Consider the following 57,671-nt stretch of genomic DNA (forward strand, 5'->3'; position numbering starts at 1 on the left):
GCTTGCAATCATCATCGTGCCGGGGGAATTAGTTTTGTTACTGCCGCTGCAATCTCGTACTCCATGGGAGCAGGAGTGCGAGAAACTGCGATCGGCGACACAAGAAATGGCGTACGCCGAAGATCCTCGCGAGCGCAATCACGCGACGATCGTTGCACCAGTCATTTCTACCCAAGTTTATCAACATGGATGGCCCCGTCCGTTCCTTGCCCGAGCCTTGGTTTCTCGCGTCGACAAAGGGGGGCAATTGACACGCGTGGCATCCGAACCGCTGATTCGCTTTGAAAGTTCTTTCTCGCATTGGGGCGGGTCGAAGTATCATGACGTTTCTTGGAGCAACTATGACAATTGGCCTCTCGAATTCGACGGCTGGTTGATCCGCCCTTGGTATCTGCTGCTCGACTTGCTAATCGCAGCTGCCATTCTTGGTATCGTTGCTGGGGTTACCCAATGGCGAATGCAATCGAACGGCGGCTTACTCCGTTTCCGGTTGGCCGATCTACTAGGAGGCCTCACGCTAATCGGAATTGGGCTGGGATTTTATGTTTATCACACGAACGTTCAGGAAATTGAGCACTTCGGCGAAGACTATTCGTTCGTTCCTGGCTTCTCCATTCAAGATGGCAACGTGAACCTGTCAACGCACTATGTTGGCCCCCAGTGGATGCGGAAGCTGGCCGGAAACCAGTACTTCCTTCCGCTGCTCAATCACGTCGACTCGGTCTCGATCAGCACCAGCGATAACTGGAAACGTACCTATGGCGAATTGCCAGAGTTTCCGTACCTCACGGACTTGGATGTGCGTAACGAGCTACCCCTCGCTGCTTTCGATTACCTAGAAGCATGTCCTCGCCTGGAACACTTGGCGCTTCCAATCATGAAACGTTACTCGGTTGGTGTCACCTACCGAGGAGATCCGCTCTTTCAGATCGAACACCTATCACGCTTGGAGGATCTTAATCTGAGATCGATCACGCTTCGCGGTGATGCTTACTTTGCCGAGGAGATTGAAGAGGTCGCCTTGCTACCAACCCTCCATCAAATCACCCTAGAAGGAGTCGCCGCTTCACAAGATCAGATCGAAGAGATCAAACGCAAGTATCCTGCAATCGAGTTCTTCGTCCGACCCGATCCGCAGATCTTTCTATATCCCACACCGGCTTCAGCGGTACCGATACGATGACATTTTTGCGTCGATCGATTTCGATCTTCAAAGGCCTGCACGGGGTTACCTGGGTAGTGATAGGCATGTTTGCCTTGGCGTTGATGCTGATCATTGTACCGGGGGATGTGTACTATCGGAGTTCGCTCCACCGTTCCCAGTCGTGGTGGGATGTCTGTCGAGGACTTGAAGAGAACAGGGTTGCCACACCACCTCTGGACATGTCTGCCATCAATCCTCCGTCAACTTACATCGTCGTTTATGATCATGGCTGGCCTTTTCCGTACTTGGCCCGGGCAATCATCGAGCAAGACTCTGGAACTCCGCCGATAGCAACCTGGCACGAAAACATTTCTTGGTGTCATCGCGTCAATTGGCCGTTTGGGGCTGAGGCCTCGGTCTTCCGCTTGTGGGCGTTTCTATTGGATCTATTGCTGGCAACGACAATCGTGGCAATCGCCGGTGGACTGACCGAGTGGCGTATTCGGAGTCGACATGGTTTCTTTCGGTTTGGCCTGCTCGATCTGTTCGTAGGTGTCGCCTTTCTTAGTTTTCCCTTAGGCTACTACGCCTATCACAGTCGACTTCACGAATTTGAAGAACAAGCTCACCAGCCACCAGGAGAAAACAATCTGGCTCCGGCAGGCCTTTATGATTCATCCCGTGATGGCAGCTTTTCGACGCTACCTGCCTACACAGGACCAGCATGGCTGGAGAAGCTTTGTGGCGGCATAGATCACTTGCAGTTCCTGGATCATCGTTATTTCGCCAACATCTGGGCCGACGAGTCGTGGCGACAAACGTTCGATACGCTCGAACAATTTCCCTATCTGAGTACCATCGGATTTCAAGATCCTATGCCATTGGGAGCAGTCGAACGACTCGCTAAATTTCCAAGATTGAAAAGGCTCATTTTGCCCGTGATGGAGCCTGACTCAGCACCAACCATTAAGGGAACCGATGACCCTGTTTTCGGTCGGGAACATCTTTCACAGCTTCGTGATCTTCGTATCAACTGGCTGGTGCTACGTGGTTCGGCAGTCCAAGCGGAACACGTTGCCGCCGTCGCATCGCTGCCTGAAGTTCGGAACGTTCTGTTGCTTCACACTGCTGTGACGAGCGAAGATTTGTCTGCGCTGCAGCAGCGTTTTCCTTACATTAAGATCGAAATCACCGACTACTATTAATAACAACCAACAAAAAAGCGACCCGAGAGAAAACCTCTCGGGTCGCTTCGTTGAATTGGGTTCGCAGGGCGTCGTTGATTAACGACCGCCGCGATATCCACCGCGATCGCCGCCACGGCCGCCACCACGAGGACCGCCACCGCCGCCGCCACCTGGGCGACCTTCACGTTCGCGAGCTTCATTGACGACTAACTTACGGCCGTCGACGTCGAAGCCGTTCAGGGCGTCAATCGCCGCGGTAGCTTCGGTGTCGGAATCCATTTCCACGAAACCGAAACCGCGCGAACGGCCAGTTTCACGGTCAGAGATGACGCTGACGTAAGCGACATTACCGTACTGAGAAAAGAGGTTTTCCAGGTCGGTACCGGTGTAGCTGTAGGGCAGATTGCCTACATACAGTTTCTTCTTCACAGATCGTAAACCTACTAGCAAGAGAGACAGAAAATCGGAAACGATCGATTCGCTCGATCAGGCGTCGCACCCTCACCCCCAGAAAAGGCTCGGTGCGCCTTTCACATCATCTAGCAGTGGCCCCAGGCCCACCGCGTCTTTCCGTTGCCAAAATCGTCAACTAGTAGGTGGCTCGAGCGATGCCATTGGCATCCGAACAAACGGACGAACTCGGGCAAAGAAGGCCCTATCCGCCATTACGTCTCTCAGGAAACACATCTAACAGGTCGAACTTTGCAGGCAGACTGATGGCCATGCGTAGATTCATCATGAATGTATCGACCCCCGAGAAGTGGAGTCAATGGGAAAACGTTCCGATTGACACCGTTTATTCGAAACAGTCAGAAATTCATGTTCAGGCAACCAAAACAGCCTATTTTGACTGACCAGAAGGCTATTTTCTGGACACCGTTACCCTACAAATCATGTCTGTTTGCATCCAGCAGAACGGAAAAATCGTTATCGAGTTTTGACCCGGAAATGGCTGACGTAGATGTCGCTGAGCTTGCCATCGTCGATCAAGCGATTCAGCTCTTTCAAAAGACGTCGGCGGAACATAACCAGGTCGGGGTCTTCCAGCTCTTCGATCGTCGACTCGCGAGAGACAATCATCACCCGGTCGCGGATTCGGATTTTCTTCTTCTCCAGTTCCTCCTCGAGGCCAGCTAGTTCCTTTTCATCTACCAACCCTGCCAACGAAAAATCGAAGCGGGTCTGGGTATTGGAAGCCGGGTCGTAGGCTCGAAATGCGTATTCCCCAATTGCGATTTCGTGCGGGGGAAGTACCTCTTCTTCAGCCGCATCGTCAGTAGCCGCCACCTCTGGCTCACCACCACAACCAACACAGAGAGGGAGCAGCAATACGCCAATCAGGAAACCGATTTGCCGTACGTTTCGCATTAGAACCGCTCCAAAACAACATTCGAAAAGACAAACCGCTTGATAATGCCTGGGCCCATGAATTCTTCGGTGAAGTCTCGGAGTTGCGAGCGAATCAGTTGCAGTTCGGGATCGGCCAGATCGACCAGATTCGCGTGTCGACAGGTCCGGATGATTTCGTCCGAGATCTCTCCTTTACGCTCTTCGAGAAATGCCTGGACCTTCGATTCGTTTTCGCGAGCCACCAAACAGTGCAATTGGTAATGTAGAGCAACGCTTTCCTGGTATTCAGTCAGGTCTGGTTGTCGAGTCGGATCATCAGCTACGAGCACCGAGACATTGAACTCGCCCAGATCAATCTCGACCCAGTCGCGCTTTTCCAGCGAAAGCAGCAGTTCCTCATCAGCGGAGGCCGCTTGTTCGCAGCCACAAATCGCCAACGATCCGATCGCTAAACAAAGCGCGAGAACCTGCTTCGGATCAATTCGGAGGGATAAATTCCAGATGAAATCCATCAATGCGATACCCTTAGGAATTTCAGGTCGAAAAAGCATACTCTGAAAGCTTAGGTCGCCATGTCCCAACGTCGACCGACTTCTGTCGTTTTCGCGCTGGCCCGCACATGCCATGGTTCGGATCTTAAGGAATACAGCCCAAACTGTTTGGCAGAAATGACTTAGAACGCCTTTGCCGAACCCTAACTGCGATGCAATCGCGACCTAGACTTGAACGTTCCATTGGTATCTACACGCGGGGCAAGCGTCGTTCAATGTCGTCTCGAAAATCGCACCACCGAATAACCGTAACTGCTTACACAAAAATATGTTACGCTGTCTTCATGCTTTTGATCGGGGTAACGTCTGGCTGTGGAACGCCCCACGTTCAGGCCGAGAAAGACGCCAAAGACATGCCGGATGCGCTGGTTCCAGTGGAGGTCGATCTGGGAAAGTTTGACTGCACGATCCCGAACCCCAAAACCAACAGCACAATTTTGGTTGACTTCCATGCGTTCATAAAGTTGCCTCGTTACAAGAGTTACGAGCTGGAACCGATTCTCAAGTCTCATGAAAACCGCTTTCGGCACGACATAGTGATGCGGATTCGGAAGTTCAATCGGACTGCTCTGAACGAGCCTGATCTGACCCAGCTACGCGAGGCATTGAAAGCATCGATCGACGAGTTGTTGCCTGAAAACAAGATTGAAATGATCGGGTTCTACAGCTTCCAGTTTGTTGAGGAATAGGCTAGGAATTTGTCCTTAGCGCACGAAAAAGGGCCCTGAAATCCAGAGCCCTTTTCCAAATGTGCTGAGCGATCGGTCGCAGCGAGAATTATTCTTCCTCGTCGTCGCCCCAATCTTCGTCGTCTTCTTCATCATCGTCGTCGAAGTCGTCGTCCTCTTCTTCGTCGTCGTCATCATCCCATTCGTCGTCTTCGACTTCTTCCCATTCGCTATCTTCTTCCTCGTCGAGGTCTTCGTCTTCTTCCTCGTCGTCGTCTTCGAAGTCTTCGTCCCAGTCTTCGTCGTAGTCGTCGTCTTCGTCCTCATCCTCGTCTTCATCGGGGATTTCGTCGTCGTAGCCGTCGTCGTCTTCGTACAGTTCGTCTTCTTCGTCTTCGATGGGTGGGGCTTGGGCCGACGGTTCTTGCGGGTTCCAAATTGCCACAGGCATGATTTCGGATTCGCCGCTAATAGCCGGGGAATTTGGGGCAAGTGTGATTGTCACCGATGTCTCCTTGTGATCGTCAACCTGAGAGGCCGTAGACGCCTCGGTCTCGGCTTCGAATCGTCGAAACTCGTCTTTACGGGGCAAATCGTCCAAGGACCGAAACCCGTACATCCTCAAAAACGCGGGCGTCGTGGCGTAAAGGAACGGTCTGCCCAATTCCTCGCTTCGTCCGCGAATTTGAACTAAGTCTCGATCCATCAATTGGCGAATGATTTCGCCACAATTCACACCGCGAATCGCTTCGACATCTGCCCTCAGGACAGGCTGTCGGTAAGCAATAATCGCCAGTGTTTCCATAGCTGGTGTCGATAACCGTGTCGGGTCGTCTCCACCAACCACTCGCCGAACCCAGTCGGCGAACTTTCCCCGAGTCAAAAGCTGGTATCCGCCGGCCAACTCTTCCACACGAAAAGCACGGTGAGCTGCGTCGTAAAGCCGATTCAGGGAACGCACTAGTGTACGGGCTTCGGTTCCATCCGCCAAGTTGGCAAGCTGGGCCAATTTGCGAGAACTTAGGGGCTGTTTGGCGAGAAATAAAATCGCCTCCAACCGCTGCATTCGACGGTTCCGAACGACCGGACCTTTCGCCTTCATCGGTCGCTTTCGCCGTTTTCTTCGGCAAACTCCGACCAGTTTCTTGCGAGCATTTCCAGAACTGCCTGCGCAGGTGATCAACTGCCCCCAACGACGGGCGGTAAGCCGAAGCCCAAATTGTGATGTAAACCGCCGCAATCAATCAGTCTTTCGTTGTGGACAATCCGCCATGGCCCTTCTTTCTAGCGGAATGAAGACGAAGATCAAATAGGCGTCACCAATTCACGAAGCTAGCTGCCGTTGCAGAAATTGGACAGCCTGATCGGCCGCAGCCTAGGATGCGGATTGTCACCTTGTTGCAACTACGACTCGGATCGTTTTCTCTATCAAAAGGGATGAGCGCCTTGACCATCGAAATCCCCTTGTTGGGACGCATGACGCGCGATCGTCAGTTTTCCAATTGGTTGTGCAGTGAACCGATTGCCGTTCCGTTTTTGAACGATCAAATCGGCGAATTCACGCTCGAAAGTTACGAGCAAGATCGCGCGAAAGAAGACTTTCATGCCACGATTGCTAATCTTTTGGCGGCCCGACCAGAGGTTCTCGAAGAGATTGAACCGTACCTGTTTCAATATTACGAAGACTGTCAGAACTTCGTAGAGGAAGAGGATGAGGTCAGGATCGATACCCCCAAGGACGTCTGGAAGTTCGTGCGTATCGAGCCGTCCTTTATGATCAGCCGGCGAGGATATGGCGATGAGAAGGTTTACGTCTCGTTTGGTGGGGGAGTCGAGTGGGAGGAAGAACATGGACTTCAGATTGTGATGCGTGAAGGCAAAGAAGTGGTGAAGATCGGCCCTTATGATGGGCACTTAACCAACTCCGATGCGTTCGATGACGAGACCCTAGAGAACGTAATCTATGTCCGAGTCGGCCAATAGTTGGTCGCACAACGGGGAAGTACGCACGAATCTGTGAGAAGCCCCTTCGCGCATCGGGCTGACGTCGTCATGCTAAAAGTAGAGCAGCGCCTTACCTGGGGAGGATCGCGCCACTGGTCGTTCGTCGCAACCACGAGATGGGACTTACCATGCACCAGCAGAAGATTCCCCACGCTACCCCGACGCCGGAAACAAAGTCACAGGATAACTGGGACGAACTTTCCCTCTCGCAACTTGAAGAGCGTCTGCACTGTACAATCGATGGTCTGACAACTGCCGATGCTCAGAAACGATTAAGCGACACCGGCTATAACGAATTGACCGAGGTCGAGACCAGCGTCGTACTGAAGTTTCTCTCTTATTTCTGGGGTCCCATTCCCTGGATGATCGAGATCGCAGCCATTCTCTCAGCGGCTGTTCAGCATTGGGCCGACTTCGGAATCATTCTGACTCTGCTGATCGTGAACGCGGTCGTTGGCTTCTGGGAGGAATTCCAAGCAGGCAACGCGATCGCCGCATTAAAATCGAAGCTAGCTCTTGGAGCGCGAGTAAAACGAGATGGTAAATGGCAACCGTTGCCTGCCCGAGAATTGGTTCCCGGCGACCTGATCCGGATTCGTCTCGGTGATATTACACCGGCGGATGCGCGGTTGTTGGAAGGGGACCCAATCGAAGTCGATCAATCCGCTCTTACTGGTGAGTCCCTCCCGGTCACAAAAAAGACGAATGACTCGATCTTCTCTGGTTCGATTATCCGGCAGGGGGAAACGGACGCACTTGTTTATGGAACCGGTGCGAATACGTTCTTCGGACGTACTGCCAATTTGGTTCAGACCAGCCACACGACAAGCCACTTTCAGAAGGCCGTGCTCAAGATCGGCGACTTTTTAATCGTCATCGCGGTGATTCTTGTCGTGATGATCCTCATCGTCGCGCTGTTCCGGGGCGATCCTGTGGCCGAAACACTGCAGTTCGCTTTGGTGCTGACCGTCGCAGCAATCCCAGTCGCGATGCCGACCGTCCTCTCGGTCACCATGGCGGTTGGAGCTCGTCTCCTGGCCAAAGGTGAAACGATCGTTAGCCGTTTGGCTTCCATCGAAGAACTCGCCGGAATGGATGTCCTTTGTTCCGATAAGACGGGCACCCTCACCAAAAACGAACTGACGCTAGGCGAACCGTTCCTATTGGATGGTGTCACCAAGAACCAAATCCTCCGCGCGGCGGCTCTCGCATCGCGCGCGGAAGACCAGGACGCAATCGATCTGGCAATCCTCGACGGAGCGAAGGAAGTGTTTGACGGAAGCTTGCCGAACGTCGAACATTATCGACCGTTCGATCCAGTCAATAAACGGACCGAGGCTCTGTTTAAGGAAGCGGATGGGACATCGCACCGAGCCAGCAAAGGAGCGCCGCAAGTTATTCTGGCCTTAGCCCGGAATGCCGAAAACTTGCAGGCGACGTACGCCGACGCAATCGATCAATTCGCTCAGCGAGGTTTCCGTTCGCTAGGAGTCGCTCAGACCGATGCCAATGGAGACTGGCAAGTACTGGGTGTGTTACCTCTATTCGATCCACCTCGTGACGATTCCGCCGCCATGATTGCGCAAGCCAAAGAGATGGGTTGCGATGTGAAAATGGTAACTGGCGATCAAGTTGCCATTGGGCGTGAGATAGCTGGTCAACTTAACATTGGAACCAATCTGGTCGATGCCGAGATCTTCAAAGCGGTCGATTATCATCACTCAGCGCGAATCGATCAGATGATCGAAGACGCCGATGGTTTTGCTCAGGTCTATCCCGAACACAAGTATCATATTGTCGACGTTCTGCAAGAGCGAGGTCACATCGTCGGCATGACGGGCGACGGTGTGAATGATGCTCCAGCTTTGAAGAAAGCTGATTGCGGCATCGCGGTCTCAGGTGCAACCGACGCAGCCCGCGCGGCCGCGGATATTGTATTGCTCTCGCCAGGTTTGTCGGTGGTCATTGTTGCGATTCGTGAGGCGAGAAAGATCTTCCAACGCATGAACAGCTATGCGATCTATCGTATTGCCGAGACCTTTCGCGTCTTACTGTTCATGACTTTGTCGATCTTGGTATTTAACTTCTACCCGGTCACAGCGGTGATGATCGTGCTGCTTGCGTTGTTAAACGATGGAGCCATCCTCTCGATCGCCTACGATCGGGTCCATTACGCTGACCGGCCCGAGAAGTGGAACATGCCGCTGGTTCTGGGGATCTCATCGGTCCTGGGCCTCGCAGGTGTCGCTGCATCGTTTGGGCTGTTTTACCTGTGCGAGCGAGTTTTCAAGCTTGATCCCGACACGATCCAATCGCTCATTTATCTCAAGCTATCTGTGGCGGGGCATATGACGATCTTCGCCACACGTACTCGCGGTCCATTCTGGTCGATTGCTCCTGCCAAGGCCTTGGTGCTCGCCGTAGTCGGTACCCAGATCGTGGCGACATTGATTGCTGTTTACGGAGTGTTCATGGCCCCGATCGGTTGGGAACGCGCCGGGCTCGTATGGCTGTACGCGTCGGCCTGGTTCCTGGTAAACGATCGACTAAAGCTCGTTGCCTATCGACTATTCGATCCCAGCGAAGATGCCTGGCTGGACAAAGCAGGCACACCGATCCATCGCCTCTTGAGCCGATTTCATCGTTGATCCGGCACGTGACGCTTGCAAAATGTATGACACCGAAAGGAAGCATAGGTACGATAATCGCTGGCGTTGCCCTTCGATTTATCTGGTCCGGAGTCCCCCTTCGTGAATTATCGAAAATCTAAATGGGTGTTCGTTGGGCTTATCTTCATTCTTTCAGTAGCTCTCACTTCTCAAGGTCAAACGGCTGAGCCCATCGATTGGAAGCAAGATATCGCGTCCGCCATAGAGCAGGCGAATGCTTCATCGAAAGATCTTTTGGTCCTCTTTACCGGGCGAGGCTGGTGCGGACCGTGTGATGCTCTTGAAGCGAATGTACTTTCGGAAGATCGCTTTTGTACAGCCGTGTGCGAACATTTCATTATGGTTGAACTAAACTTCCCGGCGGATGAGTCCGAACGCTCGCCTCAAGAAATGGCGGAATTGAAGAAACAGCTTGCTCGCTATGAGGTTTCATTGTTTCCGACGATCATCTTAATGGAAGCAACAGGCCGGCCTTACGCAAGCATTTCCAAGTATGCATCTTCGACAGGCCCAGAACCGCTCGTTGCGTCGATTCAAATCGCTCGAAATGCGAAGCGCATTCGAGACGAACATTTCACCCTCGCAAGCACGTCAAATGGACTCAATCGTGTCATGCAATTGCATCGCGGACTCGAGGCGATCGCTCCGCACTTGAGAAAAGCGGACGAGCACTCTGTCGATCCACTCCTCAAGTGGTATCGCCCGGAGATCGATGAGGTTCTTCCCTTCGACAGTCACCTTTTGAACGATATCAAAGCGATCTACCAGCAACGCATTCAAGCAGAAGTCTCGGCGAAGAAGCGTAGTGAGGTAGAAGCGAAGTTACACGAATTCGAAGCTCACCGGGACTACGGTGGCGCGGTGAGTTTTCTCGATGCCTATTTGACAACAGCTGACGATGATGAACACCGATTCCAGATCGAGTTGTCGCGAATTGCATTTTTGGAACGCGACAAACAGTTTGAACGCGCACTGACGCAGTCACGGGCACTGTTAGAAAGCGGTTCGCTTGATCCTACCTATCAAGAGCGATTGCGAGACCGTGAAGTATATAACTTGTTCTCTCTTGGTCGCATCGATGAAGCCTTGGCGCACTACGACAGCCGAATCGTAGAAGCAGGGGAAGACCTACGAAAGCAGCACCGATTGCTGGGGCAGAAAGCTCAGCATGCGTACTCGCGACTCGAGCCGGAATTGTCAATTCCTATATGGGAAACTTATCGTAACACCATCGGTAGGAAATCAGACGATTGGTTCGATGCGACCGTGCTGCTGGCTCGGCTTTATCAAAAAGATCAACAGCATCGTCAAGCGATCGCATTATTCGAAGAAGTAATCACCGCCCATAACGACGTATGGATTTTGATCGATTTAATTCACAGTCACCAGGCACTTGGTAACAGCGATCAGGCCAAGCAACTGTATGTCCGAATTCAAGCGGAGCAAACCCGACTGGTAGCTTCGTCCCGAGCATCGGATCGGGACGAAGCAAAAGCAATCGAAGTACGTCTTCGAGAGGTTTCCTTTAATAAGGACTAACCTGCTACTCCGTTGTGTCACGATTCACTTGGATACCGAATTCCCATTCAACATGTTGGATCGCGCGTTCCAGAGACTCGTACATCAGATCGTTAAGCTCATTGCCATCTTGGTCGAAATAGAAGATGTACGCCTCGGTGGGACTCCACAACTCGATTCGAATCTTCACGATTTGCGGCGATACAAACTCGCCACCATGATGATGTCGTGTTTTCCCGTGGCCAGCTTTCTCAGGCGGAAGTACTATTTCGATCGGGAGTTGCATTAGGTTTCGCCCCATTCGATATAGACAGTGAGCGTGTCGTCATCGTTGGCAACATAGGCGACGTTCATATGCTTCGCACTTGGCAAATCGTAATTCGCACCAATTAGCCCTGAGGAGGGTGGATCCCACCAGTCTTTACTCATCCCGCCAAGGAAAGAGACCTTCTTCGGATTCATCACCAAGGTATCAACCGGCGGCGATAGAAAGAGTTTGCTAACGTCGTTCGTGTGTGCCACGAACTTGAACAAAACATGCTTATCGATGCCACTGGTCAGCATGAATCCTCGTGGCTCGATGAGGACTTCAGGATTCAAGTACATCTCCGTCTGGCAGAACTTCACGTGTTCCGAAGAAGGAGCCATCGTCGAGATGTTTGGGCCGAAATCGAGGCAGCCACCAAGAAGCAAGGCCCCTGAAATGATCAGGGGCCAAATACGACTTGTCTTCATGTCCTAGGCTTTCGCAGTCAAGCTCATTCGGGACGTTGGAGGATCAACGCACGGACATGCTCCAAGGCTTCGTCACGACGATCGGAATGCATAGTGTATTCAATGAGCTTCATTCGAATCAGTCGCTTGATAGCTGGATTGTCGGAATCATGCATCATGTCGATCATGATCTCGCGACGCTCTTGTGGATTACGAACCAGTTCTGGAAGGTGTTCTAACGCAAACGATGCCGCCAGGACTTCGTCGTTCGCAATCCGAGCCTGTGAAGCAATCCGTTCGACATGTAGGTGATGCATCTCCATCTCGGTTCGATGCATTTGCATTTCTCGTTGGCGACGCTCCCAATCCATCCGCTCGTCCCGAGGGCGATCATCTATCTCACGTCGTTCGGGACGTTCCCTATCCATTTGGCGATCCGATTCGCGATCGCGCGCCTCGCGTTCCTGTCGGACACGGTCGATACGGTCGCTGCGGAAATCGTCGTCCGAGCGGCGATCTTGTCCGAAAGCGGCATCAGCGATAAACCCCGAAACAGCAACTGCCAGCGCCAGCACTGGGAGGGTAGTCCAAGACGTCATTCGGTAAGCATTGAGCATGGCGGGACTCCTGTAAGGAAACGGAAGGGTAGGGCGTAGGTTTGGATGTCTTCTTTTTAGTGGATATACGTTTTAAATCCAACGCGGTTCGTCACGAACAAAAGAACCCCAAGGTAATAGTTCGCGCGGTTAAGCATACTCTGGATGCCCCAGACGCATCATTCGTTGGACGATGTTGTGGCTACTTCCAAAATGGTACAGCGAGTGGTTTCGGTAATCGACGACCAAGATCTGCGAGAGTGGTGGCATCAACTCGCCAAACACCTCCGCCGAAAGATCGGTGCAGTAACTAATGACCCCATCACGCAAGCTCAAATCACGTCGTTTGGCATGCGATTCGATCCAGTTGGTGAGCATGAACTGGAAGTGAACCAGCAAGTCGAGCGCTGGGCTATCAGGGTGCAGCACCATGAAGATTGACTCGGCTTGATCGACGCTTTGGCAGTAGCTCGGTATCGAGTCACAAAGATTCCACCGCGAGTACAACTTGTACTGCAGCGAGGACGTATCATGTTCGTACAACGGCTGCATCCCTTCCGCTTCCATCTTGTCGGCCAGACGAGCGTTGTTCAGATCGATGTTGCTGACCAAGTGAGCCCACGTCAGAAAGCGACCGATCGTGCTCCCTTCGAACGTGAAGCCTTCCCATGTGATGTTTCGCACGCGGGTCAGCGGAATCTTGGATGACGTCCGAATCACGTCGACGATGGGGCGATTGTGCGTCGGAAGTTCTGCCTTTTCGTACATTTCCAAATACCGCTCCACGGCCACGGCGATTGGCAGTGGGAAGGTATCTTTGGGGAGCAAATGCTGCAGGATCAAGGGATCGCGCTGCGAAGGATGGGGCATGATGCCATGCCGCTGGGTTCGATCGCCCAGATCTTTGACCTCTTTAAGACATGCCACGCGGATCGTCTCGTTTAATCCCTCCACCGGCTTCTCGAGAAAACGGAGCAACATCCGGAGTGCATCCAGCATTTGATCTTCGATTTCGAGCATATTCCCCGTTTCTCTCTTGGCGGAACATCGTCTCGTATCGCCGGTGCTGTCCACAAAGTCGATACGACCGTTCCCTGTCTTGCTGACGGCATGTCGCTTTGAAAACGTAGGTCATGACCGCTGGAGGCAGAGGGCGACACGGTCAAAATCTTGGCGATCGATCGAGATATTCGCTACGATCAGACCAGAACCCTGCGAGTTAGCTACTTCCAAGCATCCACCTCCTTAGCCATTTCGAGCCGAAATGTTCGAGTCCGACGAATCTTGTCCTAGACCGCGCGGTCGCTGGCTGAAATACAGCATGCGAACGCTGATGGTCTTGGTTCTATTAATTTCGATTCCGTTGTCCTGGGTCGGTCGAGACGTCGTTCGCTCAATGCGGGAGTCGGCCGTCGAGCGTGCGATTCATGAAGCTGGTGGTGAAGCGATCTACGATTACTGGCAGCCAGACGAGTATGGCATGGTGGGTCAGCGAGTCGAACCAACCGGCGATTGGTGGGTGCGCAAATTGCTGGGAGATAACATCTATTCCTACGTGACGTGTGTCGACCTTCGAGATGTCGAAAACCCAGAAGTCTTGATACCGCGGCTACAGCATTTCACGCGGCTGAAGTATTTGCTTCTGCCCACCACAGTTGCGAGCGAGTCGTTAGTTGAAACGCTTAAGCAGCTCCCCGATCTGCAGCAATGCCGCTTGGACCTCAGCCCTTGCTCGCCAATCATTTTGTGGGAGTTGGCTCAGTGCCAGGGTATCGAGGCACTTCAACTACAAGCGAACGAATTGTCCGACAGCAGCGTCGATGTACTGCTTCAGTTCCCCGGTTTGAAGTCGCTGACGCTGCGGGAGACACCTATGACCGATGCCGCCATGCCGACGATCGCGAAGATAACGACCTTGAACGAGTTGGTTTTGGAAGATGCCCCTGAGATTACTAATGACGGTTTTCAAACACTGGAAAGCCTACCCCATCTCACCCGGTTTTTTGCTTCCGGAACGCAGATCGATGAAGGGTGCGTCGATAGCCTGCGGACTATGACCAACTTAGATAACTTGGAGATCACACCAGGTAAACTAAAGTTGGCGTACTATCCCTGGGGCCTGATTCGTCTCGACACCCGGCAGCAAGTTCGTGGCAAGCTGTTTCCACCTGATGGGCCACGTGAAGACTTGGTCCGCGTCGTCCACATCGAGGAAGATCTCATCAGCTTCGATCCCGACGACCTGATACTCCCCGAACAACCTTCCGAATAGGTCATGAATTCCACCACCAAAAACTAATGCATTCTTTTCGACCAATCCGCTCGAATGGCGTACCATCAACCGAAGTCCGCCCAGCGTTTTCTCCTCCCACGATTCCCAGCGCCATGTCCGATTCGACTTCTTCTACCAAACAACGACCCAAACGCCGCCGCTGGCTGAGCTTCAGCATCCGGGGGCTCATGTTTATGGTCTTACTTTTCGCGGTCTTGCTGGGGTGGCTAGGTCGAGATATCTATCAGCACAGCCGGGAGAAATCGATTTCCAAACAGATTGAGGCAACAGGAGGGAATGTATATTGGAACGGGCGTATTTGGTCTGATGATCCATTCGTTTCACAGTTCAGCGATCCTTTTGGCTCATCCTTGACTCGCTATCAGCAATGGATGGTCTGGGCGTATGGCGAGAATCTTTATGATCATATTCATTCGGTCGAGTTTTTCAGCTCGGAAAAAGAAAGTCTCCTTACTCAGTTTGTTGGCCTTCCGGAATTGAATAGCTTAACTATCGGACGTGGGAAGATCAGCGATGTTTCGGTCGATGCGATCGCTCAATTGAGGTCGTTGGAGCGATTGTCGTTCTACCATACCGAGATCACTCCTTCGCAGTTGAAGCGGTTGAGTAAATTGCCGAGTCTTACAACGATAAATTTTCAGGGAACGCCAGACTACCTCGCAGCTCTGGCTCACTTTCCAAGACTTGAATCCATCACGATTCGATGCGACCACCTAACCAAAGAGTGTATCGCCTCGTTAGGTAACGTTCGAGGACTTATTGAATTTGACGTGGGTTCAGAATCGTTACAACCTATTGGAAAAGCCGAACTAGTTGCTCTGGCAAGTCTCAACCAATGTCAAACGTTGCGCATTCACGACTTCTCCGTCGACGATCAAGCCTTGGAGGCGATCAGCGAGATGACCTCCCTATCCGATCTGAAGATTGATACCAATGCCGTGAATCTTTCCATCTCAAATGAAGGATTGAATTATCTTTGCAAGTTGACATCTCTTACTAGGTTGTCGATACCAAGTGCGAAGTTTGATGACAATTCGCTTGAAATTCTCAGTAAGCTCCCTTCAATTGAAGTTATTTCGTGTGAAGGAAGTAAAGTCACCGACGCTGGGCTGAAGCATCTCGAATCACTTCCAAACTTAAACGACCTATCAATTCCAGGCTGCCAGGTTTCTGCGAATGCAATTCGGTCTCTGACGACATCCACTTTTCTAGAACATCTGGATATCGGAGGACGTTCGAAGTGGCAATTAGATCACGTGTTAACTTTCATACCGGCGAGAAGAAGAATGCAGAGCGTCGAACTGCTCGATGACGAGACCGATGAATCGCCAGAAGTAAACCCAACTGGTGAAGGGGGCATTTTCTAAGTGACCCAGACTCAAGATGCACAGCCCGTCCGACAACCAAAGCCTGCTCGTCGCCGCTGGCTGAGCTTCAGCATCCGGGGTCTGATGTTGTTCACGCTGCTGGTCAGTTGTCTACTTGGGTGGATCGGTCGCGATCTCTATCGCGCTCGTGCGGAAGAATCTTTAGTTTACGATATTCAACTGAACGGGGGACGAACGCGCTATGACTATGTGTACGAAGTTCCACCACCCGCTCATCTCTGCTTGGTTCGAATCGAACTCAAACAACGCGAACCTAACGGGCATTGGTTGGCTCGCAAGATCTTAGGAAAGAACATCTATTCCTACATCACGATTGCCGACTTGCGTTGGGCCGATGATGCGAACCTGGTCTTGCCAAGAATCGCTACCTTCTCACGGCTAGAAGAACTGTCGATCGCAAACATTGCGTTAACCGACGCCTCGATCGAAGCGATTTCGCGTCTTCGTAAACTAAAAAGTATCACACTGGACGATGTCCAAATCACTCCGGATCAAATGCAAAGAATCGCCGCAATTGATTCTTTGGATACCTTGTATCTAACCGGCAACAGTGCCACCGACGCGGTAATAGAACAAGTCGCGAGATTCAAGAACCTGAGAGATTTGACTCTCCGTAGCACGACACTTTCCGATCATGCCCTGGTGTCGCTGGCTCGTGCTCAGAGCTTGGAACAAATTCGAATCGACGATTCCAAGCAGATTACCAACGACGGACTGGTAGCACTGCTCGATTTACCCAAACTGGAGTCCTTTAGCGCAAATGGGACTTCTATTACGAACTTCTGTGCCAGCACACTGGCCAAAATGCCAGTCCTTCGGGATGCAAGAATTTCAGCGGATGACCCCGACGTTGATTTTGGTGACTGGCGAAGTTACGAACTTTCGCCACTGGATGGATGCGACCGTTCTATTTCCATCATGAAAGACACCATTTGGTTGAACACGAAACAACCAATTGACGATACGTTCGTCAATAACTATCAACCACCACCGAGTCGCCCCTTACCGCCCCTCAAGGAACCACTTCCTCCAGCATTCGCCGACGTTTACAACGATCCGTTTGTTCCCTTCGATGCCGAGGCCAAAACAACCAAGTCTCTTGAAATGAAAGATCCCTTTCAATAACCCGCTACTTCGCCCCTTCGTTCAAAAACAGGAAACTACCCAGCTTCGAGGCGGTTAGCACATCCGTTCGTCCATCTCCATTGACATCGGTGGCTTGAATCTGCGTGCCGACGCCGGAGTTGTCGTCGATCAGGTGTGGGACGAATTTCACTTCGTCATCTTTCGTTAACGTGCGCTCGAACCAATAGACCACCGGTGGGGCGCTCGGTTCGACGTCTCCTTCTGGTCCATGGGCCCAGCGGCGTTTACCGATGACGATATCCTTTTTGCCATCCCCGTTGATGTCGGCCAAGTCCAACGCGTGGGGCTGACTGAAGGCGACTCCGTATTGGGCTTCTTCGCTGCGGTTACCCATGATCGTGTGCTGCCGGAACGTTCGCTTTCCTTCCACGTTGATCTGCTCGAACCAGGCCAGGCCCCACTCGTGCCCGTTCAGCGCGGTGATCACATCGGTGTCTCCATCTTCGTCGACGTCGTCACAAAAAATCTGCGCGCCGCCGCGGTCGGTCGAAAACTTCTGCGCGTGGAACTTCCACAATGTGTTTCGCTCGGAAGGCTGCTCGTACCATCCATCGTTGATCACCAGGTCAGTGCGGCCATCGCCGTTGATGTCGCCGACGCCTTCCCCGTGGTAGAACTGCGGCCAGTCTCCTTTTTCGCCCATCGGCTGAAACCGCCAAGGCCGGCGAGGCTCGGTCTCGTTCGCTTCGATCCAGCCCCATTGGCCCTCCCAATGACAGATCACTTGCACGTGACCATCGCCATGCAAATCGACCAGGGTAGGGGACTCGCCGCGGACACGCTCGAAGGCGAAATGCTTCTTCCAAGCGGCCTCGTGCTGGCCAGGATTTTCGTACCAATAGGCGGCATGCTTGTGAACTCGCCCCAAGACTAAGATGTCAAGCCAGCCGTCGCCAGAGAAGTCGTGCACAAAGCTGAACATGCTGTTCGACGGGCTCACTTCCGGGGGTAGCTTCGCAGCCGGATAGAACTCGTGGGCCTTCTTAAACGTCGGCCCGGCATACCAGAATGGCCCCGCCACAATGTCGGTGTGGCCATCCCGGTTGATGTCGCCGGCTTGGATACCATCGCAGTAGTAAGCATCGGTCAGCACGATCTTTTGAAACTTCACCGAGTCAGGCTCTTCCGCCGAAAGAATCGTCGTGCTAATGGCAGCAAGAACGATCGACATGAAACGCAACATGGCTGGGGCTCGCGAGAAGGAAATGGTTTTGGCAGGAATCGAAGTCCAACAATTTGTGGCATCGACGGAAAGACTTCGCTACGATCGATGAGGAGCCCTTCAATGTACTCTGATCCAACACAATCATGAACGAAGTTCCCACTAAAAATCCCCGAAGAAAACGCCGCTGGATCAGCTTTAGCCTGCGGGCGATGCTGGTCCTGATTACGCTTGTTTGTGTGCTACTGGGTTGGTTAGGACGCGACGTCTATCAATATCGACAACGAAAAGCACTGATCGAACGAATCGTAAGCGCCGGTGGCCATTACTCAATTTCCGGATTTGAATACGACGTAGCGAATACTAACGCAGACCCGCGCGGATTCAAAGAAAGGCTGCTCGCCTGGTGGTTTGGTCCCGAGTTTCACCTGCGTGACATCGACGCCGTCAGCCTGCAAGAAGGCGATCATAGCGTACTCCTCGAAGATCTTGCCGAATTACATACGATCCAAAGTCTAGTGCTATCCGGAGCAGAAATCACAAAAGAAACGGCTCAGACCCTGTTGGCGATGCAGTCGCTCAGCGAAGTCCGAATCTATTCGACGAACATCACGCCGAAGGAGCTGACTAGAATCAAATCGCTGAGTGCGCTGCAAGGGTTACAACTCTATTCCGAAGCCGCAAACGACAAGAACATTGCCCTACTAAAACATTTTCCTGGCCTAACCTGGTTGAAAATGGGCAATGGTTCGTTGACGGACGAAGGATTGCGTTCTCTGAAGGATTGCCCTCGTTTGCGCTACTTGCATCTGGGAGGTTTTGCGAATGTGACCGACGAAGGTCTGAAAGAGCTCGGCGGTGTGGTGCTGCTGGAATCACTCACACTTGTGCAGTTACCTTTGACCGACACGACATGGGAAGGCATCGGACAATTGACGGCCCTGCAAGAATTACGATTCGTCGGCTCGCGTGATATGATTCAGAATACTTCCGAAGGGCTCGAACAACTACGCAAATTGCGACAACTACGAAATCTGCATCTCCCGTTTGTTTCCTTCGACGACCACTCCTGCGAGATCCTGGGCGGACTTACCAACCTGCAACAGATCACGTGTGATGGCACAGCGATCACCGATGTCGGCATCGATCAGCTCGATGCGCTTTCGGGCCTCGAAAGTTTGAATATTCCCGGGGCAACAATCACCATGGACGGCCTCAACCGACTCTCCAAGATGCCCTCACTGTCGCATCTTCAATTAGGTGGTACGCTCGATATGCAGTTCAGTAAGAGCGGTCGTTGGAGGCCTTTTGGCATTGACAATTTTGGTACAGGCAACGCTGGTTATGGTGACGCTGATTCCTTGGTGGCACCTCAGGTTGATTTCGATTCGTTTGTACCGGAGGTGAGAATCGATTAGCGGATGACCGAAGTGATCTCCCAACCCCGCCGCCGCTGGCTTAGCTTCAGCCTGCGGGCCTTGCTGGTGCTGATGACAATCCTGTGCGTGCTTCTCGGGTGGATCGGGCCGAAGTGGCTGGAGATGAAGCGGGAAGAGGCGGCCGTCAAGAAAATATTAGAGCAGCATGGCTGGGCCCATTACGACTACCAAGAAGAGGCGATTCTCAGCCCGACGCCTCCAACGCCGAATGGACCTTACCTGTTTCGTTATCTGTTTGGCGATCATATTTTCTCGCACGTTGTCTCGGTCGGGCTAAGGCACCAGGATGAACGGGACGAGAGTACTCGGCCTGATCCGAACCAGTTGGTATCGGTGCTGCCTAATCTCAAGCATGTTCGCTGGATGTGGTTTGAACATAGTTATCCTCTGCAAGAGGAAACGCTGAAGTGCTTGCTGAACTACGACACGCTGGAAACGTTGACCCTGGACAATTCTGGCATCTCAGCCGATCAGCTTGCCAGGTTTGCGGTTATCGATTCAATCACTCACATCGACTTAACTGGAGAGGATGCGTCCGATGCCCACTTGGCGAAGCTATCGCAGTTTCCTAACCTCACATCGCTGTCGATTGATGTCGATGTCATGTTCAATCCCAACAGTGCGCAGCATACCCCAGCCGGCGTTCGCCGTTTGGGTAAGATCGCCACGCTCGAATCGTTGACCTTGCGATCACTCCCACGCAACTCGGATGAAGCGATGGCGGCACTGGTTCAGCTGAAGCACTTGAAGAAGCTCGACACGGACGAGATGTGCGGATTCGATAGCAGCTTGACCGAACAGTGTCTGCTGTCTGTGCTTCAAATCGAATCGCTAGAAGAACTCCATATGCGTTTTAAAAACACCAAGGTTCGTTTTCACCCTGAACAATACAAGGGGCTGGAGCGTTTGACGAAACTCAAGGTCTTGTGCCTGGAAGGGGCTAATGTTCATGACGAGATCATGCCTGTTGTTGGCAAACTGAGTAGCCTGGAAACGCTGAATCTCAATCGAAGTTGGATCACCGGCGAAGGGGTCAAATTCTTGACACGTCTGAAGAACTTGAAGCGTTTAGCACTAACCAACACCGGATTTGAGATCGATGATCTCTCGCTACTTGAGCAACTTGATTCGTTAGAAATTCTGGCAATCGGTCTCAACCATGGTTTTACTGACAAACGATTGCAAGAAGCTGGTTATGTCGCTTCCAGTTACTCGTTTGGCGGTTGGGTTTCGCTCGATCTAGCAAGCGAAAAATACGAACGAGTCACCAATAAGTAGGTAGTGCGTCGGAATACTACTGACGCCTGCGCCGCCTATCCAACAGGGGCGACCAACGGAAGCCCACGATTCGTGGCAAGTCGGTCCCTAGCAAAGTTGAGTTACTTGCGCAGACAACGATAGGAGTAGATCGATCCGTTTTTCTTTTCACGTTATGACACTCACTGCAACATAAGAAATGGCTCATCTTGGTACCTTATCCCCAGGCTATGGGTTGAGAGGTGTGCTAGGTCGGAATAGCATGCCTTCACCTTCCCTTCCTACCGGTATTTAAGAGGCCGTGATTCGTGACTTTGGACCGACGCTTATTTCTGCAGTCTTCTTCCTTGATTCTCGCCGGTGGTATCACGCAATTGATTGGGCCGGATGGTTATGCCCTGGGTGCCCCAAAGTTTGCTGAGAATCCGATATTTCATCCTCGGGCATTGATGGCGACTTGGTCGCAAGATCCAACGACCACCATGACCTTGCAGTGGCTTGGTGAAAACGAACAAGACGGACTCATGCGCAATCTGTGGTACCGGCAAAGCGGACACAAAACTTGGCGCGAAGTCCCGCATAAGGCACGTCGCTTTCCTCACACGGACCTGTGGCAGTTTCGGGCCGAGCTTACCGGTCTGGCCTCCGACGCGACCTATCGGATTCGTGTCGGCCTCGACTCAAAGCAGGAGAGCATTCGAACGATGCCTGCCGAAGCAACCGATGAAATCACGTTCGTCTCTGGCGGCGACAGCGGTTCAGGAAGTGCTGCACGCCGTACGAATAAACTGGCCGCCATTCAATCGCCTCGGTTCGTGATTTTGGGAGGTGACTTGGCATATGAGAACGGTGCTTCCGCTAAGGTCTTCCTGAAGTTCATCGACAACTATTCGGCCGACCTGCGTGATGAACGCGGCCACCTAATTCCTTTAGTTGCATGCATTGGCAATCACGAGACCGTCGGCTTTTACTACAAAACTCGCAACGAAGCCCCGTTCTTCTATGCCATGTTCGATGGGTTGTATTCCGATACCGGTTATGCCACGCTCGATTTTGGTGACTATCTCTCGCTCGTGTTGATGGACACCGGTCACACCTCGCAGATCTCAGGCGATCAAACCGATTGGCTCGAGCGTCAATTGAAGCAGCGAGAAGATCATCCAAACGTTTTCTTGGTGAATCACGTACCGATGTACCCATGTGTAAGAAGCGCTGACGACAAGCTTCACGCGTCGATGCGAAAGCACTGGAGTCCGCTGCTGGAGCGCTACAACGTCGATGCTGCGTTGGAGCATCACGATCATGCTTTCAAACGAACGCATCGTATGCTCGATGGTTTGGTAAATGACCGTGGCGTGTTGTATCTTGGGGATGGTTCGTGGGGTAAAATCCGTAGTCCAGAAGGACCTGAGAAGAGGCCATTCCTCGCCAAGTCGACTGAGTCATACCATATGTCGCTCCACCGTCTGGCAGGTAAAGACCGTTTTCATTTGGCCTTATCAGATCGAGGCAAAGTGGTCGATGTGGTTCATACCCAGAAGCTGGCTCGGACGTAGTCGATATCGCCCCTCAAACTTCATGCGTGCCTCTTTATGTTCGATTTTCTGTTTCGCCGCGGTAATCCTACCAACGATTGGCAGCGTTCCGCGCACTTGAGCCTGTCGGCGTCCCTCGATGTTCCGGAATTTAAGGGACTTCCGCTAGGAGCAAGTTTCGATCGCGTCTCGGAGTTAGGCCGAGACGATGCCGTCGAGTTTGGCTCGCATTGCTACTACGATTTGGGAGTTGCCATTGAGCGATCGAATGAGAATTCCATCAGCGGATTCACAATCGTGTTGCTGGATGAAGAAGGGGACAAATTCCAACCGTATCGTGGTGAACTCCTCTGGCAGGGAGAACCGCTCGACTACCTACAATTGACGCAAGAGAACTTGGCGGAGACCCTAGGCGAGTGGTACTGGATCGATACAGACGAAGACGAGTCGATTATCTTCTATGAATTTCCCTCGCACGAAATTCAGATCGAGCTCACGCTCTCTGGTCACATCAAACGGTTTCTCGTTTATCAGGAAGCAATGTTGGCCGATCCGCAACAGTGGGATTCGTATGGAATTACGAAGCCTTGGATCAATGATTAGTAAAGAACACGTTCGTTACCAGTGAGTACATTGGCGCCAATACTCACCCTGCATTGCCAATCACGGCCACGGCTTTCTCGAAATCCGCATTTGCTAAATCCTCACGCCGAATCCAATAACATAGCGATCCAGCATCACCCCATAGCCAGCCGGCATCGGATGCCTGGCGATGGATCGAATCGTCGCTGTCGAATTTGGCCAGCATGATCCATGATTTGAGGTCGTCACTGGGCGTTTCGCCAAAGCGCTGCGCATAGAAGCGCTGAGCGTGGACTCGCATGTCTGCTCCCATCGGCTCATAGACCGATCCCAGCAAACGATGATCACTGGCAGGTTTACCGGCGGTAACGCCATGCATTTCCTCGACCATTTCCAAAGCTCGGTCCCATTCGTCGGAGTCCGCATGGGCATCGACCAGTTCGTCGGCCCGCTTAAACAACAAATTCAACGAGTCCTTTTTCATCGACATCGCTCGACGGAATGTAACGCGATGTTCGGTGTAGGGACAAAAACGCGGGGACTCGTAATGCGGCACTTTCTTATTAGCGGCTATTGAAGGTTCGACCAGTTCTGGGAAATCTGACCTGATCAGGGGAGCTTCTTCCGGCGCGTAAGTAACCACACCATATGGGTACTCGAGCGGTTTGGGCGGCGGCAAACGTGTATTGGCGGACTGCCAATGGGCCATGATATCGAACCAAAAATAAAGCCAGCCATCGTTAGGTAGCAAAGCAGTTTCAGGTAGATCAGCAAGATGGATTTGGGCCAGAAACTGGAGGGGATGATCGATGTCATGTCGGACCGGCCAAAAGGTTCCCTCCGCCAAATGTGGCAGACCACCAAATTTTGATGTCCCAATCCGTAGCGACCTTCCTGCCTTGCTGCCGACATTCATCCGGACCGCAGGTTCCAATCCTTCGTGAATCAAATTGGCGTGACGCTGTAGACCATACTTACTTAGCAAACGATCGATTGGAAAGTCAGTTCTCGTCATCGGTTTCGTAGTACTGTGAAATGAATACTTCTCCTCCGGTTCCTCCCCAAAAACCGCACGCATAACCGATTCTAACTCAGAGGATCGCTGATCTCATCCGCAGATTGGATTTCTCGAAGATACAGGCCGAAATGTTGCTACGAATGTTCCTCGCGTCGTGTACTTGGGCAATTGAGTTTCGTCAGTTCCGCGCTGAGATCTATCTTGGAGGCAACTCATAAGCACTATGTTTTGGCGGATCTTTTTTTGTGACTCTAAACTGTTTCGTTCGCCGCTCAGCTCACCAACTTAAAAACAAGATTATCTGCTCGAGTGCGAATAGATGAGCAGTCCGTTTGGTTACGTCAGTTTGGGGATCCCTAAACTCGACGGCAGCACAAGCCCTACAGAGGGGCAAATCATTGCAACCCTACCCTCGTTCGATAACATCGTAGCGAGGCACTGAGGCGGTGCTACATTTTCACAGGTCTTGTCTCGACCGTCGTTTGATATTTGGGGATTCACCATGATCGAGTTTGTAGTGGGGCTGACTTTAGGCTTCATGATGTACGTCTTTTTCCGCGTGGTTTTGACGGGGTTTTACGTGATCCCACCAGACCAACGGGCCGTGATTACGACGTTTGGCAGAGCCGATCGATTGTCTAACGATTTCAGTGAACCACTGGACGATCCGAATCTTACCGACGAAGAAAAGAAGCGCTATACCTATCCCAAGGTGCGCGTAGTTGGCCCCGGCGGTCCCTACTTCAAAATGCCGTGGCAGCAGGTTCATAAGGTGAGCGTGGCCACACGCAGCGTTGACTTGGTATGGGACCCCACTAAAAAGCAAGAAACCATCGAGGCCGTCACGAAGGACAATCTCACCACCGGCGTTAACGGTCAGATCCGTTACCGAGTGAGCGAGAACAACATGTACGCGTTCCTGTTCGGCGTCGAAAGCCCGCTGGAGCACATCATGGGATACTTCGTGAGTGTCCTTCGAGAACGCATCGCGACATTCAGCGATCCAAAAGGAGCCAGCTTGCTCGCCAAACCAGGCGATGAGGATGACGACGCACGAACGTCAGTGGATCTATCGGAAGGTGTTTCCATCAACGACCTACGCAAGAACCTTCCACTTCTTAATTCCTACATGGAGGAGCAGTGCCGCTGCACACCAGGTCGCTATGGTGTGGAGTTGGATGCCGCACTGATTACCAGTATCGATCCTCCACCGGAAGTCGACCGAGCACTGTCGGCAATCAATAGCACGCGCAACCAGGTGGCAGCCGATATCAGCACTGCCCAAGCCGACGCGGAACAACAAATCACGATGAGCAAGCGAGCCGTCGACATCGCCTCGAACAACGCCCAGGCTGAAGTCGCACCGCTTCGCGAATTAGCTCGCACGCTCACGCAAATCAAATCGGAAGGGGGCTCGACGGCATTGCATGCGTACATTCGCGACATGCGTGTGCCTCTTCTCGCTCGTGCGACAAGTGTCGTCCAGACGCACGAAGCGAAGTAACGTCGACGCCAGATTGATCTTGCTAATCAACACACCTTTCTCTAGAGCTTTTTGCAATGTTCCCCACACTAGTTGCTATTGGATTCTTCGTTGGTTTGTCGTTTATTCCGATCTTGTTACGACTGGCCACTGGGTTTGGTTTATACGTCGTTGTCAAAGAATGTGAGTCCCACGTTTACACCTTGTTCGGAAAGGTGATGGGCACGATTGACGAGCCAGGTCTTCACTTTCCGATTTCTATTTTTGGGACTGGTGCCCTCCTGGTACCGTTCTTTGGCAAACGACACGTCGTCAGCACCGCTTTACGGCAACACTATCTTCGCGGCCAGATGGTCAACTCAGAGGAAGGAACGCCCATGGGTGTTGGCCTTTGGTACGAAATGGAAGTGAACGATCCCGTTGCTTATCTATTCATCAACACGAACCCAGAGGGTTCGCTACAAGCCAACGTCGCTTCGAGTGCGATCAGTACGCTCTCGAACCTCGAAATGGACAAGATGCTGGAAGACCGGCACAGTCTAAGCCGTACCGTTCGTGCGACCGTTTCTCCTTTAAGCGAGAAGTGGGGTTATCGACTCGGCTCGGTCTATATCCGCAAAGTCTTCTTCACCGATGTGCAAATGGTCCACAACATCACTGACAAGGTCGTCAAACGATTGATTCAGGTGACCAGCGCCATGAAGCAAGATGGTGAAAATCGTGTCGGTTTGATTAAGAGTGAAACTGCCAAGGAAGTCTCGCAAAAAATGGCAGAAGCGGGTGCTATGCGACCTGATATTGTTGGCAAGATGCTGAACGAGATTAGCAAGGCAGATCCCGAGATCATGGATGCAACGCTGGAAGTGATGGAAGTCGAGAAACTCCTCTCCTCGAATGCAGCCATCAACATTATTCCTCGCGGAGGAAACGTTTTGTTTAACTTGAACTCCGGCAATGGCAAAACAAACTCTAATCGACAACAATACGTCGAAGCGGAAGGCTCAAACCGTTAATGGAATTTAAGAATGCCCCAAGACTACAACGATCATTTGCGGCATGAAGCAGTCCGTGGTTCGGATGGAGCCAATCTACTCGACATCTTTAAGCTAATGGTCGGTACGCTGTTAGTTGTCGTCGGGGCAGGACTGGGAATTTATCTCGCGGAGAGCGTGTTTCAAGTTGTCTTTGGGGACGAGCCACCTGCGATGATTGAGCGGGTGGCTGAGCTGGCAGTTGAAAAGGTAAAGGCGGAAGCACCCAATGCAAACGCACAACAAATCGAGCTCGCCCCTGATCTCATGCAGACCATCCTCTACGGTCTGACGTTCTTTCTCTTGCTGTTACCGATGATCGTCGCCACTACGCTGATTTCTTCCGGCGTCAAATTGATGCGCGGGCAAGCGAACGAAGTCATCGCCATGTTGGCCGAGAAGCTGACCAAGTCTGATCGCTGAAAATCTCGCGAACCTAGAATGGTGTCCGACGGACACGGAAATTCAACCGATCCGTGAATCCACTTACTTCAGATTTGAAATACTCTTCGCTTCGAATTGAGTTTTAGCTCGATCAGAAATCACCCCCGATCTGGAAATTGGTATTCCCTCGAAAGTTCTAACGAACTGACGATAAAACAAATTGCAATTTGGGTAGCGCCCATTTTGCACTAAGCGATACGACAATCGAGATCTATACAAAATGCCAATAATTAGCGCTTTTCACAATGAATGCACTATTATTCGTTTTTTTAAGAATTAAGTTGACCCGATTCGCCATTTCGGAGAAACTTGGCAATCTCTCCTCACCCAGTCAATCTGATCCCCACTTCAAACCCCCTTTCGGGGTTATTCCTCCAATCACGTTTTAAGCCATTTGGCTGCTATTCATTTTTCTGTTCTTGGAGTAATGCGATGCCCCTTTGCCCTCCTGCCTCATCCCGTTCGCGAACAGGATTCACGCTTGTGGAACTGTTGGTTGTGATCGCCATCATTGGCGTACTCATCGCCCTCTTGCTGCCTGCCGTTCAGCAAGCCAGAGAGGCCGCGCGACGAATGACTTGCTCAAACCATCTGAAGCAACTCGCGCTGGCTTGCCACAACTATCACGACACATACAGCCAATTCCCTTTGAGCTATCGACAGGGTGGATACGACGTTAACGGAAACGGTACTAGTTGGATGCGTGAGGTCTTGCCATTCATCGAACAGGCTAACTTGTACGATCAAATCGACCCTCGCTGGGGCGTTGGCAATGACCCGAGAAACTCGGCTAGTCCTTGGCATTCCAATCCAACTCAGGGTTCCAACGCTTGGGTTGCTCAGCAAGTGATTGATTCGTTTCTGTGCCCAAGCGATGGTCTTAATGACGAAGGTCGCCGTACGGGACGTGCCAACATCGATGGTGGAGCGAACATCGCGATCAACAATTACAAGGGCGTATGCGGAGCGAACTGGGCCTGGGGCACCTGGCAAGTGAGCACCGGTCCGCACGCCGTTACACCGTTCGGACCAACGAACAACGGCCTGGACGCTGGAAATGGCGTTTTCTTTCGCGGTGGAGACACCGGAAATCAGCGTTGGAGTAAGACCAAGATGGCATCGATTCTCGATGGTACATCCAACACGTACATGATTGGCGAAGCGATTCCTGCCTATTGCACGCATTCGTGGTGGTGGTGGTTCAACGGCACCACGGCGACTTGTGCCGTTCCGCCGAATGCTCCAGCCCAGCATTCCAGCTGTCAGACCGGCAATCGTATCGCCGATCTCATCTGTGCAGCCGGTGACTGGCCGAATAACTACTCGTTCATGAGCCAACACCCAGGTGGTCTGCAATTCGCTTACGCCGATGGCAGCGTTAGTTTCGTCTCCGAAACGATCGACATCACCGTCTATCGCAACAACGCCACGATCGCCAGCGGCGAGGTAAGCCAACGTTAGTCGTTTGCTTGTTCTTTTCCTTCCACGTTGTCACCAGGCAATTGATCATAGGGAATCAATTGCCTGGTTCAGCCGAATGAGTGATCCATCATGACAAGATTCCAACTCAGCATGTGTATGATGCTGACCCTTTTCGCACTCTGCGTTGGGTGCAATAGCAAGCCAGAACCGGTACCAGTTACCATGACCGTTCAACACAAGGGGAAGCCCGTTTCCGACGTGAGAATCAACTTGATCGGAAGTACTGGATCATCGTCCTTTGCATTCACCGATTCCTCCGGCAAAAGCGAAGGTTTCAAATCCGCTGGAGTCGATGGAGTTGTTCCTGGCGAGTACACCGTTACCCTGGCCTCGAAAGAGGAAACTGCCCTTGATTCAGGCGATGCCGACTATTCGGCAAAGCCAGCGAAAGTCAGCTTTCCAGCCAAGTACAAGTCTTCTGTCAGCTCAGATCAAAAGATCACGGTCGACTCAAGCGGAGAAAACAACTTTACAGTTGAACTGACGGACTAGACCGATCCATCCGAGTGACTCATCCCAACATGCGAAAGCCGGACGCCGAAACGATTGGCGTCTGGCAGGTGACAAGTGGAAGCAGATTCCCAAGATACTCTATCAATCACCTAAGCTGTTCCTGCCACATGCTTATCCAGATCTTATCGTGGCTCAGAGTAGCACCGAACCAGACTTCTTGTGGCGAACGATCTGAACAAACCTAAGCAGAAAGTTTCGGGTATATTGTCTTTTTAATAAGTCACGATTTATCGATGACAGGCAGGAAGAAGTCTGACTAAACTAGGAATCGCTAGTTTGAGACTTCACTACCTAAACTTCTCTGGATAGGTTTTCCCATGGATCCGTACGCTTCACCCGCTCTTGAAACCACGAATGAAGAAAACCGGAATTCGCCCGAAGAGAACGAGAAGTTAAAAGGTCTTCAGGGCTGGTTGATTCTAGTCGGGATCGGAATTGTCCTCTCACCGATTCGCATTGCAATACTCATGCTGACGACTTATCCGCCGATTTTCGCAAACGGAAGTTGGGCGGTACTCACCACACCAGGAAACGAGTATTACAATCCCCTTTGGGCGCCAATTATCATCGGTGAAATTGCTATTAACTGCCTGCAATTGCTGGTGAGCCTCTATCTGGCTTATCTCTTCTTTGCCAAGAAGGCGGCATTTCCTTATTGGTACATCGGATTTTCACTATTCGTCACCGCGTTTATCGTGATCGATGCCTTTGTCGTGAAGTTGGTTCTGCCAAATGAACCAGTTTTCGATCCCGACACGATAAGAGAACTTGTGCGCAGTTTGATTTCGTGTGCCATTTGGATTCCATACATGCTGGTTTCCAAACGTGTGAAAGTCACCTTCACGAACTAAAGCGGTGTGGCAGCGTTACCGTCCAATTCAAACGATTGGTTCGAGTTCGAGAATCGATCGTGCCAGGATTGGACTTCGTTGCGAACTTGTTGCATGGCCGACTCAGGCGACTCGGCCGTGGCCTCGAAACGACGGGAGTATTCGGCCAGACCAATTTTGATAGTCACTGTGCAGTGAAATCGATACACGCGCTGGGCGTTGCCCCAAGATTCCAACCGATAGTAGGTCGCTCCAAGTCGATCCAGTTCTGCCTGCAGATCGGTGGTGTTCTCGTTGATCATGCCGGTCGAAGGAATCTGTGGTGCGGTCAGACGGTCGCTCGGTAGCGGCAAATCGTCGATGGGGTCGGTATCAGGTCGCGAGAAGGTCGGCATCCTACCTGAATGGGAAGCAACCTCTGCAGGAATCTCCCATTTAGTCGGTTGAATTGGGTTGTTTCGCCCATCCGCTGCTTGAGAAAGTGGAGCCTCATAGTCGGTTACACGACTGACGGGCGTCAATGGTTCGTTTTGTTGCGATGTGGGAGATGTCGCCGAAAGAACCGGAAATGATGCTAGCTCATCCGCAGGACGAACTGGTGGAATCGATGCGGCAGGCGAATCGGATTCACTTTCCGGAAGAAAGCTATTCAGGGCCCCCTGAACACCTTCGGGCATGATTGCGATTAAGGGCAATCCAATTAAGAACAGTAATACGATCAATGATCGGATCGTTGTTAGTTCCGAGTTCACTTGCACGTCTTTCACGTAGGTCCATCTACAGAAGACAGCTATCGTAGATCACCCAGGCAAGACAGCAAATAGCGATTTGCCTCGGAATCGCCGGCGGAGTTGGCAAATCTACCAAGAAAAAGAACCGACCGCCTGAAAAACAGACGGTCGGTTTCCGGAATAGTTGCTGTATGGACCACTACTATTCTTGAGGCACAGTGGTCGACAGCGGGATGAAACTAGTTGTTGTCGCCATCGCGAGGTCCGCGGCGAGGGCCACCTTCCCCATCACGAGGTCCGCGACGTGGACCGCCTTCGCCGTCGCGAGGACCACGGGCACCTTCAGGACGATCACCTCGATCGCCACCACGAGCCCCGAAGCCTGGACGCTGTTGGCCGAATTCCTTCAGCTTTTCCTTCTGCTCTTCGGTCAGGATCGAAGCGAGCTTCTTCTCGACTTCTTCCTGCAGAGCACGAACGTCACGACGTTGTTCTTCACTCAGGCCGAGACGTTCCATTACAAAGGCAGGCATGATGGTTCCAGGTTGGAAGCCCATGCCAGCCCCTGGACCCATGCCCATTCCACGACCACCAGGACCTTGGCCTTCTGGGCGACCTTCACCACGGCCAGGGCCACCCTGACCACGTCCACGGCTAAACGCAGCGGTCAGCTCTTCTTTGGTCAGGTAACCGTCTTTGTCCGTATCGGCCCGCTCGAAGATAGCAGCAATGCGGCTTTCGCCCAGCTCTTCCTTCGACAGCTTACCGTCGCTGTCTTTGTCCATCTGCATGACGCGTTGGATCATTTGTTCCGGGTCGAACTGACTACCACCACGTGGGCCACCTTCGCGTGGACCGCCTTCACGAGGTCCACGAGGACCGCGTTCGCCGTCTTGGGCATTGACCGATGCAACGGCCACGCCAACGAACAACAGCGAGAAAATGGCCAACGATTGTTTCCAAGAATTCTTCATGACTTGTTCACTCTCAAGTTGTTTAAAAGGGGAAACCTGGAAGCAGTTACCACCCGGTAACCTGCCTCCAAGATTTATGTTGCTAACTAACCGTTCCGATTATCCATGGTATACGAAACGAATTGACCGGCTTGATTTAAGAAGGAAACTAAGTCCGCATCTCAAAGTGATAAACCAACCAAGACAAAGAAAGTTGCGATCGATTCTCGTTTTTTTGCTCTTGGCGACCTGGATTTGAAAGTCCCAGAAAATAGGATCTCCGCTCGGTTGCCAGTCGCTTTCGATCAGAGGGACGACCCGACTCTCAAAAACGTTTGCCCCCTCACTCTGAGGAGTGATGTGTTAAACGTCTCTAAGAATCTAACCACTTCCCCAGCCAAGAGTTTCGAAAGACTTTTCAGCTCTTTTTGCGTTCGAGCTTCGTTCCCCAAACGGAAACGGCAGATGGCAACGGATACGGCATCAAGATATCGGAGTGAGACAATCCTCTTCGTGTCGCTTAGGGACGGCAATCAGGGGATTGCTGAATGGAAGAGTTCACGCCTTACGGCGGTCAATTTAGGCCCAGAAGGAAAAAGGACGCTCGTAGATGCGAACGTCCTTTTTCCTTGGAATTGGTAAGGGAAACTACGAGAAATGACTACTGTTGGCTAAACGTCTGACCACGAAGGGCGTCGCCATCTTGGAAATCACTTGGTTCGTCCAAACCACCGGTTAGAAGCAGCCCATCGATTTGGGCATAGGCTTTGGCGAGTTCGCCTAACGAATCGATGTACTGCAGATTCGTATCGAAATAAGTCCGCCGTACGATCAGAACCTGGATAAACGAGAACTCACCTGCCGAGTAGGCCTGTTCTGCAAGATCGAGCGTCTTTTTCGCTTTTGGAAGAATCTGATCTTCATATCGCTTCACGGCGACCATGGCAGAATCGTATTGCCGCGAGACTTCCGCCAAGCGAGCCTTTAGTGACATCTCGACACGCTTCACCGAGTGCGTTGCTCGTGCATATTCTCGATAAGCGGCCGACACATTCCCGCGATTGTTGTTGAAGACTGGAATAGGGGCACCGACCTGAACATTGATCATTCCGCTACCGGTTCCATTGTCGTGACCTGCTTGAATTTGGGCGGTCAGGTTCGGGATGGCCTGAACTTCCTGTCGCGAAAGATTGGCTCGGGTTTTTGCTACCCGGCTGCACGCCGCGCGTAATTCGGGACTGCTGGCCAACAAGTTGTTGTAGACGTCTTCCCAATCCATTTCCGCACTGGCCGCTTTCAAATCACCAACAAGTTGTGATTTCGCCATGTTGGGTACGCCGGCGGTGGCGGCCATCGCTTGCCAAGCAGCATCCCATTTGTACTGCGCCTGTTGTCGCATGACTTCGACTTCATTCAGCTGGATCTCTGCTTGAAGTTGATCCGACTGAGCCGTCTCCATCGCCTTGAAACGCTTCTCAGCAAGTTCAGCACCTTTGGCGACGACCTCATGGAAGTTGTCGATCACTTCGATTCGCCTCTGAGCGACCAAGGCATCCAAGAACGCTAAGCGAACATCGGTTAGAACTCGGAAGCGTTGTGACTCGACATCCCAGCGTTGGGCTTGGACGGCATGTCCCAGTACGTTCTCGTTGAGCCGCAGTTTGTGCGCGGTCACGAATTCCTGTTCGACGAACACCAAGTGTTGATCGGTGTTTTGATCCGCTAACTGACTGCCGGTGTAACCAACATTGGGATTAGCGTAGCGTCCGACTTGGTACTGATAGTCTTGAGCAGCAAACGCTGAGGCAGAACTCTGTCGGATCGTTGGATTGTTCGCCAGAGCCAAGTCTTGGATTTCCTGAAGTGAAATCCCACCGCTTACGTTGTCTGTGACTGACAAGGGCGCCGGAGCCTGCGCGACGGTAAAACTGGGTTGCTCGAACGCGTGAACCGCTGGCGGTAAAAGGAAGGTCGGCTCCAACACCGACGGCTGCTGCTCGGGCACTTGTTGGTGCGAAGCCAGCTGTACCTCTGGCTGACTTTTCGGGACAGGCGCCGGTGAAGGATCCAAAGCTGCGGTCTGGGAGATGTCGGCCGGAAGCGTCGACTCTTGGTAGGGCTGATCCCACATGGTGGACGAAGTCGCACAACCGACCACGCTCGATAATCCGAGCACGAACCACCAACTACCGCGACCAGAAGTCGTTACCGCCATTTTCTTCCTCGCTATCGCCAGTATCAATACTGACCTGGCTACCCCGAAAATCACTACAACACTCGTTATAGTTCTCGACGGAATATCCCGAGCGAAATAACGGAAAAACGGGGTGATAGCAGGCTACTTAGTCACTTCGAAGTCAATCTGTACTAGCCCCTGGCGAAATGCGTGAGAATGTTTAACGGTTAATCGGGTATCGCGGCCAATATGCGTGGCAAGCGGGATTCCTTCACCCAGCAAGATTGGTTGAATGAAGACCTTCAACTCGTCGATTGCACCTGCTTCAAGAAACGCTGCCGCAAGCTGGCCACCACCTACGAGCCAGATATCCTTGCCTGGCTGATTTCGCAGACTTCGGACAAACTGGGCAACTGGGTGCCGCACGATTTCGGCGTGCTGACATTGCATCAACGTTCGCGAGAAGACAAAGTTCTTCTGATTGGCGTACGGATAGGGGCCAAAGCTCAGCACATGCTCGTAGGTACGACGGCCTTGGATGACCGTATCGATCGAGCCTAAGAACTGCGAAAATCCGAAGTCCTCACTCCCTTCCGCTTGAATGAGCCAATCAATACTCCCATTGGGGCGAGCAATAAATCCATCCAGACTGGACGTAACGAAATATACGATCTTCCTCACGGAATCTTCTCCGACGACGCTGTTTCCTACAGACGTTGGTGAAACCAAAGCTGGCCAAAGCAGGTTTCCAGGATCGCCGTGCAGCAAATCCTTGAGCGTTGGTTACGCAGACTCTCGCAAACAGTTCAGCGTAAGTTAATCAATCGGTTTGTCTCGATCGATCAAAGTGCTATCACTGTCTGCAGGTAAAGTCGGATGAAGCGGATCTTTGGCCAGAGGATCAAACGTCCAGACGGCGACACCATTTCCAATCGATTCGATCAGTTGAAGATCGTCAAGGATTTGGACAAGACGAAAAAACGATTTACCCATGTGCAAACCGAGTTGGTCATCCAAGTTTTCATGTGACCAGCGGAATAAAATCACACCAACAATCCCATCCGCATCTGGGTCTGCTAGAGCCACGTAAGTGGTCGCTGCAAGATCACGATCTTCATCCATCGGTACCAACGCGATGAATTCGTCCTGGGTTGGATATCTTCCTCGATCTTGTTTAAAGCCTTGCACACGTCGAGCCACGCGGATTAAGTCGTATCGCATGAAGTGGATGGCGGAAAAATCTACGAGGTGCTGCGCAGGCAGATCAAATTCATAGAATGTACCGCGATCAAATTTGTACCAAGGCCGAGAAAACCAAACCGGACTATATGGCTCGGTGTAGGAATCCTCACTACGGAAATATCTATCCAATTGCTGCTTCACACGATTGACCATAGTAGGCAACTTCACGGAATATGTGATCCGGACTACCATCGCCATGCTCATTTCATCGAGCGTCCAACGATCGTCTTCCGGCGCCTGCAGGATGCTATCGATCGACTCGATTGCTAACTCGTTAAACCGTCTTGTCAGTTGACGATGGATGCTCGCTCGAAGCCCTGGAATTGGCTGCAGCATTTCGTCATAGATGGCGTCTGCGATAGGGAACTCTTTTCCTAGCACAGCTTGAAAAACAAGATAGCGGTAATACTCAAACCACTGGTACGACGGACAATCGTCGAGTCGTGGATCAACAAGTTGACTTCCTAAGATTCGTAACAATTGAAGATCGCTCAGTACCGTTTCCAGGTCACCTTCATGTAAGCAAACCAATGCCTCGAACGCCGTCAGTCGTGCGATCAATGGATGCCACGAATGAATCTCGTCGGCATTCGCGTTTACCTCGGAGCGCAATTGATTAAACGCCTTTTGATGCCGGCTAACGAATGCTTTGACGGCCTCAAACTTTGTCGAACCCGGTGTAAACGCCCGTAACAAGGTTGTGTCTTGCGTGGGAAACTTCTGCGGTCGAGTTTGCCTCATTGCATGGAAGCCCGAGGTGTTACCAAGCCAGATCGGACTGGTATCTTGCATCAAGTCAAGCAGCAACTGATCGTGCATCGCGGCAGCATCACTTGCTTCCGCAGAAATCATTTCGGTGGAATCTTTCAATTCGCTGGTAATGTCAGCATGCCATTGCTTTAGTTTCGATCTGGCACGCCAATCGGCGAGAAAGAAAATCGTCCATGCCATCACCATCGCGAGACCGGCAACACCGAACGTTCGTATCAACGGCCACGAGCGGGCCTTTCGATCGCGCGGCCTCTCTTCGCTTTTTTGAGGCATCATACCGACGAAGGTACCTGCCATGATTCCCAGCAGGTACCCGAAAGCAGAAACAAGATTCAGTCCTTCGGGACCGACCTCATAAATCCCTTCAAGGGTGTACCAACGCGTCCAGTGTTGACCAGACCACTGCAGATAGATCAAGAGACCGATCCACGTCACGATTGGTAACCAGCCGAAGGTTAGCAGGAAGAACCCGCCAACCAGATTCCAGCGAAGCCGCAGAAAGAGCATCGCAAAGGCAAAGCCAACAATGCTCCATGCCAAGACGAAACCAATCAGCACGATCAAGAAAGCAGTCATGGTCGAGGCAGGGAAGGGGAGCGATTGTTCAGTTCGATGGAAAGCGGTAATGCATTAATGAAAATCGCGTTCGTAACGACGCTTCAGTGCAGCAAGATCGTTGGGAAGAAAATAAATCTTACCTCGAATCGTTTTCGTTTCTCCTGGGTCTAATCCACCGATGCGAAAGTCACTGTGAATGCAAGTAATGACGCCCTGAAACAGTTCCTGGCAGGGCTCGAATGCGACCCCAATGACTTGTTTCTCATCGCCACTCAAACAAGCCATTAGCTGATTGGAGGGAACAATCGCGCTGAGTGGTCGAGGATTCACATCATCACGAGAGACGCCGTTCACGGCATAAACCTGGCCGGGCGTATAGATTGCTTCTGTCGCCCAAGGTTTCGTCGGTAAGCGTGTTGGTTTTCCGTCGATGAAGATAAAGCACTTCTTGGCGTAAGGAGGAACCAAGTCAAGACGCTTTTCAGTAGGTGTGGCCGTAAATCGTTCCACGCGAACACAAGGTTGCCCCCAATCTACCTCGGAGCGAATCCTGGTTGGATTGTTGGCCGTGATCAGAAAGGAAACGCAATCCTTTTCGGCAGTAATTTGATGTTCGATAACGACGCCGTCCTCGAGGTTGTCTTGCAGCACGATCTTCGTTCCATCTTCCGAACTGCTTTTCAGGATCGATGTGTGCGGAATCACGGTCTTATTCCAATCCCGCTTCGTCGATCCCGCTCGACAGTAGGCTTCGATGTACCAGACATCGAGTACTTTTCCAGGGAGATCTTTGCCCGCAATCTGAAGCATTTTGTTTTGCCACGTGATGGTCAGTGGCGCGGTTGTATCCTGACCTCTGGCAGGCGTGATGCCGGCCAAGAACAAAACGGCACTCGCTACGAAAAGCAGGCCAATTCGAGATCCGGGCATGGGGCTGTCCTCGGAGTCAAAAAGAAAGCTAGGGAGGAAACGTGAGGGGAGAACATTAAATGTAGAGAATTAGTGCACATTGAGCGAGCAATTTTTTTCACCGACTTGCCCACTATTCATCGCGATATCAAGTCAGGACATCGATAGGGGCTTTGCCAGAATCAAGCTCATGGATTACGAAGGAGTATTGAGGCAATGACATCGCATCTTTTTGGGCAGGAGAGAGACACGATGAGCGGATTTCACGTCGACGGCTACCGATGTGCCTTATCAGCCGCCAAGAAGGAGTTTCAGGTCGACATGCTACGGCTTAAAGAATGCTTGGCTGACGCGACTTGCTTTGAAGAAGAAGAGGCGATCGATCTTCAGATGCGTGAGCGGGAAGCCAAACATCGCGATCTGATCGCCTCGTTGCAGCGATCGATCTACTGATCCTATCTGAGCCAAACACGCCACGCCCAGTAGCTCGTCATCACGAGTGACACGCACAAATAGGTTAGACAAACTCCGCCAGAAAGCACCGTCAATAACATAGAAACACCTTGTTGCATGTTGGGGAAATGGTCAGCGATCAAACGCATCGCTTCCCTGTCGAGACAGGCTGACCTGCGATAGGTGATTTGAATTCGGTGCGAAGTTGGTCTGTATCCGTCATTTCTTGACGAACTGAGTCCACGGCCCCGCTCTTCGAGGGGAAGTGCTTGCACGGGATGGTGAAAACGGCATGACCCCTCCAAACGGACTGGCTAATCGAGGGGAATTCCTAGAGATCAAGGATTTATCGCCACGATCGCGGCTTCAGATCGAAGTTTTAAGTGAGTGCTGATCAGGTATGTTCTGATCGCTCGTTGTGACTTCGCATATCTTGAGCTGAGTGATGTCCCAAGTATTTGGCTACTTGTTTGTATTCATCTTTGTGGGCTTCGGTGCCTGTTTCTTTGGATATGGCGTCTACCAAGTCGTTCAAGCAGAAGGGACAGCAGACTGGCCATCGGTGCGTGGCGAAGTGAAGACATGTAAGCTTCGCTCCCATCGCGGAGACGATTCCACCACATATGCTTGCCACGTCGAGTACGGCTATGAAGTCAATGGTTCGGCGTATCACGGCGATCGAATTGCATATGGCTACAACGGCACCAATAACGAAAGCTTTCATAAGCGCGTGAAGCAACGAATCGAGAAGTCGCGTTACGTCCAGGTTCATTACAACCCGCTTGATCCAAGTGATAGTGTGCTGGCCGCAGGCATGTTTCGCAGTACATTTCTGCCCATGGTCTTCGGTGCTGCCTGGCTGGTGTTTTGTGGCGGCATTGCTTCGTTGACACTCTTCGATGGTTCCATCAAACGAATGCCACAACGACTTGCCCAGTTAAACCACTATTCGCCTAAGGCCTTTTACTAACGAAAGGAAGGATCCATGTCGGACCAAGCTATCGCCGCACTGGTGCTTGGCGTATTGAACTTGATTGGTGCATTGATTGTGCTTCGCGGTTTATGGGAAGTCTATTGTGGTTGGAGGACTTCCCACTGGGAGAAGGTTCCCGGCCAGATAACTAGCGCCGTCCTTGAAGAAACTGTGCGAAAGAGCAACAAGAACAGTCGCAAGCTTTACGAAGTGAAAGCGAATTACCATTACGATGTTTGTGGTCGTCCCTACCAAGGGGAAACGATCGCGCCGAGCTACGTGGCGACCTCGAATCAACAGGAACACCGAGACCTTCTCGACTGGTTGAACTCGGCCAATTCACTGCAGGTTTTCTACAATTCGCAGAATCCTGAGCAAAGTGTCTTATTGCCTGGTATCGATCGAGGCATGTTCGCCACGGCGATGGTAGGAATCATTTGGCTATCCGTAACCGGCGGGATAACCGGAATGTTCTACTTAATCCATGGTGGCGATCCCGCACTCATTCAAAGTATTGCCAGCGGATAGCGATTCGTCGGGCAGCAACTGACCAAAAACCAACAGCCAACCATCAACGGGGCAGCCAGCCGATGTTACAATTGAAATATGGGCAGGACGAAGCGATTCCATGGGAGGTGGTATTTCGCTTCGCCCGCTAGGTCTAGGCTGCTTTCAGACACCCCCTAGGAAGGAAACAGACTCATGATTCGCAGCGCACTGCTGGCTCTCGACAATTCCCCATCCAGCAAAATTGCATTGGACATGGCGATTGCGTTGTGTCAACGATATGCAGAAAAGCATGATGGCCGAACGGACACCATTCACCTTTCTGGTGTTGCCGTTGTCGACCTCCCCGGTATTAAAGCCCCAACGAGCGTCCCGATCGGCGCTGGTGCTTACAAAAAACAGCGTGACGAGACGTTGGTTAAGGAATCGCAAGAGCGAATGGAGCAAATTCTCCAAGAGTTCGACGAGCGATGCAAGGCAGACAACATCCCGCATACCTGCATTCCCAGCGAGGGTTTACCGTATGAACAGATTGAACGTCACGCCCTAAGTCATGACGTAATCCTGATCGGAAAAGAGACCAACTTTCATTACGAGACCAGCGAAAACATCGGCGCTACAATGCGGAAGCTGTTAGTCGACAACGCCCGTCCCGTGATCGTTTATCCTGATCAGATGCCAGACAACCATCGTGTTGTGATTGCGTACGATGGGAGCAACCCCGCGGCACACGCCCTACAACTCTGGACTTTGCTGGAAATCTACGGCCCACAAACCGAAATCCACTTGGTGAGCATCAGTGGAGAAGAGGAAAAGGCACACGCACGTCTTGACGAAGCAGCCCAATTCCTCAGTTTCCATGGTCTAACCGCCACGAAGCATGCCATTCTCAAAACCAAGTATGTGGTTGAACTGCTTGCTGAGAAGGTTGCTGAGCTCAGCCCGCGAATGGTGATTCTCGGAGCCTACGGCCGAGGTGGCTTCAAAGAGACGTTATTTGGATCTTCGACCAACAAAATGCTGGAATCAGCGAATTGCCCGTTGTTCTTGTATAAGTAGTGGCTGAGAATCCTTTGCTTCTTTAGAACAATTATCAAGCACCGTGTCGCCCGACACGGTGTTTTTTTGAACAAGACAACGCCGGATTCGGTCGTAACAGTCGCAATAGACGGCGGTTATAAGCGAATAAGGACCGTCAGAACCAAACCATCTAAGGAGAATTCACCATGCACCGAAATCTGGATCATCGCGTTCGTCGCGGAAGCGCCCTCAAAGGTCCGATTCTCATGTTCGGCGGTGTCACCGATCTCGCCCTTGCTGCGGGACTTTGGTTCATGATGGGACAAGGAGACATGGTCATTTCCCTGGTATGCGTATTCTTGGCCTTAACTGGCTTGGGAGTCATTGGATTCGGTTTAATTACTACCCTACGCAATACCTGAGATAATCATATTCTTCACGCATGACGTGACCGGCGTAATTCGGGGCGATCGGTTCCCTGCTAGCAGCTCTACTGTTACATGAAATCTTCTACTACCGTTCATCGATTGTTCGGCCCTCGCTAAGCAGAACAGTTTTTCTATTTTTTCTATCCTCAACCTCTTCACTTCACCTGAAGAGGGGTTTAATATAGCCACACTGGGGAAACACAACCGCGATATTCCGGGCAAGGTCCCCAGGCTTTTGCATGTAGATTCTGGAAATCACGATAAAAATCAGTTGACTCGCCACATTTTTGGTGGCGAACTGACAAAAACCAGAGAAATTATGCCAGTTAAAACGCATAAACCGCTTCTAATACATGCAACAGTAGCTATGGTAATAAAGTAAGTAGGTCGGACGAGAACACCGGAAACAGAGGCAAATCCAATGAGATCGTTACGAATGGCCGTTCTAGGTCTGTTCATACTGGGTTCAATGGCGAACATCAGTCAGGCAGATATCATCGCCAGCGATCAACTCACATCGAATGTCTTTTTCGGCTCAGGCAATTCGAATGCGAACTTCACCGTATCGCAAGATAATGGAGTGGAAATCGGAATGCGGGCCAAGGTTCGCTACCCCGTTCCATCAAACGATGATCAAAGTGCCATGCTTGGCTACGATGTCGACAAGGGCGTCTATTACTTCGCGAATACCGATAACGGTTCTGGTCGAGCAAGTTGGAATCTCGATTGGTCGGTCAATAGCGACTTCGCGGGAACGACTGGCAACGTGCTTTCCGACTTCGCTTACAATCTGACCTTCCTGTTCGATCCGCAAACAGGCTCAACGCCTTCACCGAGCAACATCAATCCAGTTTCCAATTACTACAACGACAACTCGTACGGTAACAACACGACAACTTCGGCCAACGACGTCCAACCTGGACCGCTTTTCATGGGATTCATACCCACGCCTGAGTATGCCGTAGTTCTCAACAACACCTACAATGTGACCCAAAATTCTACCAACGTTGGTTTCAGTGGTGTTTTTCCAGGTCTGGATGTTACTGCAGCTGGTGTTTACACCATCATCTTCTCTGTAACCGATTGCAGCGGTTTGGTTGCCTCGAATCAAATTCAGGTCTACTCCGGTGTAGAGCCACCAGCAGCTGCGCCAGAACCAACCTCGATCGCGATCCTTGGCATGGGTGCCCTCGGCTTGGCAGGGGGCGGACTTGCTCGTCGTCGCCTGAAGAAGAACCGAGAATCTGCAAACAGCTAAGCGATACTTGCCACGAGAATCGTACAAAACGGTCTGCTACTCAAATCAAGGTATCAGGCCGTTTTTCGTGCGCGAAAAGATCCTCGCCAGCGGAACTTCAAATGACTAAACTGGATCAGTAGAAACGGTTTGAATTCCACTGCCATTTTGTCCTTTTCTGAAACCATCTGTGAGCTCTGTTAAATCAAAGACGAACAACCTTGATCGCCGTAAACGCAAGACATCGTGGCTACTTGGAGCTGCGTTGATTAGCTTGGTTGTTTTGGTGATCGGGGCTGGCATCGTGATGAGCACTTCCGCCCACTCTGGCGAGCAGTTCGCAGTAGATGGGTTTCAGCGGCGGACTTTCAATTACTACGAAGTCATGGGAATTCGACTCTCAGCAACTGACTACTTCAATAACACAGGCAATCTCGAGCAAACCCTAGCCAAAAAGAAATGGATTACTGCCACCGGTAAGAAGCCAACCGATGACCAGTGGATAACCTACCGGCACATCACCGGTAGCCGGATATACACCAACGATACCCTTATCCTGATCGACTATTTGTCTATGGCGAACGCTCAAGGAGCGATCGATCTCTCGTCATGGAGCACAAATAACCCTGGCTACGCGGCCATCATGTGGCCTGAGATTCAAACTGCGGCTCAGGGCAACATGTACATTTTGGTCCCTGATATCATTCATCACATGCTCGATCTTAGCGAAACATCTGGCAACGCCACCAATCGAGACAAAATGGCTCCTAAGATCGAGGATCTGTCGAAGGAGCAGCTAAGCTCGCTGGTCGCCCAGCAAACCAAATCAGGTACCGAAAGCCTCTACCCGTTCCTTAATGATCTCTACCTCAAGACTGCCAAAGCAGCTCAAGATGCTGACGATAAAGATCGAGCCAAATTCTGTTACGAGCAGGTATTACGGTTCTCACCTAATTCCGATGAAATTCAAGCCGAACTCGACAAGTTCCCGGTCGAGTTAGCGGAAGAACCTGCGAAGGAAAAAGCTTCTGGCGAAAACGAATCATCAGAAGATGAATCTGAAAAGTGATTTACGTCGACAACAATTCGACCACACGGCTCGCTGACGAGGTCGCCCAGGCTATGTCTGAAGCTTACGCGGCTGGCTATTTGAACCCGTCGAGTCAGCATCAACTGGGTCAGAAGGCGAGACGACGGCTGGATGACGCCCGCGAAAATATTCTCAATTTCCTCGGAGGCGAGACCACGCGATTTCAAGGGGATCGGCTAGTTTTCACCAGCGGGGGAACAGAGGCGAACAATTTGGCATTGTTTGGCCTAGGAAAGATAACAGGCGGTCAAGTCATCATTTCAGCGATCGAGCATCCCTCAATCAGCGAAGCTGCGGACCAACTTCGCGCTCGTGGAACGATCGTTCGTGTTTTGCCCGTCAATACAGATGGAGTGGCGCAGTTGGACCAGCTAAGCGATTGGCTGGCCGAACCGACGCGGTTAGTAAGTGTGATGTTGGCCAATAATGAGACCGGCGTTCTCCAGCCTGTTACTGAAATCTCCCATATTTGTCGCCAGCACGGAGTCCCCCTTCACGTCGATGCCGTTCAGGGAATTGGCAAAATCCCTGTCAATTTCCGCTCGCTTCAAGCTTCGGCGATGACGATTTCGCCTCATAAATTCCATGGTCCACGTGGGATTGGCGCGCTCGTGTTGGACGACCATGTGAAGCTGAATCCTGCGATGTTCGGCGGATCTCAGCAGTTGGCTATGCGACCGGGAACCGAGAGCGTTGAACTTACGATTGGGTTTGAAACGGCGCTTAAACTGGCAATTGGCGCCATTTCCGAAGCTGGGATTCGGATGCAATTCCTCAGAGATCGCCTGGAAGATACTCTTTTGAAGGATCTAGGCTCGGATGTTATGGCAATCAATGGACGTAACGCGCTCCGTTTGCCTCACACCTCCAACATCGCCTTTCCTGGGATCGATCGTCAAGCTTTGGTCATGGCTTTGGACATGGCAGGCGTCGCATGTAGCACCGGTTCCGCATGTGCGAGCGGGTCCTCGGAACCGTCCCCCACGTTGATCGCGATGGGCCTGAGTGAAGAGGTAATTTCTGGCTCGATTCGCTTAAGTTTGAGCCGAGACACCACGGAAGAAGAAATCGACGAAGTCGCGAAACGTATCTCTAATTGCATCAAGCATTTACGTCGATCATAAAACCGTTCAAAAACCGCTTCCCTGGCTAGTTTTCCCCATACAAAAACCCTATAATCGGGGCTTCGTTAACTAGTTGTCTGATAGGCACTTCGGCAAACGAGCGACGGAGTTTGGGTGGTTACGGAGATCATCACCATAGCTTTGCCCTGGGTCCGGCAAGAGGATCCCGCCCTTAATGGGTCCGCCAAGCGGTCCATCGAGGGTCTGCGCCCCTTTGTGGCAGGGCCAGAGAACCGCATGATTCAATCGGCGGTCGAAGCGTTGAAGCAGGATGCCGCTCAGTTTTCGCCTTTGGTGCTTTATGGTCCCAGCGGTTCTGGCAAATCGCATCTGCTGCAAGGCTTAATGGGCGTTCTGATTGAGAGAGATCCTAATCTTAACGTTCTGGCAATTACCGGTAGCGATTTTGCTCGCGAATACGGTAATGCCTTACGGCAAGAGTCGGTCAACGAAACACGTACACAGTTTTTTGGGGCCGACGTGTTGGTACTGGAAGACCTGCACGAAATGTTGCACTTTCCGTCGATGCAACAAACGCTGCTGCACCTGATTGATGAACTGGATCGCCGTGGGGCTACGGTTCTCGTATCGTGTCGAGAAAATCCCATCGCGATGGATGGCTTTTCGGCCGAACTTCGCAGCCGCTTGTCGGCTGGATTGTTGGTACCGGTGGTCTTGCCAGAACAGGGGACGCGCGAAGTTCTGATTCAAGGCATCGCCACGCGGCATAATCGACAGATCACTCAGATGGCCGCCCAAAAACTGGCCGTCGCGTTCCCACATGGACTGCTGCAACTCAGCGGGATCGTCAATCGCTTGATCGCACAAACTCCGCCCGATCGTTGTATCGATACGGCGCTGGTTGATTCACTGCTGAAGAGTGACAAAAACACCGCCAAGATCAGTCTGCGAAACATTGCCAATCTGACGGCCAAGTATTTCCGCGTGAAAGTGGCCGACATGAAGGGAAGCTCGCGGCGGCAAAGTATCGTCCAAGCACGAAGTGTGGCAATGCTGTTGGCCAGGCAACTCACCGAGGAAAGCCTCAAGGCAGTCGGTAAGCATTTCGGAGGTCGAGATCACACAACCGTGATGCACGCCGTCGGCAGTATGGAATCAAAGCTAAAAAAGGACTTGGCTCTGCGCGAAGCAGTCGCTGAATTACGCGAAGCCATTTTGCAGCAAAGTGCGAATTGAGTCAGATGAATTTCGAAGCGGGAGAGCCTTCTCGCCATCTGTGATCCGCCTGCACAAGGTGCATGCGAGTCGCGGGAAGACAGAAGATAAACGCATTACAAAAGATGAAACACCGGTTCGCTCGGCGAACCCAACGGAGACAAAGAGTGGAAAAGATGTCGTATTCGTGTGGGTAAATGTTCGTGATGGTTCGTTACTTGGATCGCGGAAAGACAACCAACACCGCTAGCGAACTTGTCGACTTAGAAACAACAGGAAACCGACGGCTTAGCGCCAGGTTTTTCACACCCACGAAACGAGCTCGCGATTCGCAAACGACCGAGTCAAACGCACTTGAAACTGTACTTATCGACAGCTCACAGCGGCGCCTTACTACTACTACTCTTTCGAAATACTAAAAGAAGACATTTGTTGGATTCACTTGCTCCATGAAAATCACGTTCGATCGCGAGAAGTTTCAACAGGCATTCCAGACCGCGGCGATGGTAGCCCCCAGCCGTAGTCCTAAGCCGATCCTACAGAACGTCAAACTTGACGCGACCGAGAAGTCCGCCATCCTGATGGCCACCGACATGGAAATCGGTGTGCGGATCGAGGTCGAAGGCATCGAAGTCGAACAGCCAGGCAGTATCGTTCTGCCGGTGGCACGGTTCGGATCTATCTTGAAGGAGGTTCGCGATGAAAAGCTCAGCGTGCAACGCGAAGAATCACGCACCGTCGTGCAAGCCCAACACAGTAAGTTCACCTTGTCGAGCGAAGACCCCGACGAGTTTCCCACCGTGCAAGGATTCTCCGAGACGAAGTACCATGAAGTATCGGCTCGGGTTTTCAAAGAACTGATCCGCCGCACACTATTCGCGACCGATACTGAAAGTGGCCGATACGCCTTAGGCGGTGTGCTATTGGAATTAGGTGAGAACAGCATTACGGCCGTTGCCACCGATGGACGACGTTTGGCCAAGATGGAAGGCCCTGCCACGCAAGTTGACGGGCATGGCCAAACCGATGCGATGACGATTGTGCCATCTCGCGCGATGCAATTGATCGAGCGAAGTTTGACCGATCTGGAAGCGACCGTGCAGATCTCTTCCCGCACCAATGACGTGTTGGTGAAAGTCGGTCCGGCGACCATCTACGCTCGCTTGGTAGAAGGACGTTTTCCCAAGTGGCGTGACGTCTTGCCTGAGAAGCGAGATGCGGCCCATATCGAAATGTCGGTAGGCCCTGCATTCGCCGCGTTACGTCAGGCTGCCATTGTGACGTCCGACGAGAGCCGTGGAATCGACTTCACGTTCGGCAACGGCTCGATGATCCTTTCCAGCAACACGGCCGAGGTGGGCGATTCTCGCGTCGAGATTCCGATCCCTTTCGATGGCGATCCGGTCGAGATCACGATGGACCACCGCTTTGTCGCCGACTTTTACAAGGTGCTGGGGAGTGAAAGCAACTTCATCCTCAATATCCAAAATGCCGAAAGCGCTGCTCTGTTTAGCACAGACGACAATTACGATTACGTCGTCATGCCTTTGGCGCGCGATCGCTAGTCCGCGAATCTTGCGAGTTTGAACCTTTTGAAACGGATTTCCCAGCGATGAGCGAACGCCAGCCAGGCAGAATGCAATCGATCAAAGGAACCTTGGCCCAGTTGATGGTCCAGAAGGGCTATGCCCAAGTTCAAACGGCCGATGCATGCCAAAAGGCTTGGGACGTCGCCGCCGGCGAACGCTTGGCCCAGCACAGCATCGCTGGCAACGTCACTCGCGGAACGCTGCTAGTCATGGTTGCTAACTCCACGATCAGCCAGATGATTAGTTTCCAGAAGCCGCAAATCCTCAAGTCACTTCAGCAGCAACTGCCAGATCACAACATCACAGATTTGAAAATCAAAGTTGGAAGAATCGACTAACGTGACGTCCGGACTCTGCGGACGGCTCACTGGTTTCGTTTCTTCCCCTTTATTCACTCGACAATTCGATACTTTCATTTCATGCCGTAGCAAGAAGAGAAATCTCTTTCACGTTACGGCTGGGATTCTGGTCCGCCGAGCGGACCCTACAACGAAAAGTAAATATGACTGAACCGAACGAATCGAACCCGCCAGAAGATCAACCAACTGGGGATGTCGAAAACAAGGAAGCCGCCAAGCAGGCAGAACAGGCCAAGGCAAATTCGGAATATGGTGCGACCGACCTTGAGCATCTCTCCGACCTGGAGCACGTTCGCGAACGACCGAGTATGTACATCGGTGACCGGTCGACACGCGGTTTTCACCACTTAGTTTACGAAGTGGTCGACAACTCGATCGACGAAGCGATGGCCGAGTTTGCGTCCAGCGTCATTGTGACGGTGCATAACGATAATTCGGTGACCGTAGAGGATGACGGCCGTGGCATTCCGGTCGATCGTCACCCCCAGCTTTCCGAACAAGTCGGTCGAGACGTCTCGACCCTGGAAGGGGTGATGACGGTACTGAAGTTCGGCGGCAAGTTCAGCAAGGGTGCTTATCAGACATCAGGCGGTCTGCACGGTGTGGGTGTGACCGTGGTGAATTTCCTTTCCGAATGGTGTGAAGTCGAAGTTTACCGCGACGGGTTTGTCTGGCAGCAAGAATACGAACGGGGCGTTCCTCAAGGTCCCGTCCAAAAAGGCCAGCCAACCAAGAAGCGTGGTACCAAAACCACCTTCAAGCCCGATGGTCAGATCTTCAACGTCAGCAAGTTCAATCACGACACGCTGGCCAAACGCCTGCAGGAACTCGCTTTCTTGAATCGTGGCGTAATGATCATCTTCGTCGATGAACGAACGGGCGATCGAGACGAATTTAAGTACGAAAAGGGGATCATCGAGTACGTCGAACATCTCAACCGAGCGACGAACGCCCTGCATCCCGACGTAATCTATTTAAACGGTATCACGGAAGGCGTCGGGTACGAGATTGCCCTGCAGTACAGCGAGGAGTACACGGAGAATCTTCATTCGTATGTGAATAACATCAATACGCATGAAGGAGGAACGCACGTCTCTGGTTTCAAGACGGCGCTTACTCGGACGTTGAATAACTACGCTAAGAAGGAAAACATGGTGAAGGACATGGCCCTTTCGGGCGATGACTTCCGAGAAGGTCTGACGGTAATCATCAACACCCGGATTCCTGAACCGCAGTTTGAAGGTCAAACCAAGACCAAACTGGGCAATAGTGAAGTCGAAGGCTTTGTCAATTCAGCATTCGGTGAGTTCTTCAATAAGTACTTAGAAGAGAATCCCAAGGTCGCCAAGATCATCGTTCGGAAAGCCATGTTGGCTGGGCAAGCGCGCGAAGCAGCTCGTAAGGCTCGTGATCTGCTGCGTAATCGTAAGGACGCACTCGGTGGCGGTGGCATGCCGGGCAAGCTGCGAGATTGCATCAGCAAAGAGATGGAACGCTGCGAACTGTTCCTGGTGGAAGGTGACTCGGCCGGTGGTTCGGCCGAAGGGGGGCGTCTGCGAGACTTCCAGGCCATCTTGCCACTGCGAGGTAAGATCCTCAACGCCTATAAGGCTCGCGAAGACAAGGTGTTGGCGAACGAGGAAGTTCGCAGCATGTTCCAAGCAATCGGCATTGGAATTGGTGCTGAGCAGGACATTAACAAGCGACGATACAACAAAGTGGTAATCATGACCGACGCCGACGTCGACGGTTCCCACATTCGTACGCTATTGTTGTCGTTCTTCTACCGTCAGATGAACGAACTAGTCGCTGGCGGGCACGTTTACGTCGCCCAACCACCACTGTTCCGTGTTCTGCATAAGAAGCAAACTCGGTACGTGCAGACCGAAGAAGAGATGAAGACTCAACTTCTCGAAAACGGTTTGGCGGATTGTGCCTTCGTCGATGAAAACGACGAAATGATTGAAGGCGAGAAGATGGAAAAGCTGTGTCGCACTTTGGCACCGCTGGAAGAAGCCATTGTCGCCTTGGAACGCCGCGGAATTGGTTTGAAAATTCACGCAGTTCGCATGGATCCAACCACGAATAAACTGCCGGTCTTCCGCCTGGTGATTGGTCGTGAAGATCACTGGTTTGTCAGTAAGAAAGAGGTCGACGCATTCCTGGAAGAACGTGGACTTCTTGCGGAACCAGAAAGCAATCTGCCGGAAGCAGGTCCGATCGTCGATGGAGAAGTCGTTGATAGCGATGCGCCGGCCAGCGAAGGTCAGCCGGAAGCGGAACAAGATCCGAGCGAAGTTCCGCACGTCACCGAACTTCACGAAGTGCGAACGATTAACATCAAGCTCAGCGAGCTGGCAGAGTTGGGCTTCGATATTCAGGCATTGATTCCTCAAGAGCGAACAGGCAGTACCGAATCGCGTTACACGCTGCGTCGTGGCGAAACGGAAACTGGCCTGGAAGATCTTCGCGGTCTGCTGGCCGCCGTTCGAAGTGCCGGTGAACGTGGCCTGCAAGTGACTCGCTTTAAAGGTTTGGGTGAAATGAACCCAGAAGAGCTTCGCGAAACGACGCTCGATCCACAGAACCGCACCTTGATGCAAGTCACCATGAGCGATGCGTCAGCCGCTGACGATATGTTCCGCATTTTAATGGGGGACAAAGTGGAGCCACGCCGCGAGTTCATCGAGAAGCACGCTTTGGACGTCCGTAACTTGGACGTGTAAGTCAGGCATGTTTTCATATGTCCATAAAAAAAGGCCCATCATCGATGGGCCTTTTTCATTTTGATTTTGGCTAACAATTAGGTGCCGTCAGCGTCATTCAGTGATGGCTTACCGGTCTCGTCGCTATCACTCGGCGATTCTTCTTTGTTGGCCATCGGGCTTTTATCAACCGATTCTTCTTTCGGCTCGACCTTACGATCGATTACCCCACCTTGTCGAACGGCTGGCGTTGGCTCACTAGGTGTGACCACCGAACGACGTGTCGTCGTTGCCGGGGGTGCCGTGTAAACTGGGTTACCATAAGCATCCAGCGGGATACGCATGGTCACGGTTCGGGGTGTCCGCTTCGTGTAAGTGTACTGAACCCATTTCGGGTTAAGCTTTGTTTCCGTAACCGTGCTGGTTTCGGCGACCCACTTCTGGACCTTCACTTCGTAAGGCTCGACTTTTTCTTCGTACACCATTCGAGTCGTGGTGATCGGAACTTTTCGGACCACTTCTTCCGGAACCCATTTGCAGACCTTCACGGGAACGATGTTTTCAACGCGCTCCACAACTTGCTTCTGCACAGTCACGGGGATTTGGTTGACCTGCTGCACTTGTTCGTAGCGGGTCACATTGAAAGGAATGCGGCGAACCTGAACTTCATCTTCGTAACGAACACGCTGCACAGGGACTTGCTGTGTGACTTGTGTCGGAACGTACTGGGTAGTCGGCACCTGCTGAGCGACCACATTAGGCACGTACTGAGTGACGTTCGACACGGTTCCCGGACGCTGTTCTGGAATCCAATGCAGGCCACCACGATCGTACATGTATTGACCAGTGGTCGGATCTAAATAGGTCTGACCTGTCGTCCAACGCAATCGGTTACGAACCGGACCTGGCGTGTAAACCTGAGTGGTTTGGTAACCGCCCTGATCGACATACTGGGTACGGCAAACCGTTTGCGGTTGGTACATCGTCACGGTTTGGTTTTGGATAACCGTTTCCGTAACCGGACGACGAACGACCCGTTGTTCTTCACGGAACTGAGTTTCGGTGACGGGGCGAAGAACGGTTTGGACCTGTTCACGCATTTCTGTTTCGTTCACGTAACGAACACGATCGTAGCTGCGATCTTCGGTGCGTTCTTCCCAAACCGGCTTCATCACGGTGTAACGTTCTTCTCGTTCGGAAGTTTCCGTGATGGGCTTAGCGACGGTGTAGACACGTTCGCGCTGTTCGGTTTCCCAAACAGGTCGATAGGTGGTGACCTCTTTCGGGACTTCCACACGTTCGTATTCCAACCGATATGCTGTAACCGGTTGCTCGTCGTAGATCGTTTGAGTAACGACCTTATAACTTGGACCGCAACCGCCACAACTTTGCGCCAGAGCAACGTTCGGCATAACGCTTGAACCAACCATACCCAACAGGGCAGGGGCTACAAGCACGAATTTAAGATGAGCGAGTTTCATGATTCTAGTGTCCTAACCAAGTTGGCTGTTCGAATACGACCTGTGGAGGCCTATCCGCCGACGAAATCCTTCTCGCTCCTGCTCGGTTCTAATCCCTTAAACGGGGCGCCTCTTCCACATGGATGAGTCTTGTTTAGCCTCGCAAAAATCATGCGGACTGGCAAACAGAAAAGTTTACCAGCCGAATCGATTTCAACTGGAAAAGCATACCTCATATAGTCTTACAGCAAACCAAATTGTTTCAAGATTTCGTATCGAATTGCCGACGAACTATTCCGCTTTACTGACAAACTATGACTACTTTGCAAGGTCGCTACGGGCTAGCTTAACCAGTCGGAAAAGTTTACCGAACGCCTCGTTTAACGTGGTTGAACGATGACCAATCGCAACGGACGTTGCGAAATCGCATCATCCACGAACGCTGGACGCGATTCTGTCAGCTGGCAGGGGGAATGCTATCAATCCTGGCTTGCCAGACAATTGTCGCCACCACGAAAGAAAGACCAACGTTGCTATCACATGGACTGTCTGCTGATAGCAGGTAGGTCACTGTGAGAGTCGCGACTAAGAAGATTCCAATTCGACAGCCTGATGAATGGCTTCGGCCGTCGACATAGGGCGATGCACGAAACGCCGGGCGGCCCGATCGTCGCGGACGGTGGTCGGGTTCCGCAATCCTTCAATCAAATGCCGGCCAACCTCGGCACTTGTCGGAGTGACCAATCCCAGCCAAAGACTGGACAAATAGGGAGTGAGCAGTGGGACACTGATCAGATATCGCTTCAGGTTTTTCTCCGCCGCGTACATCTTAATTAGTTGCCCATACGTGACCACATCGTGACTGCCAACTTCAAAGGTTTCGCATTCGGCAAGCGGCAGATCGATCGATTCGACCAGGTACTGCAAGATATCCTCGGTGGCGATAGGTTGTGTAGGTGTTGCCAACCATCGCGGGCATATCATTACCGGCAGTTTCTGCGTGAGTGAACGAATTAGCTCGTACGAAAGGCTGCCCGGGCCTAGGACGACTGAGGCACGAAGTTCGATCGTTGGCACGCCGGAATCGTGAAAGATGGTTCCGACTTCATGCCGGCTCCTCAAATGAGGCGAAAGATCCGGATCGTTGTCATCTCCTAGACCTCCCAGGTAGATGATTCTCGACACATTAGCTCGCTTGGCGGCCTCAGCAAATCCTCTCGCTGCTCGCCGGTCGTTTTCCTGGAAGTCTTTCGCGTTACCCATGCCGTGAATGAGATAGTAGGCAACGTCGACTCCGGCTAACGCATCTTCCACTGATTTCGAGTCGAGGATATCTCCCGTGCATATTTCGATCTGCTCGCGATAGTCCGAATTAATTCGGTTCGCATTTCTTGCAAAGCAACGTACGTTGTGAAAAGGCAACAATTTGGGGACCAGCCGACTTCCGACGTAGCCGGTTGCCCCCGTCACCAAGACCGTTTTACGGGGTGGCGGATTGTCTTGCTGGTCACTCGTCATTTCGCAAACTTCAGGAAGTGTCTCGTCGTTGTTGTCGATTCATCGAATTTACGGTTCTCTGCCCTGGGAGCCGAAATCTTCAGATGCTGTGCAGCAGGAACCGTAATGTTTCACTTTTCATCACCCAATTCCGATACCGTCGAACGATTCCTGGCACGGCAGAGAGATCGATCTTTCTCATATTGTCACCAGGGAAAAACGGCTAGTAAACCGCCAGAGGGATTTAAGGTTGATCATACACGGATTCGCCTCGGTCAGGGTATCGAGACCTTCCACGCAGCGAAAGAAGCCCTGGGAAGATGGCAGCAATTCGATCTCGGGTGGGTGGCGGCCAAACCGACCTCGACAAAGATCAACGAAGGGGAAACGATCTGCGTTATCGGTCGTGCAGCAGGCATGTATTGGTTGAACGCTTGCCGAATTGTCTACGTTGTCGATGATGCAATGAATACCCCAAAGTTCGGATTCGCCTATGGTACATTGCCGGGGCACATGGAGATGGGGGAAGAGCGTTTTCTTGTCGAAATGGACCAGGCTGGCGACGTTTGGTACGACATTCTGGCATTCTCCAGGCCCAAACGATGGATTGCCTGGGTGGTCTATTACTACATGAGAAGGCTGCAAAAGCGCTTCGCCCGTGAATCTGCGGCCCGTATGAAATCTCTCGTGCAGCAGCGTATTCCCCAGGCTGCTTAGTCGGAAACCACCCAAGTGTCGTGTCCGCATAAAAACTCTGCCCGTTGTGAGGTGGGTTAAAGTTTTCTGCCTTGGTGGAATAGGGGCCCGCGATACGTAACAATGGGCGCAAGCTCGCGCGGTGAGCACACAAGGTCGGCGAAGTGGTTTCGTCGAACCGAAAAGCGCAAAGAACTCCCGTAGGAGAAGAAAGCATCATGAAATTAGGCATCCTGACCCTCTCGGCTCTACTGTTGGCAATTCCTGGATTGGCAATCGCCCAAGATGCCGAACATGCTCACGACGAAGCAGCGCACGCTGACCTCCCGACCGAAGCGGTTGCTGTTCTGGCTTCGACCAGTGATAGCGACGTGAAAGGTGTGATCATGCTGAAGCAGGAAGATGGATATGTTCATTTGACCGGTAAGGTGATCAACCTCGAGCCAGGCGAACATGGCTTTCACATCCATCAATACGGCGACCTGACCAAGTCAGATGGAACCGCCGCTGGTGGTCACTACAATCCAGCCGGCCACGAACATGGTGCCCCAGGGACACATAGCCATGCTGGCGACCTGGGTAACATCACGGCCGATGCCAGTGGCGTTGCTAAGATCGACACCAAAGCCGAAGGTTTGAAGCTGCACATGGTTCTCGGTCGATCGATCGTCGTTCATGCCAAAGCGGACGATCTCAAGAGCCAACCTTCTGGTGCTGCTGGTCCACGCGTCGGTGTCGGCGTGATCGGTATTGCTCAGCCGAAAGAATAGCGAATAGTTCGGACGTGATTTCACGTTTGAGAAAAGTAAAAGCGAGGCCTCTGATTTCAGTGACCTCGCTTTTTTTATGCGCCGGAGTAACGGATCGATCGGTCGATTAGATTCCCAAGTATTCTTCCAAGGCTTCGCGCATGACGGAAGGATCGGGATCGACTCCGGTCCAGATCTTGAAGCCGATCACGCCTTGGTTGACTAACATGCCGAGGCCATCGATCGTTCGACAGCCGGCATCTTTCGCGGCTTGCAGAAATCGCGTCTCTGGCGGGTTAAAGATCACATCCGCCACAATCATCGATTCTCGGAACGTCGATGGATCGACCGGAACCATGGCACTGCCGTCGCACAAACCGATGCTCGTTCCATTGATGACGATGTCGGCTTCTTCGGGCAACTCGTGTGTCCCGTTCCAGGGAATCCACTTCGAGTCGATTCCAACACGCTCCGACAGAAGTTTGGAAAGATCACGACCGCGGCCTGCGTCACGATTGACGATGTCGATGCTGGCCGCTTTGTTTAGTCCTAACTCCACGGCAATTGCCCGGGCAGCACCCCCAGCACCAAATAGGACAATCTTCTTTCCCTCCGGATCGATGACTTCCTTCAAGGCCGAGACGAATCCTTTCCCGTCAGTATTCTCACCGACAAAGCCATCTCCTTCGGCGAAGATACAGTTGACGGCGCCCATCAATTCGGCAGCTTCGGTCAATCGCTTCAGATGGGGAATTACAGCCACCTTGTGTGGTATGGTGAAGTTACCACCTCGAAACCCCATCGCCTTCATCCCAGCGACGGCGGCGGGGAGATCTTCCGGTGAGACTTCCAAGGTTAGGTAACGCCAATCGAGCCCAGCCGCGGCGAACGAACGTTCCATCATGAACTGCGATGGGTTGCCTGCCACCGGTTTGCCCATGCAACATACGATTTCCTGAAGTGATTCGTCCGCCATGGTCTCACGCAATCCTTTTTTCGTCGATTAATGCCTACAAGCGTTACATTGTGAATTTTGAGCCGACGTTTTGCAACTTCCTAGCCGGGAGGAATGCGTGCAATTGCTGAGCGTACGAATCACTATGGAGGAATGATCACCCCCGGTAAATTTCTGCTCCTCTTATTGGTTGCCGCCAGTCTTTGCGTCGACGTCGCCTTGGCCGCGAATATCTACGCGCCTGATCCTTCTCAGGCCATGTTTGGTTGCCTGTTGGGAATCATCCTCGGACAGATTGGGCTTCTCGCTTCTGGATGGGTGAAGCGTCCCGATTCCTGGGCATCGTGGTCGATGCTGCTCCTAGCGGCGGTCGGAGTGGGAAGTGTGTTGCTGGGATCGATTGGAAAGGTACCACTTCTACACTGGACGATCATCCTGGCGGTTTTCGCCATCCTCTGTGTGGCGCTTCCCATGTTTTATCGAATTGGACATGGCTTGGCATCGTCGCAGTTTTCTCTATCCGCGATCTTTGGTCTGATGACCGCTTCGACCTTGGTTTGTTTCGCCGTGGTGAACATCGACTTTCCTTGGGAAGAACTCCCTGTTGCGCTACCTGGGCTAATGGTGTGGAGTTGCCCAGCCATGGTCATCGGTCTGACGATGGTCGAGCAAAAGGAAGATCCTCGGCGACAACTAGCGATCGGCCTCGGCGCGATCTTGGCTATGTCGCTCACGGCAGCGTGGCTTCTACCGGCGATGTGGAATCGCCTGCCGGTTGTGATTGCTTGGGAAAGTATCTATTTGATTGTGGCCGGGATGGTAGTACTCCAGGGCCGTGCAAACGATACTGTCCGTATCCCGACGAAAACTTCGCTGTCGGAAAGTTAAAGCTTTCCCTGCACGCTGCGCCTGCTACGCTGGGGCGTATGAAAAACGACTTCGCCAGCTCGGCGATCCTACTTCTGATTCTCAATTGTCTGTGCATCGATGTCTGGTTGATCGTCTTGGCGCACCGAGAACGGATCGATCATGAAGAGTTCTATTTGAATGCCTTGATGGGCGCTGTGTGGGGACAGTATGCCCTATGTTGTGCAGCTCGTTTGCGCTTCGTTGAAAGTCCGGGGCGAACAAAAGTTGGTTTGGTCGCGATACCGATCCTGGGTCTGCTTGTCTATTCCGTAGTCGATCCGACAGAGCAGCTTACCCTAATGCTTACGTTGCTGTTAATGTGCTTCGCGCTGACGGCACTAATTTGCTTGGCTCCTGCGACCATCCTGCGTTGGCTAGTTCAAAAGCAAGGTCGTCAGCTCGGAATGAAGCACCTTTTCGTATTGACCATTGTTTTTGCCGTGGCATCGTTTGGATGTTCGCAGCTCGACTTTGCCGGCATGTTGCTCCTGGTGTTCTTTTTAGCAGCACTTCCATCGATGGTAGCCTGCCTCATGTTGTCGCTCCCCGATCAGCCGATTATCTATAGCGTGACCATGGTCATCTTTCTACTGACCGTTTTGATAGCCGATCAATTTGATCTGTATCACCGTTTTATCGGAAATGCCCAGGAGATCTTTGTATCGCAGATGTTATGCCTGTGGCTGGGCGGACAGTTCATGATCGCCGCCGGACGAACGACTCCAAATGAACGGAAGCATGTGACGTAGCAAGCGTCAGTCCCGCTCGCAACAAATCACGTGTTGTCCATTGCGGAACTCGCTACGATAAAGTCATGAATTATGACCAAGAGCGAAAACACGTTAAGTCAATATTCTTAGGTGGAGTGATACTCGACCTGGCGTTGGCGATTTTGGCTTATACCGAGCGGGAAGAAAGTACTCCCTGGTTTCTGATCGTTCTGATCGGAGTAATTGTTTCTCAGGTAGGCATCTGCTGCGCCCTCTTTCTGCGGAATGAGAACCTACGAGAGAACGCGATCGTCTGGCTTGTTATCCTGTTGTTTCTCATGGCTGTTGGGATTTTGGTCGCAACGCAAGGAGACGAAACGGGCTACCTGATGCTATTCAACTTCGGGATCTGTCTGGCTGTAAATACGATTCCAACGCTCGTAGTACGTTGGTTTTTCCCTGCCTATCGTCTTCAATTTTCAATTGTGCAAATCATGTGGCTGACGGCCGCGATCGGCATTTTGGCCATGTTGCTGCGATCGGCTGGCATGATAATGGTTTGGATTGTGGGCATTCTTGCTGTCGTCACGGGACCGGCGGCATTGGCAAGTTTTGTACTGAATCATACCCATAGCAGTTCGGTGTACTACTTGGTGATGTCCATCGCAACCGGAATCATCGGACTGTGCT

At 52.0% G+C, this 57,671-nt stretch carries 55 protein-coding genes (2 of these 55 cut by a window edge); 36 read left to right on the forward strand and 19 right to left on the reverse strand.

Going from position 1 to position 57,671, the window contains the following annotated elements; all coding sequences use genetic code 11:
- Positions 1–1,183 carry the 3' portion of a hypothetical protein gene (locus C5Y83_RS19025; RefSeq protein ID WP_105331335.1) on the forward strand. Its footprint begins 83 nt before the window's first position, so 1,183 of the gene's 1,266 nt are visible here — the last part of the coding sequence; its start codon lies off the left edge, out of view; its stop codon occupies positions 1,181–1,183.
- Positions 1,180–2,349: a hypothetical protein gene (locus C5Y83_RS19030; protein ID WP_105331336.1), complete on the forward strand. Its 1,170-nt coding sequence runs from the start codon at positions 1,180–1,182 to the stop codon at positions 2,347–2,349. Before C5Y83_RS19025 ends, C5Y83_RS19030 begins: the two co-directional genes overlap by 4 nt.
- 78 nt (positions 2,350–2,427) lie before the next feature.
- Here the strand turns inward: C5Y83_RS19030 and C5Y83_RS19035 are convergent, their stop codons facing one another.
- From C5Y83_RS19035 to C5Y83_RS19045, 3 genes are all read right to left on the reverse strand, one after another.
- Positions 2,428–2,760, reverse strand: coding sequence for an RNA recognition motif domain-containing protein (locus tag C5Y83_RS19035; RefSeq protein ID WP_105331337.1), 333 nt, complete (start codon positions 2,758–2,760; stop codon positions 2,428–2,430).
- 498 nt (positions 2,761–3,258) lie between these two features.
- Positions 3,259–3,699, reverse strand: coding sequence for a hypothetical protein (locus tag C5Y83_RS19040; protein WP_105331338.1), 441 nt, complete (start codon positions 3,697–3,699; stop codon positions 3,259–3,261).
- Complete coding sequence (locus tag C5Y83_RS19045; protein ID WP_146117833.1) at positions 3,699–4,193, reverse strand: hypothetical protein; 495 nt, start codon at positions 4,191–4,193, stop codon at positions 3,699–3,701. Before C5Y83_RS19045 ends, C5Y83_RS19040 begins: the two co-directional genes overlap by 1 nt.
- Positions 4,194–4,516: 323 nt before the next feature.
- On the opposite strand from C5Y83_RS19045, the gene C5Y83_RS19050 reads away from it, so the two are divergent.
- The gene (locus tag C5Y83_RS19050; RefSeq protein WP_105331340.1) at positions 4,517–4,921 is read left to right on the forward strand and encodes a hypothetical protein; all 405 of its coding nucleotides are present in this window, start codon (positions 4,517–4,519) and stop codon (positions 4,919–4,921) included.
- Positions 4,922–5,009: 88 nt separating this feature from the next.
- Here the strand turns inward: C5Y83_RS19050 and scpB are convergent, their stop codons facing one another.
- Positions 5,010–6,002 carry an SMC-Scp complex subunit ScpB gene (gene scpB / locus C5Y83_RS29620; protein ID WP_233207281.1) on the reverse strand — a complete coding sequence of 331 codons (993 nt, stop codon included), beginning with the start codon at positions 6,000–6,002 and terminating at the stop codon, positions 5,010–5,012.
- Between the two features lie 344 nt (positions 6,003–6,346).
- Between scpB and C5Y83_RS19065 the strand changes: the two genes are divergently transcribed.
- The 3 genes from C5Y83_RS19065 (at position 6,347) to C5Y83_RS19075 (ending at position 11,112) form a co-directional block, all read left to right on the forward strand.
- Positions 6,347–6,883: a DUF6985 domain-containing protein gene (locus C5Y83_RS19065; protein WP_146117834.1), complete on the forward strand. Its 537-nt coding sequence runs from the start codon at positions 6,347–6,349 to the stop codon at positions 6,881–6,883.
- 149 nt (positions 6,884–7,032) lie between these two features.
- Complete coding sequence (locus C5Y83_RS19070) at positions 7,033–9,552, forward strand: plasma-membrane proton-efflux P-type ATPase (protein ID WP_105331342.1); 2,520 nt, start codon at positions 7,033–7,035, stop codon at positions 9,550–9,552.
- Positions 9,553–9,654: 102 nt separating this feature from the next.
- Complete coding sequence (locus C5Y83_RS19075; protein ID WP_158262412.1) at positions 9,655–11,112, forward strand: thioredoxin family protein; 1,458 nt, start codon at positions 9,655–9,657, stop codon at positions 11,110–11,112.
- 4 nt (positions 11,113–11,116) lie between these two features.
- On the opposite strand, the gene C5Y83_RS19080 is transcribed toward C5Y83_RS19075, so the two are convergent.
- From C5Y83_RS19080 to C5Y83_RS19095, 4 genes are all read right to left on the reverse strand, one after another.
- Positions 11,117–11,377: a hypothetical protein gene (locus tag C5Y83_RS19080; RefSeq protein WP_105331344.1), complete on the reverse strand. Its 261-nt coding sequence runs from the start codon at positions 11,375–11,377 to the stop codon at positions 11,117–11,119.
- Positions 11,377–11,826 (reverse strand): hypothetical protein, encoded by a 450-nt coding sequence (locus C5Y83_RS19085; protein WP_105331345.1) that lies wholly within the window; start codon positions 11,824–11,826, stop codon positions 11,377–11,379. The genes C5Y83_RS19080 and C5Y83_RS19085 overlap by 1 nt, the downstream gene beginning before the upstream one ends.
- 23 nt (positions 11,827–11,849) lie before the next feature.
- Positions 11,850–12,422 (reverse strand): hypothetical protein, encoded by a 573-nt coding sequence (locus C5Y83_RS19090; protein WP_105331346.1) that lies wholly within the window; start codon positions 12,420–12,422, stop codon positions 11,850–11,852.
- A 129-nt stretch (positions 12,423–12,551) separates the two neighbouring features.
- Positions 12,552–13,421 (reverse strand): hypothetical protein, encoded by an 870-nt coding sequence (locus C5Y83_RS19095; RefSeq protein WP_105331347.1) that lies wholly within the window; start codon positions 13,419–13,421, stop codon positions 12,552–12,554.
- Positions 13,422–13,722: 301 nt separating this feature from the next.
- On the opposite strand from C5Y83_RS19095, the gene C5Y83_RS19100 reads away from it, so the two are divergent.
- From C5Y83_RS19100 to C5Y83_RS19110, 3 genes are all read left to right on the forward strand, one after another.
- Entirely contained in the window at positions 13,723–14,673 is a 951-nt protein-coding gene (locus C5Y83_RS19100) for a hypothetical protein (RefSeq protein WP_105331348.1), read from the forward strand.
- Positions 14,674–14,786: 113 nt separating this feature from the next.
- Positions 14,787–16,061 (forward strand): hypothetical protein, encoded by a 1,275-nt coding sequence (locus C5Y83_RS19105; RefSeq protein ID WP_146117835.1) that lies wholly within the window; start codon positions 14,787–14,789, stop codon positions 16,059–16,061.
- The gene (locus tag C5Y83_RS19110; protein WP_105331350.1) at positions 16,062–17,207 is read left to right on the forward strand and encodes a leucine-rich repeat domain-containing protein; all 1,146 of its coding nucleotides are present in this window, start codon (positions 16,062–16,064) and stop codon (positions 17,205–17,207) included.
- A 4-nt stretch (positions 17,208–17,211) separates the two neighbouring features.
- On the opposite strand, the gene C5Y83_RS19115 is transcribed toward C5Y83_RS19110, so the two are convergent.
- Entirely contained in the window at positions 17,212–18,399 is a 1,188-nt protein-coding gene (locus C5Y83_RS19115) for an FG-GAP repeat domain-containing protein (protein ID WP_158262413.1), read from the reverse strand.
- A 137-nt stretch (positions 18,400–18,536) separates the two neighbouring features.
- Here C5Y83_RS19115 and C5Y83_RS19120 point away from each other — a divergent pair, with 137 nt between their 5' ends.
- The 4 genes from C5Y83_RS19120 (at position 18,537) to C5Y83_RS19135 (ending at position 23,224) form a co-directional block, all read left to right on the forward strand.
- Positions 18,537–19,808, forward strand: a complete 1,272-nt coding sequence (locus C5Y83_RS19120; RefSeq protein WP_146117836.1) for a hypothetical protein — start codon at positions 18,537–18,539, stop codon at positions 19,806–19,808.
- A gap of 3 nt (positions 19,809–19,811) precedes the next feature.
- Positions 19,812–21,107, forward strand: coding sequence for a hypothetical protein (locus tag C5Y83_RS19125; protein ID WP_105331353.1), 1,296 nt, complete (start codon positions 19,812–19,814; stop codon positions 21,105–21,107).
- Positions 21,108–21,394: 287 nt separating this feature from the next.
- Positions 21,395–22,642 carry a purple acid phosphatase family protein gene (locus C5Y83_RS19130; RefSeq protein ID WP_105331354.1) on the forward strand — a complete coding sequence of 416 codons (1,248 nt, stop codon included), beginning with the start codon at positions 21,395–21,397 and terminating at the stop codon, positions 22,640–22,642.
- 36 nt (positions 22,643–22,678) lie between these two features.
- Positions 22,679–23,224 (forward strand): hypothetical protein, encoded by a 546-nt coding sequence (locus C5Y83_RS19135; RefSeq protein WP_105331355.1) that lies wholly within the window; start codon positions 22,679–22,681, stop codon positions 23,222–23,224.
- A gap of 43 nt (positions 23,225–23,267) precedes the next feature.
- Here C5Y83_RS19135 and C5Y83_RS19140 read toward each other — a convergent pair whose 3' ends face one another.
- Entirely contained in the window at positions 23,268–24,218 is a 951-nt protein-coding gene (locus C5Y83_RS19140) for a DUF1963 domain-containing protein (protein WP_158262414.1), read from the reverse strand.
- Positions 24,219–24,723: 505 nt separating this feature from the next.
- On the opposite strand from C5Y83_RS19140, the gene C5Y83_RS19145 reads away from it, so the two are divergent.
- The 6 genes from C5Y83_RS19145 (at position 24,724) to C5Y83_RS19170 (ending at position 30,025) form a co-directional block, all read left to right on the forward strand.
- Positions 24,724–25,725 (forward strand): SPFH domain-containing protein, encoded by a 1,002-nt coding sequence (locus C5Y83_RS19145; protein ID WP_233207282.1) that lies wholly within the window; start codon positions 24,724–24,726, stop codon positions 25,723–25,725.
- 56 nt (positions 25,726–25,781) lie between these two features.
- Positions 25,782–26,717 (forward strand): SPFH domain-containing protein, encoded by a 936-nt coding sequence (locus C5Y83_RS19150; protein WP_105331357.1) that lies wholly within the window; start codon positions 25,782–25,784, stop codon positions 26,715–26,717.
- Between the two features lie 12 nt (positions 26,718–26,729).
- A complete protein-coding gene (locus tag C5Y83_RS19155; protein WP_105331358.1) occupies positions 26,730–27,158 on the forward strand; it encodes a hypothetical protein in 429 nt (142 codons plus the stop codon).
- Positions 27,159–27,662: 504 nt separating this feature from the next.
- Positions 27,663–28,640 (forward strand): DUF1559 domain-containing protein, encoded by a 978-nt coding sequence (locus tag C5Y83_RS19160; protein ID WP_233207283.1) that lies wholly within the window; start codon positions 27,663–27,665, stop codon positions 28,638–28,640.
- 90 nt (positions 28,641–28,730) lie between these two features.
- A complete protein-coding gene (locus C5Y83_RS19165) occupies positions 28,731–29,153 on the forward strand; it encodes a hypothetical protein (protein ID WP_146117837.1) in 423 nt (140 codons plus the stop codon).
- Between the two features lie 338 nt (positions 29,154–29,491).
- Positions 29,492–30,025, forward strand: a complete 534-nt coding sequence (locus C5Y83_RS19170; protein WP_105331361.1) for a DUF2569 domain-containing protein — start codon at positions 29,492–29,494, stop codon at positions 30,023–30,025.
- Here C5Y83_RS19170 and C5Y83_RS19175 read toward each other — a convergent pair.
- The 6 genes from C5Y83_RS19175 to C5Y83_RS19200 form a co-directional block, all read right to left on the reverse strand.
- Positions 30,022–30,771, reverse strand: coding sequence for a hypothetical protein (locus tag C5Y83_RS19175; RefSeq protein ID WP_105331362.1), 750 nt, complete (start codon positions 30,769–30,771; stop codon positions 30,022–30,024). The two genes, C5Y83_RS19170 and C5Y83_RS19175, sit on opposite strands and share 4 nt — an antisense overlap.
- A 203-nt stretch (positions 30,772–30,974) precedes the next feature.
- Positions 30,975–31,709, reverse strand: a complete 735-nt coding sequence (locus C5Y83_RS19180; protein WP_105331363.1) for an EF-hand domain-containing protein — start codon at positions 31,707–31,709, stop codon at positions 30,975–30,977.
- Between the two features lie 640 nt (positions 31,710–32,349).
- The gene (locus C5Y83_RS19185; RefSeq protein WP_105331364.1) at positions 32,350–33,903 is read right to left on the reverse strand and encodes a TolC family protein; all 1,554 of its coding nucleotides are present in this window, start codon (positions 33,901–33,903) and stop codon (positions 32,350–32,352) included.
- A gap of 123 nt (positions 33,904–34,026) precedes the next feature.
- Positions 34,027–34,545, reverse strand: a complete 519-nt coding sequence (locus tag C5Y83_RS19190; RefSeq protein ID WP_158262415.1) for a dihydrofolate reductase family protein — start codon at positions 34,543–34,545, stop codon at positions 34,027–34,029.
- Between the two features lie 135 nt (positions 34,546–34,680).
- Entirely contained in the window at positions 34,681–36,453 is a 1,773-nt protein-coding gene (locus C5Y83_RS19195; RefSeq protein WP_105331366.1) for a hypothetical protein, read from the reverse strand.
- A gap of 54 nt (positions 36,454–36,507) precedes the next feature.
- Positions 36,508–37,365 (reverse strand): hypothetical protein, encoded by an 858-nt coding sequence (locus C5Y83_RS19200; protein ID WP_105331367.1) that lies wholly within the window; start codon positions 37,363–37,365, stop codon positions 36,508–36,510.
- 231 nt (positions 37,366–37,596) lie between these two features.
- Here C5Y83_RS19200 and C5Y83_RS19205 point away from each other — a divergent pair, with 231 nt between their 5' ends.
- The 12 genes from C5Y83_RS19205 to C5Y83_RS19260 all read left to right on the forward strand — a co-directional run bounded on the left by C5Y83_RS19205 (position 37,597) and on the right by C5Y83_RS19260 (position 50,026).
- A complete protein-coding gene (locus tag C5Y83_RS19205; protein ID WP_105331368.1) occupies positions 37,597–37,797 on the forward strand; it encodes a hypothetical protein in 201 nt (66 codons plus the stop codon).
- A gap of 445 nt (positions 37,798–38,242) precedes the next feature.
- On the forward strand, positions 38,243–38,767 hold the full coding sequence (locus tag C5Y83_RS19210; protein WP_105331369.1) for a DUF3592 domain-containing protein: 525 nt from the start codon (positions 38,243–38,245) through the stop codon (positions 38,765–38,767).
- Between the two features lie 15 nt (positions 38,768–38,782).
- Entirely contained in the window at positions 38,783–39,298 is a 516-nt protein-coding gene (locus C5Y83_RS19215) for a DUF3592 domain-containing protein (RefSeq protein ID WP_105331370.1), read from the forward strand.
- Between the two features lie 174 nt (positions 39,299–39,472).
- On the forward strand, positions 39,473–40,336 hold the full coding sequence (locus C5Y83_RS19220; RefSeq protein ID WP_105331371.1) for a universal stress protein: 864 nt from the start codon (positions 39,473–39,475) through the stop codon (positions 40,334–40,336).
- Between the two features lie 167 nt (positions 40,337–40,503).
- Positions 40,504–40,719: a hypothetical protein gene (locus tag C5Y83_RS19225; protein ID WP_105331372.1), complete on the forward strand. Its 216-nt coding sequence runs from the start codon at positions 40,504–40,506 to the stop codon at positions 40,717–40,719.
- 427 nt (positions 40,720–41,146) lie between these two features.
- Positions 41,147–41,983 (forward strand): PEP-CTERM sorting domain-containing protein, encoded by an 837-nt coding sequence (locus tag C5Y83_RS19230; RefSeq protein ID WP_114304691.1) that lies wholly within the window; start codon positions 41,147–41,149, stop codon positions 41,981–41,983.
- Positions 41,984–42,152: 169 nt separating this feature from the next.
- The gene (locus C5Y83_RS19235; protein WP_105331374.1) at positions 42,153–43,031 is read left to right on the forward strand and encodes a hypothetical protein; all 879 of its coding nucleotides are present in this window, start codon (positions 42,153–42,155) and stop codon (positions 43,029–43,031) included.
- The gene (locus C5Y83_RS19240; RefSeq protein WP_105331375.1) at positions 43,028–44,176 is read left to right on the forward strand and encodes a cysteine desulfurase family protein; all 1,149 of its coding nucleotides are present in this window, start codon (positions 43,028–43,030) and stop codon (positions 44,174–44,176) included. Before C5Y83_RS19235 ends, C5Y83_RS19240 begins: the two co-directional genes overlap by 4 nt.
- Before the next feature lie 216 nt (positions 44,177–44,392).
- Complete coding sequence (locus tag C5Y83_RS19245) at positions 44,393–45,373, forward strand: DnaA ATPase domain-containing protein (RefSeq protein WP_261341472.1); 981 nt, start codon at positions 44,393–44,395, stop codon at positions 45,371–45,373.
- Positions 45,374–45,801: 428 nt separating this feature from the next.
- On the forward strand, positions 45,802–46,917 hold the full coding sequence (gene dnaN / locus C5Y83_RS19250) for a DNA polymerase III subunit beta (protein WP_105331377.1): 1,116 nt from the start codon (positions 45,802–45,804) through the stop codon (positions 46,915–46,917).
- Between the two features lie 47 nt (positions 46,918–46,964).
- Positions 46,965–47,279, forward strand: a complete 315-nt coding sequence (locus C5Y83_RS19255) for a DUF721 domain-containing protein (RefSeq protein ID WP_105331378.1) — start codon at positions 46,965–46,967, stop codon at positions 47,277–47,279.
- Between the two features lie 164 nt (positions 47,280–47,443).
- On the forward strand, positions 47,444–50,026 hold the full coding sequence (locus C5Y83_RS19260; protein WP_105331379.1) for a DNA gyrase subunit B: 2,583 nt from the start codon (positions 47,444–47,446) through the stop codon (positions 50,024–50,026).
- Between the two features lie 77 nt (positions 50,027–50,103).
- On the opposite strand, the gene C5Y83_RS19265 is transcribed toward C5Y83_RS19260, so the two are convergent.
- Positions 50,104–51,486 (reverse strand): hypothetical protein, encoded by a 1,383-nt coding sequence (locus tag C5Y83_RS19265; RefSeq protein ID WP_105331380.1) that lies wholly within the window; start codon positions 51,484–51,486, stop codon positions 50,104–50,106.
- Positions 51,487–52,050: 564 nt separating this feature from the next.
- Positions 52,051–52,983, reverse strand: a complete 933-nt coding sequence (locus C5Y83_RS19270) for an NAD(P)H-binding protein (RefSeq protein WP_105331381.1) — start codon at positions 52,981–52,983, stop codon at positions 52,051–52,053.
- Positions 52,984–53,088: 105 nt separating this feature from the next.
- On the opposite strand from C5Y83_RS19270, the gene C5Y83_RS19275 reads away from it, so the two are divergent.
- Entirely contained in the window at positions 53,089–53,679 is a 591-nt protein-coding gene (locus C5Y83_RS19275) for a DUF1990 family protein (protein ID WP_105331382.1), read from the forward strand.
- Between the two features lie 197 nt (positions 53,680–53,876).
- A complete protein-coding gene (locus tag C5Y83_RS19280; protein ID WP_105331383.1) occupies positions 53,877–54,428 on the forward strand; it encodes a superoxide dismutase family protein in 552 nt (183 codons plus the stop codon).
- 106 nt (positions 54,429–54,534) lie between these two features.
- Here the strand turns inward: C5Y83_RS19280 and aroE are convergent, their stop codons facing one another.
- The gene (aroE, locus tag C5Y83_RS19285) at positions 54,535–55,383 is read right to left on the reverse strand and encodes a shikimate dehydrogenase (RefSeq protein WP_233207284.1); all 849 of its coding nucleotides are present in this window, start codon (positions 55,381–55,383) and stop codon (positions 54,535–54,537) included.
- 93 nt (positions 55,384–55,476) lie between these two features.
- On the opposite strand from aroE, the gene C5Y83_RS19290 reads away from it, so the two are divergent.
- The 3 genes from C5Y83_RS19290 to C5Y83_RS19300 all read left to right on the forward strand — a co-directional run.
- Positions 55,477–56,250, forward strand: a complete 774-nt coding sequence (locus tag C5Y83_RS19290; RefSeq protein WP_105331385.1) for a hypothetical protein — start codon at positions 55,477–55,479, stop codon at positions 56,248–56,250.
- A 38-nt stretch (positions 56,251–56,288) separates the two neighbouring features.
- Entirely contained in the window at positions 56,289–57,020 is a 732-nt protein-coding gene (locus C5Y83_RS19295) for a hypothetical protein (RefSeq protein ID WP_105331386.1), read from the forward strand.
- Positions 57,021–57,085: 65 nt separating this feature from the next.
- Positions 57,086–57,671 carry the 5' portion of a hypothetical protein gene (locus C5Y83_RS19300; RefSeq protein ID WP_105331387.1) on the forward strand. 161 nt of this gene lie beyond the right edge of the window, so the window shows 586 of its 747 coding nt (coding positions 1–586); it begins with the start codon at positions 57,086–57,088; its stop codon lies beyond the right edge, outside the window.

This window comes from Blastopirellula marina, assembly GCF_002967765.1.
GTDB classification, from domain to species: domain Bacteria; phylum Planctomycetota; class Planctomycetia; order Pirellulales; family Pirellulaceae; genus Bremerella; species Bremerella marina_A.

What these genes read in the sequence shown, in the direction of transcription:
- C5Y83_RS19120 (WP_146117836.1), top strand. Translation starts at nt 18,537, where the DNA reads ATGAACGAAGTTCCCACTAAAAATCCCCGAAGAAAACGCCGCTGGATC.
- C5Y83_RS19295 (WP_105331386.1), top strand. Translation starts at nt 56,289, where the DNA reads ATGAAAAACGACTTCGCCAGCTCGGCGATCCTACTTCTGATTCTCAAT.
- C5Y83_RS19195 (WP_105331366.1), bottom strand. Translation starts at nt 36,453, where the DNA reads ATGACTGCTTTCTTGATCGTGCTGATTGGTTTCGTCTTGGCATGGAGC.
- C5Y83_RS19270 (WP_105331381.1), bottom strand. Translation starts at nt 52,983, where the DNA reads ATGACGAGTGACCAGCAAGACAATCCGCCACCCCGTAAAACGGTCTTG.
- C5Y83_RS19210 (WP_105331369.1), top strand. Translation starts at nt 38,243, where the DNA reads ATGTCCCAAGTATTTGGCTACTTGTTTGTATTCATCTTTGTGGGCTTC.
- C5Y83_RS19265 (WP_105331380.1), bottom strand. Translation starts at nt 51,486, where the DNA reads ATGAAACTCGCTCATCTTAAATTCGTGCTTGTAGCCCCTGCCCTGTTG.
- C5Y83_RS19255 (WP_105331378.1), top strand. Translation starts at nt 46,965, where the DNA reads ATGAGCGAACGCCAGCCAGGCAGAATGCAATCGATCAAAGGAACCTTG.
- C5Y83_RS19185 (WP_105331364.1), bottom strand. Translation starts at nt 33,903, where the DNA reads ATGGCGGTAACGACTTCTGGTCGCGGTAGTTGGTGGTTCGTGCTCGGA.
- C5Y83_RS19220 (WP_105331371.1), top strand. Translation starts at nt 39,473, where the DNA reads ATGATTCGCAGCGCACTGCTGGCTCTCGACAATTCCCCATCCAGCAAA.
- C5Y83_RS19225 (WP_105331372.1), top strand. Translation starts at nt 40,504, where the DNA reads ATGCACCGAAATCTGGATCATCGCGTTCGTCGCGGAAGCGCCCTCAAA.
- C5Y83_RS19170 (WP_105331361.1), top strand. Translation starts at nt 29,492, where the DNA reads ATGGATCCGTACGCTTCACCCGCTCTTGAAACCACGAATGAAGAAAAC.
- C5Y83_RS19140 (WP_158262414.1), bottom strand. Translation starts at nt 24,218, where the DNA reads ATGACGAGAACTGACTTTCCAATCGATCGTTTGCTAAGTAAGTATGGT.
- C5Y83_RS19215 (WP_105331370.1), top strand. Translation starts at nt 38,783, where the DNA reads ATGTCGGACCAAGCTATCGCCGCACTGGTGCTTGGCGTATTGAACTTG.
- C5Y83_RS19280 (WP_105331383.1), top strand. Translation starts at nt 53,877, where the DNA reads ATGAAATTAGGCATCCTGACCCTCTCGGCTCTACTGTTGGCAATTCCT.
- C5Y83_RS19145 (WP_233207282.1), top strand. Translation starts at nt 24,724, where the DNA reads ATGATCGAGTTTGTAGTGGGGCTGACTTTAGGCTTCATGATGTACGTC.
- dnaN (WP_105331377.1), top strand. Translation starts at nt 45,802, where the DNA reads ATGAAAATCACGTTCGATCGCGAGAAGTTTCAACAGGCATTCCAGACC.
- scpB (WP_233207281.1), bottom strand. Translation starts at nt 6,002, where the DNA reads ATGAAGGCGAAAGGTCCGGTCGTTCGGAACCGTCGAATGCAGCGGTTG.
- C5Y83_RS19230 (WP_114304691.1), top strand. Translation starts at nt 41,147, where the DNA reads ATGAGATCGTTACGAATGGCCGTTCTAGGTCTGTTCATACTGGGTTCA.
- C5Y83_RS19070 (WP_105331342.1), top strand. Translation starts at nt 7,033, where the DNA reads ATGCACCAGCAGAAGATTCCCCACGCTACCCCGACGCCGGAAACAAAG.
- C5Y83_RS19165 (WP_146117837.1), top strand. Translation starts at nt 28,731, where the DNA reads ATGACAAGATTCCAACTCAGCATGTGTATGATGCTGACCCTTTTCGCA.
- C5Y83_RS19095 (WP_105331347.1), bottom strand. Translation starts at nt 13,421, where the DNA reads ATGCTCGAAATCGAAGATCAAATGCTGGATGCACTCCGGATGTTGCTC.
- C5Y83_RS19205 (WP_105331368.1), top strand. Translation starts at nt 37,597, where the DNA reads ATGAGCGGATTTCACGTCGACGGCTACCGATGTGCCTTATCAGCCGCC.
- C5Y83_RS19090 (WP_105331346.1), bottom strand. Translation starts at nt 12,422, where the DNA reads ATGCTCAATGCTTACCGAATGACGTCTTGGACTACCCTCCCAGTGCTG.
- C5Y83_RS19100 (WP_105331348.1), top strand. Translation starts at nt 13,723, where the DNA reads ATGCGAACGCTGATGGTCTTGGTTCTATTAATTTCGATTCCGTTGTCC.
- C5Y83_RS19200 (WP_105331367.1), bottom strand. Translation starts at nt 37,365, where the DNA reads ATGCCCGGATCTCGAATTGGCCTGCTTTTCGTAGCGAGTGCCGTTTTG.
- aroE (WP_233207284.1), bottom strand. Translation starts at nt 55,383, where the DNA reads ATGGCGGACGAATCACTTCAGGAAATCGTATGTTGCATGGGCAAACCG.
- C5Y83_RS19180 (WP_105331363.1), bottom strand. Translation starts at nt 31,709, where the DNA reads ATGAAGAATTCTTGGAAACAATCGTTGGCCATTTTCTCGCTGTTGTTC.
- C5Y83_RS19030 (WP_105331336.1), top strand. Translation starts at nt 1,180, where the DNA reads ATGACATTTTTGCGTCGATCGATTTCGATCTTCAAAGGCCTGCACGGG.
- C5Y83_RS19155 (WP_105331358.1), top strand. Translation starts at nt 26,730, where the DNA reads ATGCCCCAAGACTACAACGATCATTTGCGGCATGAAGCAGTCCGTGGT.
- C5Y83_RS19275 (WP_105331382.1), top strand. Translation starts at nt 53,089, where the DNA reads ATGTTTCACTTTTCATCACCCAATTCCGATACCGTCGAACGATTCCTG.
- C5Y83_RS19045 (WP_146117833.1), bottom strand. Translation starts at nt 4,193, where the DNA reads ATGGATTTCATCTGGAATTTATCCCTCCGAATTGATCCGAAGCAGGTT.
- C5Y83_RS19290 (WP_105331385.1), top strand. Translation starts at nt 55,477, where the DNA reads ATGCGTGCAATTGCTGAGCGTACGAATCACTATGGAGGAATGATCACC.
- C5Y83_RS19115 (WP_158262413.1), bottom strand. Translation starts at nt 18,399, where the DNA reads ATGTCGATCGTTCTTGCTGCCATTAGCACGACGATTCTTTCGGCGGAA.
- C5Y83_RS19125 (WP_105331353.1), top strand. Translation starts at nt 19,812, where the DNA reads ATGACCGAAGTGATCTCCCAACCCCGCCGCCGCTGGCTTAGCTTCAGC.
- C5Y83_RS19260 (WP_105331379.1), top strand. Translation starts at nt 47,444, where the DNA reads ATGACTGAACCGAACGAATCGAACCCGCCAGAAGATCAACCAACTGGG.
- C5Y83_RS19080 (WP_105331344.1), bottom strand. Translation starts at nt 11,377, where the DNA reads ATGCAACTCCCGATCGAAATAGTACTTCCGCCTGAGAAAGCTGGCCAC.
- C5Y83_RS19135 (WP_105331355.1), top strand. Translation starts at nt 22,679, where the DNA reads ATGTTCGATTTTCTGTTTCGCCGCGGTAATCCTACCAACGATTGGCAG.
- C5Y83_RS19040 (WP_105331338.1), bottom strand. Translation starts at nt 3,699, where the DNA reads ATGCGAAACGTACGGCAAATCGGTTTCCTGATTGGCGTATTGCTGCTC.
- C5Y83_RS19050 (WP_105331340.1), top strand. Translation starts at nt 4,517, where the DNA reads ATGCTTTTGATCGGGGTAACGTCTGGCTGTGGAACGCCCCACGTTCAG.
- C5Y83_RS19150 (WP_105331357.1), top strand. Translation starts at nt 25,782, where the DNA reads ATGTTCCCCACACTAGTTGCTATTGGATTCTTCGTTGGTTTGTCGTTT.
- C5Y83_RS19105 (WP_146117835.1), top strand. Translation starts at nt 14,787, where the DNA reads ATGTCCGATTCGACTTCTTCTACCAAACAACGACCCAAACGCCGCCGC.
- C5Y83_RS19085 (WP_105331345.1), bottom strand. Translation starts at nt 11,826, where the DNA reads ATGAAGACAAGTCGTATTTGGCCCCTGATCATTTCAGGGGCCTTGCTT.